Here is a 54,246-nt window from a genome sequence, read left to right as displayed (position 1 = left end):
ACCTCAAGGCCAGCCAGGCGCCGGCGGGCGACCTGGGCGACGCGGCGTTCTGGCGCGCGGCCCGACACGCCGAGAGTTCGGCGGCCTGGCGCTACGCCGAGATCGACACCAACCACATGGTCTGCAGCAACCGGCCGGCCGAGACCGCGCGGCTGCTGCTGGCGCTGGCCGGGCCGGCCTGACCGACGCGCACCGGTCGACCGCGGCGGGAGCCGACAATCACGCGATCCATCGCTACCGATCTCGCGCCGTGCATCGCCTCTCGCTCTACCTGGACCTGATCCGCTGGAACCGTCCCGCCGGCTGGCTGCTGTTGCTGTGGCCGTCGCTCAGCGCGCTGTGGATCGCGTCCGACGGCTTTCCGGGCTGGCATCTGCTGGCGGTGTTCACGCTGGGCACGATCCTGATGCGCAGCGCCGGCTGCTGCGTCAACGACGTGGCCGACCGCGAGTTCGACAAGCACGTCAAGCGCACCGCGCAGCGGCCGGTGACCCGCGGCGCGGTCAGCGCGCGCGAGGCGCTGGCGGTCGGGGCCGTGCTGGCGCTGGCCGCGTTCGCGCTGGTGCTGACCACCAACCCGCCCACCATCGTGCTGAGCTTCGCCGCGCTGGCGGTGGCGCTGGTCTACCCCTATGCCAAGCGGGTGCTGGCGATGCCGCAGGCGGTGCTGGGCGTGGCCTTCAGCTTCGGCATCCCGATGGCCTTCGCCGCGGCGCAGGGCGGGCAGGACTGGAGCCTCGCCGCCGTCGGCGCGGCGGTGCCCAAATCGGCCTGGGCGCTGCTGGTGGCCAACCTGTTCTGGGTGCTGGCCTACGACACCGAGTACGCGATGGTCGATCGCGACGACGACCTGAAGATCGGCATCAAGACCTCGGCGATCACGCTGGGCCGCTGGGACGTGGCGGCGGTGATGGGCTTCTACGCCGTCTACCTCGTCGGCTGGGCGGCGCTGGCCTGGCACCTGGGGGTGCCCAGGATCGCGCTGCTGGGCATGGCCGCGGCGGGCGCGCAGGCGCTGTGGCACTACCGGTTGATCCGCGAACGCCAGCGCGACGGTTGCTTCCGCGCGTTCCGGTTGAACCACTGGGTCGGCTTCGCGGTGTTCGCCGGCACGGTGCTGGCGCAGGGGCCCCTGCGGCCTTGAGCGCCCGCGGCGCGGGGACTCAGCCGGCGCCGAATTCGTCGCCCAGCTCGCGGGCCCGCTGCGCGGCCGCATGCAGCGCCCGCACGAAGGCCGGCTTGACGCCGGCGTCTTCCAGCGAGGTGATGGCCGCATGGGTGGTGCCGCCCTTGGAGGTGACGCGCTGGCGCAGCAGCTCGGGCGCCTCGTCCGATCGCCCGGCCAGCGCCGCCGCGCCGGCGAACGTCGCCACCGCCAGGCGCTGCGCCTGGGCCGCGCTCAGGCCCATCTCGGTGCCGGCCTGCATCATCGCCTCGATGAAGAAGAACACGTAGGCCGGACCCGAGCCCGACAACGCGGTGACCGCGTCCAGGTCGGTTTCGGCGTCCACCCACAGTGTCTGGCCGGTGGGGGCCAGGACGGCGTCGACCTGGCGGCGCTCGTCGGCGCTGACGGCCTGGCGTGCGTACAGGCCGCTGATGCCCTGGCCGATCAGGGCCGGCGTGTTGGGCATCGCGCGCACCACGCGCTCGCTGCCGGTGGCACGGGCCACGGCGTCGCTGCGGATGCCGGCCATCACCGACAGCTGCAGCGCGTGCGCGACATGCGCCGCGCACGGTGCGGCGGCGGCCTGGAACAGCTGCGGCTTGACCGCCCAGACCACGATGTCCGCCTGCTGCAGCGCCGCGTCGGCCTCGGCCTGCACCGGCGCGCCGAAGTCCTGGCGCAGGCGCCGGGCCTGTTCGGCGAACGGCTCGACGACCAGGAAGCGATCGGCCGGATGGCCGGCGCGGACCAGGCCGCCGAGGATCGCGCTGGCCATGTTGCCGCCGCCGACGAAGGCGATGCGGGGCGGGCTGGAAGAGGGGGCGGGGAGGCTGCTCATGCGGCCAGTGTAGGTCGGCCGCCGCGGCCAGCGCGGCGCGGCGGGCCGCAGGTCCATGTGCCGCTTCGCGGACATCCATGCAAATCTTGCATGACGAAAAGTGATTCATTCGGCAGCGCCGCGCCTAGAGTGCGCACCCATGCCGACGGCGGCGGGCTCACGAGGCCTGCGCCGGCAGCGGCATATCCCTTCTGGAGACTGAACAACATGACCGAACCGCTTTCCTTTGTCCACCCGACGCCCGACAGCCCCTGGGGCACCTACCTGATGCAGGTGGACCGGGTCGCACCCTACCTGGGCCACCTGGCCCGCTGGATCGACACGCTCAAGCGCCCCAAGCGCGCGCTGATCGTCGACGTCCCGATCGAGCTCGACGACGGCACCATCGCCCACTTCGAGGGCTACCGCGTGCAGCACAACCTGTCGCGCGGGCCGGGCAAGGGCGGCGTGCGCTACCACCCCGACGTGACGCTGGAAGAGGTGATGGCGCTGGCGGCCTGGATGTCGGTGAAGAACGCCGCGGTGAACCTGCCCTACGGCGGCGCCAAGGGCGGCATCCGCGTCGACCCCAAGCTGCTGTCGAACAAGGAGCTGGAGCGCATTACGCGGCGCTACACCAGCGAGATCGGCATCATCATCGGGCCGCAGCAGGACATTCCGGCCCCGGACGTGAACACCAACCCGCAGATCATGGCGTGGATGATGGACACCTACTCGATGAACACCGGCACCACCGCCACCGGTGTCGTCACCGGCAAGCCCATCCACCTGGGCGGCTCGCTGGGCCGCGTCAAGGCCACCGGCCGCGGCGTGTTCGTCACCGGCCGCGAAGCCGCTCGGCGCATCAACCTGGACCTGAACGGCGCGCGCGTGGCGGTGCAGGGCTTCGGCAACGTCGGCTCGTCGGCGGCCGAGCTGTTCGCCCAGGCCGGCGCGAAGATCGTCGCCGCGCAGGACCACACCGGCACGATCTACAACGGCAACGGCTTCGACCTGGCGGACCTGGTGCCGCACGTCAAGGCCACCGGCGGCGTCGGCGGCTTCAAGGGCGGCGAGCGCATGAACAACGAGGAGTTCTGGGACGTCGATTGCGACATCCTGATCCCGGCTGCGCTCGAAGGCCAGATCACCGCCGAGCGGGCCCGCCGCGTCAAGGCCAAGCTGGTGCTCGAAGGCGCCAACGGTCCGACAGTGCCGACCGCCGACGACATCCTGGCCGACCGCAACATCCTGGTTGTGCCGGACGTGATCTGCAACGCCGGCGGCGTGACGGTCAGCTACTTCGAGTGGGTGCAGGACTTCTCCAGCTTCTTCTGGACCGAGGACGAGATCAACGTCCGGCTGGACAAGATCATGGTCGGTGCGCTCAAGCGCATCTGGGACACCGCCGACCAGCACCACATCACGCTGCGCACCGCCACCTTCGCGGTGGCCTGCGAGCGCATCCTGCAGGCCCGGGTCGAACGCGGCCTGTATCCCTGATGCGCGGGCCGGCGGACCCCGGCGAACCGGGTCTGTCGGCCCGCCCGCCTGCGCGCTGAAGGCAGGCCGGCTGCGACACCCGGTCCGCTGGCCCTTCGCGGCCCCCTGCACGCGGCGGCGGATGCCGGCCAGGGAGAAGCCCGGCGTCGTCGCCACGGCGCCGGGGCCGCGATCGATCACCCGGTGGGTGACGCTAAGATCGCCGCCTTTCCGGCAACCTTTGAGCTCCCGCTTTGGAACAAGGCTACCGGGCCCAAGGTGCGACCCGCCTGGCGGCGACCCTGGTGCTGTCGCTCGGGCTGCACGCTGCATTGCTCGCGCTGTGGTGGCACCGGGCGCCCCCCCTCCCGCCGCGCACGTCCCCGCTGCACGAACCCCTCCGCATCAGCCTCGTCGACGCCGTGGCGCCGGCGCCTGCGGACTCGCCGAGAACGCGAGCGTCGCCGCCCGATCGATCGCGGCACCCAGCCCCGCGACCGCGGGCCCGTCCGGCGCCGCCGCGTGCCGCGCCGCCCGTCCTGTCCCTGCCCACCCCGCCCGCCGGCCGGGTCCATCCGGTGGAGAACAAGGTGCCCGCGTCCACGGCGGCACCCGCTGCGCCGACGGACGAGGAATGGCGCAAGGCCGCCACCTACACGCTCAAGAACAGCAAGCGCTACCGCTATGACTGGGGGCAGATGGTTCGCAGCAGGATGGGCACTGCCGTCGAGGGCCCGCAACAAGGCCTGGTGCGGTTTCACATCGAGATCGCACCGGACGGCAAGCTCGCCAAAGTCGAAGAGCTGTGGTCGACCACGACGCTGGGCTCCCAGCGGGCCTGGCAGGCCATTCGGTCGCTGCCGCCACTGCCCCCCACGCCGACCGGCCAACCGCTCGTGTTCGACCAGACGATCTCGTTCGAACCCTTCGACGCGGGCTGGCCACCCAACTACAGCCGGGACTGCGTCGCCGATCCGGCCCCGTTCCGCAACCCCTTCGCCTGGGACGGCTCTTCACCCGACGGCGTGGCCCGGCCGCCGGGCCCGAACACCTCACCGCCCGCCAGCGCGCCCGCGCCGGGCGATTGCCCCACGGACGCCCGGCCCGATTCGATCGAGACGGAGAGCGGCGACATCAAGCGCCAGCTCGATCAATGGAGCGTGGAGCGGTTGAACGGCGCGAATTGATCCGGCGTGCGTGGCTGCTGCAGGCCATGAGCAGAGGGTCAGGACCGGCTGCCTTCGCGTGCCTTGAGCTTCAAGCGGCCTGTCTCCGACATGGGTCCATCTCTGTGCTTCACCCGCCACGCCGCGGCGCGTGGTCACGGTCTCCGGTCGGACACTTCTAAGGCCCAGGCTGGCTCACCGCCATGGCAGGGCGATGAACCGACATGACGAGCATGGATGCCACCATGCATGCCGCGCCCGCGGCAAACAGGGCCGGGTTGTAGGTCAACAGCAGCGTGCGGGTCAAGCCGGCACCGTAGGCCGCCACGGCGGCGCCGAGTTGGTGCGATGCAAACACCCATCCGAAAATCAGGCCGGCGCGCTCCTTGCCGAAGGCCTGAGCGGCGAGCTTGACCGTCGGTGGCACGGTGGCAATCCAATCCAGACCGTAGAACATCGCAAACAGCGACAAGCCGTACAGCGTGAAGGTCGAGAACGGCAGCCAGAACAGCGACAAACCGCGCAAGCCGTAATACCAGAACAGCAGCTTGCGGTTGTCGAAACGGTCGGAGAGGTAGCCCGACAGCGTGGTGCCGATCAGATCGAACGCGCCCATCATCGACAGCACCGACGCTGCCGGGACGGCTGACAGGCCCCGGTCGCCGCACAGCGAGATGAAGTGCGTTTGCACCAGGCCATTGGTGCTGAGTCCGCAAATGAAGAAGCTGCCGGCCAACACCCAGAACGTACGGTCGCGCGCGGCCTCGGCCAGCATCGCGAAGGGCGCCAGGAAGTCGAGCGGCGCCGGCGCGCTCGGGGCGATCGGCGGCGTGTCCAGTGGCTCTCCGTAGGCGCGCAGTCCGACATCACTCGGGCGGTCGCGCATGAACAACTTGGCCAGCACGGTGACCACCACGCACGCGACGACGACGGGTAGCACGGCGTAGCGCCAGCCCGCATGCTCGATGATCCAAGCCGCCGCCGGCAGGAAGATCAGCTGCCCGGTGGCGGTGCTGGCCGCAAACAGTCCGACCACCAGGCCCCGATGGGTGGTGAACCAACGGTTGGCCACCATGGCGCCCAGCACCAAAGCGGTCAACCCGGTGCCGCAGCCCAGCACCAAGCCCCACAACAGGAAGAGCTGCCACAGCTGGGTGATGACCGTGGCGAGCCCCATGGCCACCGCAATCAGGCAGGCAGCCGTCACCATGATGCGGCGCAGGCCGAATCGTCCAATGAAGAGTGCCGAGAACGGGCCCAGCAAGCCGAAGAGCGCGAAGCGCAACGCGAAGACGGAGGACAACTGGTCGGTGGTCCAGCCGAACTCCTTGCTGAGGGGTCGCAGCATCGCGCCAGGCAGGCCCAGGGCCGCCGACGTGGTCAGCATCGCGAAGAAGGTCACTGCGGCAACCACCCAGCCGTAATGGACGCCGCGCCGGCCAAGCTCGTTCGAGGTGTATTGGGCGATCATCGGGGTGGCTTTTGCTTGTAATTGCAATCATTGTAATTACAATTCACTGATGCGAGAGACTGGTTCAAAAGCCCCCAAAGCCCCTGTGGCGAACCCCAAGGGCTGCAGCAGCCTGAAGCTCCGACAGCTCTCCAGGCGCGTCAGTCAGCAGTTTGATGCCGTCGTTGTGCAAGCGGGTTTGAAGACGACCCAGTACTCGCTGCTGTCTCACATCGTTCGACTCGGCCCCGTGCGGCCGGGGCAATTGGCGGCGGTCCTCGAGATGGACGCGTCGACGCTGACGCGCAACCTGCAACCGCTGTTGCTGCACGGCTGGGTCGAAGTGACCGCAGGCGAAGACGGCCGCAGCCGTCAGGTGCATGCCACCTCGGCCGGTGTCGCCCAGCAGGCCGAAGCCCAGAGGCAGTGGAAGCGAGCGCAGCAGGCATTCAACGACCAGATGGGCAATGACCTCGTGCTGCGCTTGCATGAAGTCATCGATGAATGTTTGGCCCGACTTCACGAGAAACCGATCTCGGACAAGTGAAGCGCCTGTGACCGCCCTTCTCGGCCCGTAGCTGCCGTCGCCATGCGCCTGCTTGGTTCGTGTACCGAGAGTTGGCGCTGTGCGACGGTGGCCCCGGTGTTGCGCACCGCCCGGCCAGCAAGCCCGGTACCCAGCGGCAGTCCTCAGGCCTGCAGGGCTCGGGCAGCCTCGCCATGCCTGTTGACATTGGTTTCCCAAGAAACTAAACTGCCTTCAGTTTCTTGGGAAACCTAATGACCCGCAGCGCCAAACCACCTGCACCTTCGCCACTGGAGGCCCATCTCGGGTTCTGGCTGCGTTTCGTCTCCAACCACGTCTCCGCTCGATTTCAAACGCTGCTGGAGCAGAAGGACGTCACCGTCACCGAATGGGTGGCGTTACGCACACTCTGGTCTCAGGACGAGACGACGCATGCAGAGCTGATCCACGCGCTTGGCATGACCAAGGGGGCTGCATCCAAGCTCGTCTCGCGGCTGGAGGAGAAGGGGCTTGCAAAGCGGCAGCTGGCCGAGGGACGCGCCCGCGAACAAAGCCTGCGCCTGACCGCTGCGGGCAGGGGGCTGGTCCCCAAGCTGGCTGCGCTGGCTGATGCCAATGACGCCCATTTCTTCGGCCACCTCTCCGCCGCCGAGCGCCAAGCGCTGGCGCGTGCGATGCGCGCCCTGGTGCAACACCACCAACTCAAAGACGTCCCCACCGCTTGACCCGGTGACCCCGTCTTCATTCGAAAGCACATCATGAACCAGACCACCCTGTCTGCCATCCGCGACACGTTTGAGGCTTCCCATCAAGGCGCCATCCACTTCGGCGAAGTGATCGGCCGGCTGATGGGCGCGGGTGTGGAGTCCTACCACGTTGACTACCGCAGCGGACGCGCCACCTACTACCTGTCCGACGGAAGCACCGCTGATTTCAACTTTGAACGCCCGGAGCATGGCGTTGCGGACGTGTTCGATGTCGAAGCCTTGCGTGCAGCCATCGTCGGTGCACAGCAGGGGCGCGTGATGTATCCGGAGTTCAAGCCGCTGTCGCAGCGCGCCGGATGCGCGGCATACACCGTCTGGATTGCAGGCCGCCACGTCGTGTACGCGGGTCGCCGGGGCGAGACGCACACCGAGCGATTCCCCGACTGAGATCTGATCGTCGATGGCGGCCGCGCCATCGACCGTCTCGGACGCGGCTACCGTCAATGGCAGCGATGTGACGCACGGGCCGGCCAGAGGTCTCGGCCAGCCGTCCGTCATGAAAGGCAGCTTCCGGGGCGTGGCCAATGGCTGCCTCTGCGTCTGATTCGTGCAAGTGGATAGACTGCCAATGTTCAACACCCGCAGGAGGCGACATCATGGAACTCTTCCTTGGTAAGAAGGCCAGCGCTCGTATCCCGGTCGTGATGTCGCTGATTGCCTTGGTGCTCGTCGCAGTTCAAGTCTCGATCCATGGCTTGAGTCCTGAGCCGGATGAAGGCGCTCTTGCCCACCTGTATCAGTTGCTGGTTGTTTGCCAGATTCCGGTCATCGCCTACTTCGGGCTCCGGTGGCTCCGGCAAGCGCCGCTGCAAGGCTTGCGCGTCGTTGTGGCACAGGGTTTCGCATTGGCGGCCGCACTCGTTCCGGTGCACATGATGGGTTGGTAGTCGACAGCCAACGCTGGCGGCGAAGGGCTCGTCTGGAGATCAGCGGCCCGACCATCGAGCTGACAGCCTTGTGGAAAATGCGAAGGCGCTTTTCGGCCCACAGGCGACACTGCCGGAGGCTGCCTTCGGAGATCAGAGGGCGGCTTGGCGTGGACGCTCGTCGGGCGGCGAGTCGCGCCGGATGCCTCCAGCCGGGAATGAGTCATGAACGCTTCCCCCAGTCGTCGCTGCCTCGTCGTCGGGGCGCTCGCCTGCTGCATCGCAGCGGCAAGGTCGGGGGTCCCCCTCTCCACCGGCGCGGTTGACGTGTGGTCCGGATTCCTTGAGGCCGATGATCCGCCGACGCGCCTGACGCTTCGGGTGATGAGCAGCACGTCGGCCGAATTGGTGGTTTTCGGCGTAGGCGCCTTGCCACTGAATCGATTCCACATGGCCGATGGCCGCGTGGAATTCGGCACCGAGCGGCCGCCGCTCACCTTCGAAGGCGTGCTGGATCGCCATGGCGACCTGGTGGGCACCGTGCGCCGGGGACAAGAGAAAATTCCCCTGACGTTCATCCGCGGCGATCTGTACACGGAAAGGCCCATGCCGGCGGTGCAACTCGTGCCTATCACCCAGCAAGGTCTCAAGGCCTTGAGAGCTGCCGCGAACTGTCCCGCGATGGGCGTCGCCTGGGAGCGGGCCCCTGGCCCCACTCACGTCCTTGTCGACGGATGGCGTTCGACGACGCGCCGCGTGCCGGTGCAGGTCCGCGATCGATGGCACCTCGGATCGGTGACCAAGAACATGACAGCGACGCTTGCGGCGCGGCTGATCGAGCGCGGCCTGCTGGATTGGACGACCTCGGTCGGCGACGTCCTAGGCTCCCGCATTCCCGACATGCTGGTCGCTTATCGGGGCCTGACCATCGTGCATCTGCTGAGCCACCGCGGCGGTCTCGTTCGCGACGTTCCGACCCAGGCCTATGTCGACCTACCACCCGAACAGCAAAGGCTGGCCTATGTGCGGGCAGGGCTGCGGGAGCCGCCCCTGGGCCCGGCAGGGACGAACACGGTCTACAGCAATCTTGACTACGTGGCTGCCGGGCTGATGCTGGAGGTCGTCGGCGGCGCGCCATGGGAGAGGCTCTTCGACAACCATGTGGTACAGCCGCTCGGCCTGACCAGCGTCGGCTTCGGACCGCCAGGTAGCGCGGACGGAAGCGACCAACCGCAAGGGCACCGCATGGGCGCGCGTGGGCTGGAGCCCGTCCGCACCGACGTTCCCTTTGCCATGGGGCCGGCGGGCCGCGTCAACATGGCCTTGCCCGACCTTGTCAAGTACCTCCGCGCCCATCGCGATCGGCCAAGCAGCTTTCTCCACCCGGCCTCGTGGGAGACGCTGCACACGCCGCCATTCGGCGGCCACTATGCGCTCGGATGGGAAGTCGGCCTCGATGGCGTGCTGTATCACGGCGGCACCAACGGGTGGTGGAAAGCCGAGGTGCGGATTGACCCGCGACGCCGGCTGGTCTGCGCAGCGGTCACGAACGTGTTGAACAACAACGGACAGAAAGCCTTGCTTGAGCTGGAAGACGCCGCCGCGTCGTCATGATCGCTTGGAGAGCGGTCACGGGCTTAATGCCGGCGTGGCCGGACTCGGCCAGGAGCGGCCGATTGCCAATGTTAGCCTCATGGCAGCCTGCCGATGAGACGAACGCGGAAAACAGTAAAGTCGATTCCAACGAATGAGCGGGAGGGATTGCTGATGTTGTTCGCGGTGCTGTTTCAGGACAAGTCTGGACAAGGTGAATTGAGGGCAGCGAACTTGCAAGCCCATATCGAGTGGGTGGCTCGCCATACCGATCTGATTCTTGTGGCTGGATCGCTCAGGCGCGAGCCAGGTGAAGTGCCAAGGGGTGGACTCTGGGTCGTCGAGGCGACGTCGAAGGCGGACGTCCTTGCCTTGGTCGAATCTGACCCATTTACTTGCTGCGGGCTGCGCGAATCTGTCGAGGTGCTTCACTGGAGCAAGGCCCTGCCGGAGCTGAAAGCTCTTGTCTAGTATCGGCGGCGACTGTTCGACGACGGAAGCCGACCAGGTACGGTCGTTCGTCACAGGCGGCATTCGGAAGCGCCAGCCAAACGAGTAGTACTCTGCAAATGCCCCGCGTGCTTCGCGGTCCCAGACAAAATCGCCCGCCCCAGGGAGGAAGCCTCGCATCATGGAAGTCACCCTCGCGCACCTGGAGGAGCAGCATTTCTCGGCGTTGCGTGAGGTAGCGGACGTGGTTGCCCGTGAGCGCCGCTTCCTCGCCATGTTTCAGGCGCCACCATTGGAGGTGGCAATCGGCTTCTACCGTTCTGTATTAGCCGATGGGCAATGCCACCTGGCGCTTCATGGCCCCAATGTTGTTGGCTGGTGCGACGTTCTGCCGAACTTTGGCGAGAGCCGGCGACATGTGGGCACATTGGGCATCGGGCTTATGCCAGCCTTTCGAAGGCAGGGTATCGGCAGGAAGTTGCTGGAGGCAGCCGTTGCAACGGCGTGGACCCGGGGCCTTGCGCGAATCGAACTCACGGTGCGTGAAGACAACCACAACGCAAGAACTCTGTACGAGAGATTGGGCTTTGAACACGAGGGCGTCAAGCGGCGATCCATGCTCGTTGATGGCAAGTATCTCGATTGCCATTCCATGGCGCTGTTGCGCGGTGCTTGAGGGCTGGTGCCGGGCAGGAGCAGCTGTTCATGACCGGCCGCTGATGGGCTTGGCGATTTCGGCTGTGCCAATGTTAAATACCCATCAGAAAAGCCATTCTTGATGGCTGCTTGCGCAGTTACCTAGAGCGCACTTGGTTACTTGAAAGTTTGGATTGTGATCAATGGATTTGAGTGGGCATGTAGCAAATTCAACAGTCTAGAAGAATTGTAGATAGTTATTCTGGCTTACTCGAATGTTTAAAGATTGGTGTCGACTGACAATGAAAACCTTGTCGCAGAAAATGAAAGAAATTGCCGGCGAGGACCAATCTAAATTTATTCCCGGCTAGGGAATACTCCAAAGAGGCACCATGGAACGTTTTATATCTTCAATTCAGCTTTCTGTACAAACAAAAAACTGGTTTGCAGCAATATTCATGACCCTCGCCATGCCTGATGTCTGCAGCAGCTTGGAACTTCCGGAGGGGAAGGATCCGAACAATGAAATCGGTAGCCGATACAAGGCTTGGTTTGATCGATATCTTCGAGAAAGATATTGCCATTCAAATCTTTATGAGTACCTGATGATTCGGAAACCCGCCCACGTTGCGGCACAGTCAGAACGCGGAAAGGAATTCCTGAAAAACACAAAGACCTCCCCCACCGCAAATTTTACTTCAGAGGACTGCTGGCGCCTTCGTTGTCGCTGCTTACATAACGGGTATACGTTCACCACCCCGCGTGGCCTGGGGGAGTCCATCCTCTTTATGGAGCCTGCGCCGCTTGGAGCCCTGGTAAGTTTTGGGCGAGTTGGAAGCGCACTCCATCTGGATGTAAATATCTTTTGTACCGATATGTGCCTTGCAGTAAAAAAATGGGAACAAGATACAGCCGAAAATCAACTAGTAGCATCGCGCAAGTCGAATCTCATCGAAGTACTCCCATTCCCAATGACCCCAATTCCAAGACCGCACGGGCAGGCATAGCCACTGTTCTAACCATCTTCCAATTTAGGAACAATCAGCTGCCTATGTGGTTATTTAGGATGGGGCGCCCGATTGCAGATGGCTTGGTAAACGAAGAAGTGGATCTGGTCTTTGCAATGGGCCCCAAATTTGGAAGGACGGGTTGCTGCGCGGTACAGCTAGGGTTGCATCTGAAAGGCCGTTTTCGAAGTTCGACCTCATATCAGTTTGAGACTGCAACAATCGAGATCAGCAGCCTACGGCTTGACGGCACGGAAGTCAGGTGCCTGGCAAGCATTTCTGCTTACTGAAGGTCCGTCTCGGGTCGCCAGCTGCCGCAACACGCGACCCCGAACCCGGCCCTCATTCGCCAGCGACGCCGCCGTGCAAGTCGTCCCGACATCCGCAGGCCGCAGCACCGGGGCTCAGTCGCTGACCCGTCCGCGACCGGCCTTGATCTGGCCGCGCAGCGCCTTGCCTTCCAGGCGGCGCCGCTGCGAGCTGCGGGTGGGTTTGGTGGCGCGGCGGGCGCGCGGCACGTGGGCGGCTTCGTCCACCAGCGCCTGTAGGCGCGCCAGCGCGTCGGCGCGGTTCATCTCCAGGCTGCGGTGGTCCTGGGCCTTGATCACCACCTCGCCGTCGGCGGTGATGCGGCTGTCGGGCCAGGCCAGCAGCCGTGCTTTGACCGCCTCGGGCAGCGACGACGCGCGGATGTCGAAGCGCAGGTGCGCCGCGTTCGAGACCTTGTTGACGTTCTGCCCGCCCGCGCCCTGGGCCCGGATCGCGGTGAAGCGGACTTCCTGCGGCGAGACGGTGCAGCGCGGCATCGCCGGCCTCAGCCCGCCGGCGGATGGCGCAGGCTGCGGTGGCGCTGCTCCAGTTCCTGGCGCAGCTGGCGGCGCGTCTGCGCGTTCTCGTTGCGCCGGATCTCGTCGGGCGTGCCCGGGACGAACGGCGGCACCGCGGTGGGCCGCATCGCCTCGTCCACCGCCACCATCGTGAAGAAGCAGCTGTTGGCATGCCGGGTGCGGCGGGTGCGGATGTCCTCGGTCACGACCTTGATGCCGATCTCCATCGACGAGCGGCCGGTGTGGTTGACCGAGGCCAGGAAGCTCACCAACTCGCCGACGTGGATCGGTTCGCGGAAGGTCACCTGGTCGACGCTGAGCGTGACCACGTAGCAGCCGGCGTAGCGGCTGGCGCAGGCGTAGGCCACCTGGTCGAGGATCTTCAGGATCGCGCCGCCGTGCACCTTGCCGCTGAAGTTGGCCATGTCGGGCGTCATCAGCACCGTCATCGAGAGGTGGTGCGAGGGCGGTGTCATGCAGGCTCCCAGGGGCAGATGAGGTTGCGGTGGGGCGCCGGCCGAACGCGGCGTCAGGCGACGCGGACCGGCACCCGCGGCGCCAGCGCGCACATCAGCTCGTAGCCTATCGTGCCGGCGGCGCGGGCCACCTCGTCGATGGCCAGCCGCTGGCCCTGCGGGCCGTGGCCCCAGAGCGTGACTTCGCTGCCGATCTGCGCGGCCGGCACCGGCGACAGGTCCACCGCCAGCATGTCCATCGACACCCGGCCGATGGTGCGGCTGCGCAGGCCGTCGACCAGCACCGGCGTGCCGGTCGGGCAGTGGCGCGGGTAGCCGTCGGCATAGCCGCAGGCCACCACGCCGATGCGCATCGCGGTCTCGGCGACGAACGAGCTGCCGTAGCCCACGCTGTCGCCGGGCTGCAGGGCCTGCACCGCGATCAGCTTGGAGCGCAGCGTCATCGCCGGCTGCAGGCCCCAGTGGCGCGCATCGTGCTCGGGGAAATCGGGCACGCCGCCGTACAGCATCACGCCGGCGCGCACCCAATCGGCCCGCACGCCGGCCTCGCTCAGGTGGCGTAGCGTGGCGGCGCTGTTGGCCAGCGAGCGCTCGCCGGGCAGGTCGTCGGTGGCCTCGTGCCAGGCCGCCATCTGGTGCGCGATGCCGTTGCGGCCGAAGCGCGGCGCGTCGGCGTCCGAGAAATGGGTCACCAGCGAGATCTCGTCGACCTGGGGCAGGGCGCTCAGCCGGGTCCAGGCCGAGCGCAGCGCGTGCGGCCCGAAGCCGAGCCGGTTCATGCCGCTGTTCATCTTCAGGAACACCCGGTGCGGCTGGTGGGTCTTGTGGGCGCTGAGCCAGTCGATCTGCTGCTCGCAGTGCACCACGTGCCAGAGGTTCAGGCGCGAACACAGTTCCAGGTCGCGCGCCTCGAACACCCCTTCGAGCAACAGGATGGGGCCGCGCCAGTCGAGTGCGCGCAGCCGCTCGGCCTCGGCCAGGTCGAGCAGCGCGAAGCCGTCGGCGGCGCGCAGGCCCTCGAACGCGCGTTCGATGCCGTGGCCGTAGGCATTGGCCTTGACCACCGCCCAGACCCGCGCATCCGGCGCCAGGCGGCGGGCGGTGTCCAGGTTGTGGGCCAGGGCGTCGGGGTGGATCAGGGCTTCGATCGGGCGCGGCATCAACGGCTTTCGGGTCGCAAGCCCGTCATTCTGCCAGCCGGGCCCGCCCCGGCGGGCCGCACCCCCGTGCTATAAACCGCACGCTTTCAAGGAGACCCCGCGATCCGATTGCGCCGCCCGTCGCGTCGCGCCCGCACCGCCTTTGCCCTGCATGAAAAAAGGCTTCTACACCGTGATGGCGGCGCAGTTCTTCAGCTCGCTGGCCGACAACGCTTTGCTGGTGGGCGCCATCGAGCTGATCAAGTCCAGCCAGGCGCCGGGCTGGGAGATCCCGGCCCTGACGCCGATGTTCGCGCTGTTCTATGTGCTGCTGGCGCCGCTGGTCGGCGCCTTCGCCGACGCCGTGCCCAAGGGCCAGGTGATGTTCTATTCGAACAGCATCAAGGGCGTGGGCTGCGCGATGATGCTGTTCGGCGGCCATCCGCTGCTGTCCTATGCGGTGGTGGGCCTGGGCGCGGCGGCCTATTCGCCGGCCAAGTACGGCATCCTGACCGAGCTGCTGCCGCCGTCGCAGCTGGTCAAGGCCAACGGCTGGATCGAAGGCCTGACGATCCTGTCCATCATCCTGGGCGTGCTGCTGGGCGGGCAGCTGGTCGGCCCGCACCTGGCCCCGTGGCTGCTGAGCTTCGACCTGCCGCTGATCGACACCGGCATCGACACGCCGTCGCAGGCGGCGATCAGCACCGTGGCCGGGCTGTACGTGATCGCCTCGGTGTTCAACCTGAAGATTCCGCGCACCGAGGCGCCGCTGCAGCCGCTGTCGGCCAACGTGGTCGAACTGGTGCGCGACTTCAGCCAGTGCAATGCGCGGCTGTGGGCCGACCGGCTGGGCCAGATCTCGCTGGCCACCACGACGCTGTTCTGGGGTGTCTCCAGCAACCTGCGGGTGATCGTGTTCGCGTGGGCCGCGGTGGCGCTGGGCTATGGCACGACCCAGGCCTCGGCGCTGACCGGCGTGGTGGCAATCGGCACCGCCACCGGCGCGGTGGTGGCCTCGGTGTTCATGCGGCTGGACCGGGCGACCCGGGTGATTCCGCTGGGCGTGGCGATGGGCCTGCTGCTGGTCGGCCTGAACCTGATCCGCAACGTCGGCGTCGCGGCACCGTTCCTGATCCTGCTGGGCGGGATCGGCGGCTACCTGGTGGTGCCGATGAACGCCTTGCTGCAGCACCGCGGCCACAACCTGATGGGCGCCGGCCGGTCGATCGCGGTGCAGAACTTCAACGAGCAGGCCTGCATCCTGGGCCTGGGCGCGTTCTACACCGCGATGACCCGCTACGGCCTGACGGCCTACACGACGATCGCCGTGATGGGGCTGGGCGTGGCCGCGGCGATGGCCCTGATCGGTCGCTGGCACCGCCACAACTGCGTCCACCATCGCGACGAGGTCCAGCGCCTGCTGGCCATCGCCCGCTCCGACCGGCACTGAGATGGACGCGCCGCCCGCACCGGGCCTGAGGCCGGTGGCCGGGCTGCTGCTCAACGCGATGGTCTGGGGCCTGTCGTGGTGGCCGATGCGCCAGCTGCAGCACGCGGGGCTGCACCCGCTGTGGGCCACCGCGCTGATCTTCCTGTTCGCGTCGGCGGTGATCGGGCTGCGCCGGCCCGCGGCCTGGCGCGAGCTGCTGTCCGAGCCGCCGCTGTGGATCATCCTGCTGGCGGCGGGCACCACCAATGCGTCGTTCAACTGGGGCGTGACCGCGGGCGACGTGGTGCGGGTGATCCTGCTGTTCTACCTGATGCCGGTCTGGGCGGTGCTGCTGGCGCGCTGGCTGCTGCACGAGCCCGTCACGCCGGCCGCGCTGGCGCGGGTGGCGATGGCGCTGACCGGCGCGCTGATCGTGCTCTGGCCGTCGGGCAACGCGTCGGCCGGCGCGCTCAAGGCGGTGGACCTGCTGGGCCTGCTGGGCGGCTTCAGCTTCGCGGTCAACAACATCATGCTGCGGCGCGAGGCGCACCGGCGAGGCGGCGGACGCGGGTTGGCGATGTTCCTGGGCGGCGCGGTGGTGTCGCTGGGGCTGGCGCTGACGCTGCCGATCCCGTCGCCGCCGCCGCTGGCCTGGCCCTGGGTGGCGGGCGTGCTGGCCCTGGGCGGCTGCTACCTGGCCAGCAACCTCGCCCTGCAGTACGGGGTCTCGCGGCTGCCGGCCCATGTCACCGCCGTGGTGATGCTGACCGAGGTGCTGTGGGCCACCGGCTCGGCGCTGGCGCTGGGGGCCGGGGCGATGAGCCCGGGCCTGGCGTTGGGCGGGGCGCTGATCCTGGGCGCGGCGGCGCTGGCCGCGCTGCAGTGACACCATGTTTCGCTGCGGCGGCCGGCTGCGGCGCTACGATGCGTCTCCACCGCACCGGGACATCGCCATGGCCAGCCTCTACGATTTCGAAGCCCGCACCATCACCGGCGAGCGCGTGCCGCTGAAGGACTACCGGGGCCGCGTGCTGCTGATCGTCAACACCGCCAGCGCCTGCGGCTTCACGCCGCAGTTCAAGGGCTTGCAGGCCTTGTGGCAGCAGTACGAGGCGAAGGGTCTGACTGTGCTGGGGTTCCCGAGCAACGAGTTCGGCGGCCAGGATCCGGGCAGCGACGACGAGATCGCCTCGTTCTGCGAGATGAATTTCGGCGTCAGCTTTCCGATGATGGCCAAGATCGAGGTCAACGGCGCGGGGGCGCACCCGCTCTTCCAGTGGCTCAAGGCCGCCAGGCCGGGCCTGCTCGGCAGCGAGGCCATCAAATGGAACTTCACCAAGTTCCTGATCGGCCGCGACGGTACCGTGCTCAAGCGCTACGCACCCCAGGACGCGCCCGAGAAGCTGGCCGGCGACATCGAGGCGGCGCTGGCAGGATGAGGGCCGCGTGGCTGCCATGCTGAGGCACCGCCGCCTGTGGATCGTGCTGCTGTTCGTCGCGGCGATGTGGGTGGTGTTCGAAGTCACCGGCCTGCGCGCCAGGATCGATCCGGCGTTGCTGCGCGATGCGTTTGCCCGGCACCGCGGGACGGGGCTGGCGCTGTTCACGCTGCTGTTCGTGCTGGGCAACCTGATCCAGCTGCCGGGCTGGCTGTTCCTGGCCGGGGCGGTGCTGGCGCTGGGCGCGTTCTGGGGTTTCTGGGCCACCTACCTGGCGGCCTGCGTGTCCTGCCTGGCGACGTTCTGGCTGATCCGGGCGCTGGGGCGCAACGCGCTGCGCGAGTTCACCGGGCCGCTGGCCGCGCGGGCCCTGGGCCGGCTCGACGCGCATCCGCTGCAGAGTGTGCTTGTGTTGCGCCTGGTGTTCCAGACCGTGCCGGCGCTGAACTATGCGCTGGCGATGTCGGGCGTGTCGCTGCGCCACTACCTGCTCGGCACCGCGCTCGGGTTGCCGTTGCCCATCCTGGTCTACGTGGTGTTCTTCCGCACGCTGGCCCGGGCGCTGCACTGGCCGCTGCCGGCCTGAGGGAGCCGAACACGCTGTCGGCCTTGCAAACACAAGGTAACGTTTCGGACGCATTGCGCAATGAGAGGCGCATGCACACTTCGGCCGTTGGTCGAGGGTCGCTGCGGCAGGCCTGCCGCGCCTCGGCTTGGAAGGAGTGCCATGTACAAGAAATCGCCGATCGGGCTGGCGTTGGCCGCCCTGGTCTCCGTGGTGGCCGCGGTGTCGATCGCCGCCTGTGGCGGCGGGGGTGCCGCCGCCAATGTGAATGCGGCGGCCGCGCCGTCGGGCGCCGCCGCGCAGGCGGTGTCGTCGGGCGTGGTCACCGCCTTCGGCAGCGTGTTCGTCAACGGCCACGAGTTCAATACCGCGAACGCCGCGGTGGTCGACGATGACACCGGCGCCGTTGGGGGCGTCGGCGCGCTGGAAGTGGGCATGCCGGTGCGGGTCGTGGCGGCCAGCGACAGTTCGGAGGCCCACCCGGTGGCCGGCGAGCTGCACTTCCGCCCGTTGGCGCGCGGCTTCGTCGACGCCTATGACGCGACGGGCAGCACATTGACCGTGATGGGCCAGTCGGTCGCGCTGACCGCCGCGACGAATTTCTCCGACCACCGCGCCTGCCTGACCGCGCCCAGCCCTTGCGCGCCGATCACCGGCGCGTCCGGCCTCAGCGTCACGACCGGCCCCGGCGCCGGCGGCAGCTATGTCGCGGTGCATGGTTTCCTCTACAACGACCCGGCCGCACCGGGCGCCAACATCATCGCGACGCTGATCTCGGTGGCTGACGCGCCGGTGGGCGGCACCGGGGCGTCCTACAAGGCCGAGGGCCTGGTGACCGCCGTCAGCGGCAGCCAGGTGAAGATCGGCGGCCTGTCGGTGGATCTGTCGGCGGCCACCTGCTACGTCGCGAACAAGACCGCCACGGCCTGCGCGTCCGCCTACAGTGTGGGCCAGACCGTCTCGGCCTTCAGCACCGTGGCGCCGGTGCTGCCCGCCGTCCAGTTCAGCGCGAGCACCGCGCTGCTGCGGGAGAGCCTGTCGGCGCAGGCGCCCGGCAGCACGATGGAATTCGAGGGGCGGGTGTCCAGCGTGACCCCATCGCCGGCCTCGTTCACCGCCGACGGCATCGTGGTCGACGCTTCGGCGCTGCCCAGCGGCCAGTTGCCGGCGGTCGGTGACCAGGTGCGGGTGCTCGGCACCGTCAGTGCCGGTGGCACCAGCGTGCTGGCGTCGTCGGTCAGCGTGGAGGAGGTCGCGAAGTCGGCCACCTACGGCTTCGAGGGCGATTACAGCAGCCTGGCAGCGGGCGCCGCCGCCAACACCTACGTCGTGACGCTGCTCGGCCAGACCATGACGGTCGACGCGACGACCGAACTGGCGGACCGCTCGCTGCATGGCCTGGGACAAGACCCCAGCAACGCGCCGCCGCTGTTCAACATCAACAACTTCCTGACCTATCTGCAGGCCCCCAACGTCTCGCAGCACCTGCAGGTGCGGGCGGTGGTGGACGGCAACGGCAACCTGCACGCGCTGTCGCTGACGATCCTGCCCGCCAGCACGCTGGCCAGCGTCGCCGGCGTGATCGACGCCTCGCCGGTGCCGGTCAACGGCACGGCGGGCAGTTCGTCCACGACCTTCGACGTGCATGGCCTGGCGGTCAGCGCCGACCCGACCGCCGTCGTCGCCCGGCCCGGCCACAACCCGCCGACCACCGTGGCCGCGGGCGACCTGGTGCTGGTGCGCGGCAGCTGGGCGGCCGGGGTGCTGACGGTGGCTGCGCCGGTCGGGCCGATCACCCGGGAATCGCCGAACGCCGTGCTCGACAGCGGTCCTCCGAAGAGCGGGGACCAGGACGGCTTCTGACCCGTCCGCCCGCGCCGCTGCCTCAGTTCGAGGCCGGTTGCGCGGGCGCGGCCGGCGCAGCGGCCTTGGCCTTGGCTTCGGCGTCCTTCTTCTTGGCCAGGTGGTGGCCGACGGCGCAGCCGGCGATCGCCCCGGCCACCGCGTGGTGGCCGGCCACGTGACCGGCGACCGCGCCGACCACCGCCCCCTTGATGCAACCTTTGGCCGAGGCCGGGCCGGCGGCGAGCGTGCCCAGTGCGATGAGCAAGGTGGCGGTGATGGCAGCGGTTTTCATGGTGACGGTTCCTCGGCGTGACGGGTGGGGCCGGCGCGCGTCCGGCGCGTCGGTGTCCGCACTATAGGTGGCCGCGGGAGGCCGCGCTCGCCCGTGGTCACGCCCTGCGGCCGGATAATCGCGATCCTTGCCACCCTGCCTGAATCCACCATGTTCGCGCACATCGATGCCTACGCCGGCGACCCCATCCTGACGTTGAACGAGGACTTCCAGAAGGATCCGCGTCCCGACAAGATCAACCTGTCGATCGGCATCTATTTCGACGATGCCGGTCGCATCCCGGTGCTGGGCTGCGTGCGCGAGGCCGAGGCCCGGATCGCCGCCCAGGTTGGCCCCAAGCCCTACCTGCCGATGGAAGGCCTGGCGGCGTTCCGCAGCGGGGTCCAGACGCTGCTGTTCGGAGCCGGCCACCCGGCGCTGCAGGCCGGCCGGGTCACGACGATCCAGTCGGTCGGATCGTCGGGAGGCCTCAAGGTCGGTGCCGATTTCATCGCCCGCTGGTTCCCCGGCAGCCAGATCTGGGTCAGCGACCCGACCTGGGACAACCACCGCGCGGTGTTCGAGGGCGCCGGGCTGACCGTCAACACCTATCCGTACTACGACGCCGCCACCGGCGGCCTGCGCTTCGACGCCATGCTGCAGACCTTGAGCGCGCTGCCGGCCAAGAGCGTCGTGCTGCTGCACGCCTGCTGCCACAACCCGACCGGGGTCGACCTGACGCCGGCGCAATGGCAGGCCCTGATCCCGGTGCTGCGCAGCCGCGGCCTGATCGCCTTCCTCGACCTGGCCTACCAGGGCTTCGGCGACGGCATCGAGGCCGATGCCTCGGCCCTGCGCAGCTTGGCCGAGGCCGGCCTGTCGTTCTTCGTCGCGAACTCGTTTTCGAAGAGCCTGTCGGTCTACGGCGAGCGCTGCGGCGCGCTGAGCGTGGTCTGCCCCGACGCGGCCCAGGCCGATCGGGTGCTGGGTCAATTGAAGGCGACCGTGCGGCGCAACTACTCGAATCCGCCGCTGCACGCCGGCCTGCTGGTGGCGACCATCCTGGGCTCGCCCGAGCTGCGCGCGCAATGGGCCGGCGAGCTCGATGCGATGCGCCAGCGCATCCGCCAGATGCGCGAGCAACTGCACGCGGTGCTGAGCGCCAAGCTGCCGGGCCGCGACTTCGGCTACTTCCTGACCCAGCGCGGCATGTTCAGCTACACCGGCCTGACGGCGGCGCAGGCGGACCGGCTGCGCGAGGAATTCGGCGTCTACCTGCTGCGGTCGGGGCGGATGTGCGTCGCCGGCCTGAACAGCGGCAACGTCGAGCGCACGGCCAGCGCGATGGCGGCGGTGCTGGCCGGCTGAGCCCGACCCGGTCGGCCCTGCCGGCCCGGCCTTAAGGCGGGCTTCAGCCGGGGTGGCGACGATGCAGGCGTTCCCACTTCGGAAGCCTGCCATGCTGCTTCGTTCCTTCCTCGCACCGAGCCGGTGGCTCGCCGGGGCGGCGCTGTGCGCACCCCTGCTGACCTGGGCCGCCACCCCGTCCGAGCTGCTCGCCGGATACAGCGCCGAAGCCGGCGCACCCGCCCAGGCGGCCCGCGGCCAGGCGTTTTTCACCACCACGCACGGCCGCGAATGGTCGTGCAGCAGCTGCCATGGCGCCACGCCGACGCGCGAAGGCAAGCACGCGGCCACCGGCAAGACGATCTCGCCGCTCGCGCCGGCGTTCAACCCGCAGCGCTTCACCGACGCCGCCAAGGCCGAGAAATGGTTCCGCCGCAACTGCAACGACGTGGTGGGCCGCGCCTGCACGCCCGCCGAGAAGGCGGATCTGCTGGCCTGGTTGATCACCCTGAAATAAGGAGCCGGCCATGTCCCGATTCAAGCTCTCGTCCGGCCTGCTGGGCGCCGCCTTGTGCCTGGCCGCTTCGGCCGGCCGCGCCGAGGAACACGCCGCCCGCGTCCCGCCGCTGCCGCTGTACCAGCAGGAATGCGGCGCCTGCCACGTCGCGTTCCCCGCCGGACTGCTGCCGGCCGCCTCGTGGTCGCGGCTGATGGGCGACCTGCCCCATCACTTCGGCAGCGACGCTTCGCTGGAACCCGCCACGTCGCGGCAGATCTCGGCCTGGCTGCAGGCCAACGCGGCCACCGGCCGCCGCGCGCAGGGCACGCCGCCGCAGGACCGCATCACGCGCAGCGCCTGGTTCCAGCGCGAGCACGACGAGGTCGGCAGCGCCACCTGGAAGCGCGCCTCCGTCAAGAGCCCCGCCAACTGCGCGGCCTGCCACGCCGGTGCGGCCGAAGGCCGCTTCAGCGAGCACGAGATCCGCATCCCCAACTGAGCCGAGTCCCCTGATGACCTCTTCCCATGCCCCCGGGTCGGCGACGCCGGCCGCCACCACCCCCTCCGAGCCGCGCCAGATCCTGGTCTGGGACGTGCCGGTGCGCGTCTTCCACTGGCTGCTCGCGGCCTCGTTCGCCGGCGCCTGGCTGAGCGCCGAGAGCGAGCGCTGGCGCCTGGTCCATGTGAGCCTGGGCTACACGATGATCGGCCTGGTCGTTTTCCGCCTGCTGTGGGGCGTGGTCGGCAGCCGGCCGGCGCGCTTCGCGTCCTTCGTGCGCGGACCGCGGGCGGTGCTGGCCTACCTGCGCTCGCTGCGCAGCAGCCAGCCCGAACACCATGTCGGCCACAACCCGGCCGGCGGCTGGGCCATCCTGGCGCTGCTGGGCCTGACGCTGGTCACCACCGCGCTCGGCTGGGCGGCCTACAACGAACTGGGCGGCGACGCGCTGGGCGAGGCGCACGAGTGGGCCGCGAACCTGATGATGGCCGTGGTGGGTGTGCATGTGGCCGGCGTCGTCGTGGCCAGCGTGCTGCACCGCGAGAACCTGGTGCGCGCGATGGTCACCGGCCGCAAGCCGGGCCGCCCGGAGGACGGCGCGCGGCGCAGCGCCTGGCTGCTCGGCGCGATCATCGCGGTCGCCGTGGCCGCGTTCTGGACCTGGCAGTGGCAGACTGCACCCGGTGGCGCGCTGGCGGCGATGACGAACGCCGCGGCCGGCCACGGCGACGACGACGACTGAGGACGACCCGAACCATGCGCATTCTGCTCGCCGAAGACGACCCGCTGCTGGGAGACGGGCTGCGCGCCGGGCTGCGCCAGCAAGGCTTCCAGGTCGACTGGGTGCGCGACGGCCGTGCCGCCGAGCGCGAGTTGCGCGCCGGCGTGCACACCGCGGCGGTGCTGGACCTGGGCCTGCCGCTGATGGACGGCATGGACGTGCTGCAGCGGGTGCGCGAGGCCGGCGTGCCCGTCCCGGTGCTGGTGCTGACGGCGCGCGACGCCGTCCCCGACCGCATCCAGGGGCTGGACCGCGGGGCCGACGATTACGTGGTCAAGCCGGTGGACCTGCACGAGCTGGGGGCGCGGCTGCGTGCGCTGATCCGCCGCGCCCACGGCCGTCCCCAGGAGCGCCTGCACGCCGCCGACGTGGTGCTCGATCCGGCCGCGCGCCAGGTGACCCTGGCGGGCGAGCCGGTGGCGCTGTCGACGCGGGAGTTCGATCTGCTGCAGGCCTTGCTGCTGAACGCCGGGCGGGTGCTGTCGCGCGAGCAGCTGGAGCAGCACCTGTACAGCTGGGGCCACGAGGTCGAGAGCAATGCGGTCGAGGTGCACATCCACCACCTGCGCAAGAAGCTGCGCCCGGATCTGATCACGACGGTGCGCGGCGTCGGCTACAGCGTCGCCCGCGACGCCACGGCGGGCGAGCCATGACGAGCGCGGCCACCTCGCTGCAGCGACGCCTGCTGCTGGGCGTGCTGGGCGCGGTGGCCGGGCTGTGGATGATGGCCGCGGCCTTGGTCTGGTGGGATGCCAAGCACGAGCTGGACGAGTTGCTCGACGCCCATCTGGCGCAATCCGCCGCGCTGCTGGTGGCGCAGCAGACCCACGGCGGCGATGGCGACGACGGGGTGGCCGAGGCGCCGCTGCTGCAGCGCTATGCCAGCCGGGTGGCTTTTCAGGTCTGGCACCAGGGACATCTGGTCCTGCGCTCGCCGCTGGCGCCGCGGGTGCCGCTGTCGACGCAGACCGAGGGCTTCGAGACCCGCACGCTGGAGCACGCCGCCTGGCGGGTGTTCGCGGCGCGGGGAGCCGAGTCCGACGTGCAGGTATTCGTGGCCGAACAGCTGCACTCGCGCGACGGCATCCTGATGGCGCAGTTGCGCGGCCTGCTGACGCCGCTGCTGCTCGCGCTGCCGCTGCTGGCGCTGGCCGCCTGGGCGGCGATACGCCACGGGCTGGCGCCGCTGCGCGGCCTCAGCGCGACGCTGGCGGCCCGCTCGCCGCAGGCCCTGGCGCCGGTGGCGCTGGCCGGCGGCACGCCGGCCGAGCTGCGGCCGCTGCTGGAGGCGTTGAATGCCTTGTTCGAGCGCATCGGCGCGCTGCTCGAAGGCGAGCGCCGCTTCACGGCCGATGCCGCGCACGAGTTGCGCACGCCGATCGCGGCGATCCGCGCCCAGGCCCAGGTGGCGCTGGGGGCGGCCGACGACGCCGAGCGCCGCCATGCCTTGCAGTCCACGCTGGCGGGCTGCGACCGCGCCAGCCATCTGGTGCAGCAGCTGCTGATCCTGTCGCGGCTGGATGCCGCCGAGCGCCCGCCCGCCGGACCGCCGACCACCGATCTGGCGGTGCTGGCGCGCCGGGTCGTCGCCGAACTCGCGCCGGCCGCCCTGGCGCGCGGCCAGGCGGTGTCGCTGGACGCTCCGCCCCACTGCGCCCTGGCGGCCGATGAAACGCTCGCCGGCGTGTTGCTGCGCAACCTGCTCGACAACGCGCTGCGCTACAGCCCCGCCGGCGCGACGGTGCAGGTCACGGTGCAGGGCGACGGCGGCCGCGCGCGCCTGGCGGTCGAAGACAGCGGCCCCGGCCTGACCGATGCCGAGCGGGCGCGCCTGGGCGAGCGATTCTTCCGCGGCGCCGGCCACCAGGCACCGGGCAGCGGCCTGGGCTGGTCGATCGTGCGCCGCATCGCCGCGGCCCAGGACGCGCAGGTGCAGGTCGGCAGGTCGGCGGCGCTCGGCGGGCTGGCGGTGACGATCGCCTGGCCGGCGTTCAAGCCGGCTCGTCCGGCCTGAGCCCGGCCGGCTCCGCGACCCGGCTGCCCGCCACCAGCTGGCGCAGCCAGCGCTGCGCCGGGTCGGCGTCGTGGCGCATGTGCCACAGCATCTCGACCCGGATCGGGTTCAGCTCGAAGGGCAGCTCGCGCGTGGTCAGCTCGCGGGGCACGCCGGTGGCCGTGAGGAACGACAAGGGCAGCACCGTCAGCAGATCCGAGTGCAGCACCACCCGGCCGGCGGTGTAGAACTGGTTCACCGTCAGCACGATGCGGCGCTGGCGGCCCAGGGCCATCAGCGCCTGGTCGACGAAGCCGTGCGGCCGCCCCGAAAAACTCACCAGCAGATGGTGGGCGGCGCAGTACGCATCCAGCGTCAGCGGCGCGCGCGCCAGCGGGTGTTCGCGGCGCATCACGCAGACATAGCGGCTGGCGTACAGGTGCAGGTGGCGCAGCGTCGCGTCGTCGCCCTGGGCCTTCAGGCTGGCCACCGCGTCGGGGAAGTGGCCCACCGCCAGATCGGCGTCGCCGCGTTCGAGCAGGCTGCGCGGGTCCCGGGTCGCGAGCGGCAGGACCCGCAGGTTGGCCAGCGCCTGCTGCTGCTCGATCGCAGCCACCAGGTCGGGCATCAGCAGCACGGCGGTCGCGTCGACCATCGCCAGCCGAAAGTTCACCGCATCGTGCTGCGGGTCGTACGCGGCCGGCGCCAGCGCCTGCTGCAAGCCGGCCAGGGCCGCGCGCACCTGCGGCCACAGCGCCTGAGCCCGTGGCGTGGGCGACATGCCGCGGGCGCTGCGCACGAACAAGGTCTCGCCGACCGCCTCGTGCAGCCGTTTGAGGGCGTGGCTGACCGCCGGCTGGGTCATCGCCAGCACCGTTGCGCTGCGGGTCAGGCTGCCCTCCGCCATCACGCTGTCGAACACGCGCAGCAGGTTCAGATCCAGGGTCCGGAAATTCATCGCCGCAGCATACATGAACAGGATTCATATCATGTCTGAATAATATTCAGTTGTGCATCATTGGTGATAACCCTAGGATCACGCCATCGGATCCCGGCAAGCGTCCCGGAACCCTCAGGACCCAGACCATGAACCCCGTCACCAATCCTTTCGAGGCCCCGCCTGCTCCCTACCGCGCCGTGTCGCTCAAGCAACTGTGGCTGGCGCGCCTGCGCTCCGGCCTGAACGCGCTGCGCCGCGGGCTGTGGCCCTTGCGTTCCTTGTCTCTCCGGTGATCCCGGCGAGACCTCGTCAGCCCCGCACGCCCAGGAGCGACTCATGACCGCGATCACCTCCCAAAGCTTTCACCTCGGCCAGGGCCATGGCCTGTCGCAGCGTCTTCAGGAGGTGCTGGTCGCCGGCCTGCGCCTGCTGTCGCGCCTGGCCCAGCCGTCCCCCGCGACCTTGCTGCGCCGCCGCCGCGCCGATGCCGAGAACGTGCGCCACTTGGCCCGTCGCTGGGAGGCGGTCGAGCCCGGCTTCGCCGCCGACCTGTATGCCGCCGCCGCGCGCCACGAGAGCCTGAGCGATTGAGTCGCCGGTGCGGCGGGGCCGCGGCCCTGGGCGCACCGGTCCGTTTGAGGCACCATCGAGCTTCCATGGCTGGAGGTCTCGACGCGATGCCCCTTTTTTCCGACGCCCCCGAGTCCCCCGCGGCCCGTTCCGCATGACGCCGCTGCACGCGCTCGACGCCGTGGCCATGGCGCCGCTGTACGCCCGCGGCGAGCTGTCGCCGGTCGAGGTGACCGACGCGGTGCTGGACCGCATCGAACGTTGCGAGCCGCTGCTCGCCGCCACCTGGGCGCTGGACGCGGAGGCGGCGCGGGCGATGGCGCGGGCCTCCGAGGCGCGCTGGCGCCGCGGCGAGGCCCTGGGCCCGCTGGACGGCGTGCCGGTGACGCTGAAGGAAAACATCGCCACCCGTGGCGTCGCGCAGCCGCTGGGCTGCGCCGCCACGCTGCTGACGCCGGCCGCCGAGGATGCGCCGCCGGCGGCCCGGCTGCGCGAGGCGGGCGCGGTGTTCGTCGCCCGGACCACGATGCCCGACTGGGGCATGCTGTCGTCGGGCCTGTCGAGCTTTCACAAGCTGGCGCGCAACCCCTGGGACCCGAGCAAGAACCCCGGCGGCTCCAGCGCCGGCGCGGCCGCTGCGGCCGCGGCCGGCTACGGGCCGATCCACCTGGGCACCGACATCGGCGGCTCGATCCGCCTGCCGGCCGGCTGGTGCGGCGTGGTCGGCTTCAAGCCCAGCCTGGGCCGGATCCCGATCCGCCCACCCTATGCCGGCCGGGTCGCCGGCCCGTTGACCCGCAGCGTAGCCGACACTGCGCTGGCGATGAGCGTGCTGAGCCGCCTCGATTGGCGCGACGCCACCAGCCTGCCCGCGCAGACGATCGACTGGTCGGCGCTGGTCGGCCGGGTCAAGGGCCTGCGGCTGGGGTTGCTGCTCGATGCCGGCTGGGGCGACCCGGTCGAGCCCGAGGTGCGGGCGGCGGTGGCCGCCGCGGCCCAGATCTTCGCCGCGGCGGGGGCCGAAGTGCAGAGCCTGGGGCCGATCAGCAGCCGCGAGATGGTCAACGGCCTGGATCGCTTCTGGCGCATGCGCTCGTGGCTCGATTACGCGGCACTGCCGCCCGAGCGCCAGCACAAGGTGCTGCCCTATATCCGCGAGTGGATCGCCGCCGGCGAGCACCTCAGCGCCGAGCAGGTGTTTCGCGGCTACAGCCAGATCGCCGCCTTGCGCGATGCCGCGGTGGCGGCCTGCCAGCCGTTCGATTACGTGCTCTCGCCGGTCAGCCCCGGCGTTGCCTTCGCGGCCGAGTGGGCCAGCCCGCTCAACGATCCGCAGCGGCCGTTCGAGCACATCGCCTTCACACTGCCGTACAACATGAGCGAACAGCCGGCGATCAGCGTCAACGCCGGCTGGTCGGCGTCTGGCCTGCCGATCGGCCTGCAGATCGCCGGCCGCCGCCACGACGACCTGGGCGTGCTGCAACTCGCCAGTGCCTGGGAGCAGCTGCGGGGCCTGCAGCGCCCCTGGCCCGAGCCGGTGCCCCGCTGAGCCCGTGCCCGCGCCCGGGGCCGCCGCCGCGGGCCGGCCGGCTTGCCTTACATTTCGCGCATGACGCCGCCGCCTGCCCCGAGCTCGCTGTTGCTCGATCTGCGCCACAACCGCCTGGGCAGCGCGTCGCAGCGCGCCGCCGATCACGTCGAAACGGCGCTGCGGCAGATGATGTCGTTCCACGATTCGCCGCAGGCCGAACTGGCGGCGGCGCAGGCGGCCGACCCGGGCTGGGCGCTGCCGCTGCTGATGTCGGCCGGCGACCTGCTCCACCCGGCCGACCGCGCGAGCCTGCCGCAGGCCCAGGCGCTGCTCGCGCAGGCGGCGCCGCGCTGCGAGGGGGCGCCGGCCCGCGAGCGGGCCCATCTCGAAGCGCTGCGCGCGCTGGCCGACGGTCGTCTCCACCAGGCCTGCCGCCTGTGGGGCGAATGGCTGCTCGAGCATCCGCGGGATGCGCTGGCGCTGCTGTGGGCGCACCAGGCCGACCTGCAGCGCGGCGACACGGCGGCCCTGCGGCTGCGGCCGGCGCGGGCCCTGCCCGAGTGGGACGAGGCCGACCCGCTCTACCCGCAGGTGCTGGCCTTGCACGCCTTCGGGCTGGCCGAAGCCAACCTGTACCCGCAGGCCGAAGACAGCGGCCGCCGCGCGGTCGCGCTGGACCCGGACGTGCCGTGGGCGGTGCTCGCGGTGGCCCAGGTGATGGACCGCCAGGGCCGCTTCGAGGACGGCACCGCCTGGTTGCGCCAGCATCAACCCGCCTGGGCCGAGGGCAACCGCCTCGCGTCCCGCCTGTGGTGGCTGATGGGCCTGTTCCGGCTCGAAGCGATGGATTTGCCCGGCGTGCACCGGCTGATCGACGCCCACCTGTGCGGTGCGGCGCTGCAGACGCTGCAGCACCGGGTCGACGCTGCGTCGCTGCTGTGGCGCCTGCACCTGCTGGGCGAGGATGTGGGTGCCCGCTTCGTCGATCTGTTGCGCGATTGGGCGCCGGTCGAAGACGATGCCGGCCACCATGCCTTCCACGACCTGCACGTGCTGCTGGCGATGCTCGGGGCGGGCGAGTGGGCGCGCGCCGAGAGCTGGCTCGCCCGCTGCGCCGCGCGGGCGATGCAGGCCGAGGACGCGCGCCGCAGCAACCACGCCGTCGCCCGCGAGGTGGGCCTGCCGCTGATGCGCGGCCTGCTCGCCCTGGCCCACGGCGACGCCGCCGCCGCGGTGGCGTCGCTGCACAGTGTGCAGGCGCTCACACCGAGACTGGGGGGCAGCCAGACCCAGCGTGAGCTGTTCGACCTGAGCCTGCTGGTGGCGTCGGCGCGGGCCCCCGGCCATGCGATCGGCCAGGCCTTGCTCAACGAGCGCCTGATGGCCAAGCCGCTGACGCCGCTGACCCGCCACTGGGGCGCGCTGCTGGGCCGAGCGCTGGGCTGAGCGCGGAGAAGCCCGCGTTCGAGCCGGCTGTTCCGGCCTTTGGCGCGGCCGCCGCCGGCGTTCAATGGCGGACACGGCGGGCCTGCCCGCCGTCGCAGCGCCGACCCCACGCTGCACTGGATCACCGAACGGTCTGGACGAGCCCGGCCCGGGCCCGCTTCAGCCGTCCGGCGCCGCCTTGAGTTGTACCGGCTGCCAGCGTCACCTTCGACCCGGGGTCTGTTTCAACCAGAAGGCCAAGCCATGTCCGTTTCCACCTCCTTCCCGCCGATCGCCGTCGGCCAGCCCATCCTGGCCGGCGCCAGCCCGCGCAACGGCGCCCATCAACAGGCCCGCGCCGCCATCGGCAGCGCCCTGGCCCAGGGCGACCTGTCCGGTGCCCAGGCCGCGTTCAGCCAGTTCGCCGCGCTGAGCCATGCCGATCGCGCCAGCCAGCACCCGAACGGCGCCTTCGCCAAGCTGCAGTCGGCCCTGCAGGCCGGTGACCTGAGCGCGGCGCAGGCGGCCTACCAGCGCTTGGTGTCGCCCAACCAGGGCCGGGTGCCGGTCGACGGGCCGGCCGGCCCGCCGGTGTCGACCGGCGGCAGCACCCCGTCGGCGCCCGCCGCCAGCGCGTTCGGCAGCCTGGGCCAGAACCTGAACCTCAGCGCCTGAGCGGCGGCGCCGGCCCGGCCGCGCCGCATCGCTAGGTATGCTCTGCCCTGGCGGCTCGTCAGGGCGACCCGGTCGCCAGGATTTGTCGACTGGAGAGACTGCATGACCTTGCTGATGCGACGCCGCCGTTGGCTCGCCGGACTGGCCGCCACGGGCGCGCTGGTCCCCTCGCTGGGCGCGGCGGCGAAGAAGCCCCGCCACCCGGCGCATCCCGCCCATCCGGCCGCGCCGGCGCACCCCGCCCACCCGGGCCACCGCACCGCGTCGCACCGCCCGTCGCGCCGGGGCACCACGCACCCGGTGGCGGGACACCACCCGAGCGGCCGCCATGCCGGCCATCCGCGCCATGCCGCGCCGGTGCACGAGGAGCCCGCCCAGCCCCTGGTCGAGGTACCGCGCCTGGCGGTCCGCCAGCGCACCCTGGCCAACGGCCTGCAGGTGCTGTCGCTGCAAGGCGGCGGCAGCGGCAGCGTGGCGGTGCAGGTCTGGTACCGTGTCGGGGCCAAGGACGACCCGGCCGGCCGATCGGGCTTCGCCCACCTGTTCGAGCACCTGATGTTCAAGGGAACGCGCTACCTGCGGCCCGAACAGTTCGACCGCCTGACCGAGGACGTCGGCGGCCAGAACAACGCCTTCACCGCCGAGGACGTCACCGTCTTCGAGAGCGAGGTGCCGGCGAACCGCCTCGAATCGCTGCTCTGGGCCGAGGCCGAACGCATGTCCAACCTCGACGTCAGCGAGGCCAACTTCAAGAGCGAACGGGCGGTCGTCGAGGAGGAGTACCGCCAGACCGTGCTGGCCGACCCCTACGGCCGGCTGTTCGATGCGATCGCGCCCTATGCCTACTCGGTCCATCCCTACAAGCGGCCGGTGATCGGCCGCATCGAGGACCTGGAGGCCGCCACCCTGGACGATGTGCGTGCCTTCCACGACACCTATTACCGGCCCGACAACGCGGTGCTGATCGTCACCGGCGATTTCGATCCGGCCCAGCTCGACACCTGGGTGGACCGCTATTTCGGTCCGCTGAGCCACCCCGCGGCACCGGTGCCGCGGGTCCAGGTGGCCGAGCCGGTGCGCAGCGCCAGCCGCAGCGCGGTCCTCGCTGCCCCCAACGTGCCGCTGCCGGCGCTGATGCTGATCTGGCAGGGCCCGCGCGCCGACCACCCCGATGCGCCGGCCCTGACGGTGGCGCAGGCGCTGCTGGCCGGCGGCGACTCGGCGCGGCTCAACCAGGCCCTGGTGTACCGCGAGCGGCTTGCGCAAAGCGTGGGCTTCGATGCCGAGCTGCACACCGACGCTGGTGCGCTGGTGGCGTATGCGATCGCCGCCGGCACGACCCGGGCCGAATCGCTGCTGGTGCCGCTGATGCGCGAGATCGCGATCCTGGGCAGCGGGCCGGTGCGCGCGGCCGAGCTCGACAAGGCCAAGACCCAGTTGCTGACCGCCGCGCTGGTGAGCCGCCAGAGCGCCCAAGGCCTCGGCGAGGCGCTGGGCTGGGCGACGATCCTGCACCGCGATCCGCTCTACATCAACCGCGATCTCGACGCCCTGCAGGCGGTCACCGGCGCCGACGTCGCGCGCGTGGTGCGCCAGTACCTGCTCGGCCGGCCGCGGGTGGTGCTGCAGTATGTCCAGCAGGCCACCGACCGCCGCCAGCGGCCGACGCCGGTCCGTCCCAGCCAGCCGGAGGCCCGATGATGTCGCACTCCATCCGCCTGCGCCTGCGCGCGCTGGCTATCGTCGCGGCCCTGTGCGCCGCCCCGGCGGTCCGTGCCGTCCCCGGCGTCGACCAGCCGCCGCTGGCCGCCCCCCCGCGGCCGCTGGTGGTGCCGCAGGCCGAGGAGGCCACGCTGCCCAACGGCGTGCGCGTGATCGTGCTGCCACGCCACACGCTGCCGCTGGTGACGGTGGCGCTGAACCTGCGGCTCGGCAGCGACGCCGAGCCCGCCGGCCTGGCCGGCCTGGCCCAGCTCACGGCGCAACTGGGCACCCGCGGCGCGCTGCGCGGCGGGCGGCCCGAGTCCGCCAGCCAGATCGCCAGCGCGGCGGAAGCCCTCGGCGGCACGTTGGCGGCGCAGGCCGACTGGGGCGGCTCGACCACCCACCTCACCGTCGCCACGACCCGGCTCGACGCCGCCACCGCGCTGATCGCCGACACGGTGCTGCACCCGACGCTCGCCGCCGACGAATTCGAGCGCTTGCGCGCGCAGACCGCCGACACCCTCAAGCTCACGCTGTCCGACCCGATGGCGCTGGCCGGCCTGGTGGCCCGCCGCACCGCCTGGGGCGCTGCCAGCGATGGCGCGGTGATGACGCCGGCCAGTCTGGCGCGCATCACGCTGGCCGACGTGCAGGCCTTCCACGCCGGCGCGCTGCGGCCCGAACTCGCCACGCTGGTCTTCAGCGGCGACGTGACGCTGGAGCGCGCCCAGGCCCTGGCCAGCCGTGACCTGGGCGGGTGGAAGGCTGCAGCCGCCCCGGCGCCGGCGGTCCGGCACGATGCGCCATCGCCCCGGCCACCCGCCACGTGGCTGGTGAACCTGGCCGGGGCCGGGCAAAGCGGGGTGGTCGTGACGGCGCCGCTGGTCGCCGTCGATTCACCCGAGCTGCGGGTGGCCCAGGTGGCCACGGCGGTGCTGGGCGGCGGCTATTCGGCGCGACTGAACGCCGAGGTGCGGATCAAGCGCGGCCTGAGCTACGGTGCCAGCGCCATCGGCGAACTGCGCCCCGGCGGCGGCCTGCTGTTCGCCGCGACCCAGACCCGGCACGCCAGTGCCGCCGAGGTCGCCGGCCTGATGCGCGACGAAATCGTCCGCCTGGGCCAGGCCGCGCCGACCGCGGACGAGCTGGCCGCACGCCAGGCGGCGATGGTCGGCGACTTCGGCCGTCGGGTCGAGACCACGGCGGGGCTGGCCGACGCGGCCTTGAACCTGGTCGAGCAGGGCCGGCCGCTGTCGATGCTGCAGCAGTTCGCGCCCGAGGTGCTGGCGGTCACCCCGGCGCAGGTGGCCGACTTCGCCGCCCGCCACTGGACCGCGGCCGAGCTGCGCAGCGTGGTGGTGGGCGACCTCGCCACGGCGGGCACCGACCTGAAATCGCTGGATCCGCAGGCGCAGACCGTCGACAGCGCCCGCCTGGACCTGGATTCCCCCGCGCTCGGCGCGCGCTGACCGGCGCGCGCCGCCACAATCGGGACCTGGCGTGCGCGCGATCCGCGCGCCGCCGTCCCGCCCGGCCCCGTAGCTTCTGACCTCCGCACCATGTCCGTCACCCGCGTCCTCACCGGCATCACCACCACCGGCACCCTGCACCTGGGCAACTACGTCGGCGCCGTGCGCCCGGCCATCGCCGCCAGCCGCGCGCCGGGCGTGGAGAGCTTCTTCTTCATGGCCGACTACCACGCGCTGATCAAGTGCGACGAGCCCGACCGCATCGAGGCCTCTCGGCTGCAGATCGCTGCGACCTGGCTGGCCGCCGGCCTGGACACCTCGCGCGTGGTGTTCTACCGCCAGAGCGACATTCCCGAGATTCCCGAGCTGACCTGGCTGCTGACCTGTGTCACCTCCAAGGGCCAGATGAACCGCGCCCATGCCTACAAGGCGGCGGTCGACGCCAACCTGGCGGCCGGCGAGGACGCCGACGCGGGCGTGACGATGGGCCTGTACAGCTACCCGATCCTGATGGCCGCCGACATCCTGATGTTCAACGCCCACCAGGTGCCGGTGGGCAAGGACCAGGTCCAGCACATCGAGATGGCGCGCGACGTCGCGCAGCGCTTCAACCACCTGTTCGGCCAGGGCAAGGCGTTCTTCGTGCTGCCCGAAGCCCGCACCGAGGCCGAGATGGAGCTGCTGCCCGGCCTCGACGGCCGCAAGATGAGCAAGAGCTACGACAACGTGATCCCGTTGTTCGAGGGCGGGGCGAAGGCCTTGCGCGAGGCGATCGCGCGCATCGTCACCGACTCGAAGCTGCCGGGCGAGCCCAAGGAGCCCGAGGGCACGGCGCTGGTCACGATCTTCGACGCCTTCGCGAGCCCGGCGCAGCGCGCCGGCTTCCGCGCCGAATTGCGCGCCGGCCTGGCCTGGGGCGAGGCCAAGCAGCGCTTGTTCGATCTGGTGGACGGCGAGATCCGGCCGATGCGCGAACGCTACGACGCGCTGATGGCCGAGCCCGACAAGATCGAGCAGACCTTGCAGGAGGGCGCGGCCAAGGCCCGCGCGCTGGCCGCGCCGCTGCTGGCCGAGTTGCGCGAGGCGGTGGGGCTGCGGCGCTTCAAGGCCGTCGCCGCGCCGAGGAGCGAGGCCGCTCCGGCTCGGCAGGCGCCGCCGCTGTTCAAGCAATACCGAGAGGCCGACGGCCGCTTCTACTTCAAGCTCAGCGCCCACGACGGCCGGGTGCTGCTGCAAAGCCAGGGCTTCGATGGCGGGCGCGAAGCCGGCGAGTGGGTCAAGAGGCTCAAGACCGACGGTGCGGCGGCGCTGGCCGCGGCCCCGGTGGCGCGCGGCGAGGGCGTCGGCGCCGACGAGGTGGCGCAGGCGCTGGCGGCACTGATCGCGGCGGCCGCCGACACCTGACCGGTGCGATGGCGCGCAACCCGCACTACGACCCCACCCGGCCGCACCACCGGCCCGACGGCTTTCAGAACAGCGACGCCGCGTTCCAGCCCAAGTCGCTGGGCGAGGTCCTGCGCTGGCGCTGGCAGGCGCGCAGCGAAGGCCTGCCCCCGCCGCCCGGCGGCCCGATCCCGCAGCATCCGCCCGAACTCGACTTCCTGCACGCCAATGCGGCGGCCGGTGCGGCCATGCAGCCGGCCGTGACCTGGATCGGCCATGCCACCGCGCTGGTGCAGCTCGGCGGTCTGGGCGTGTTGACCGATCCGATCTTCTCGCCGCGCGCCTCGCCGCTGGCTTTCGTCGGTCCGAAGCGCCACCAGCCGCCGGGCGTGGCGCTGGCGCAGCTGCCGCGGATCGACCTGGTGCTGGTGTCGCACAACCATTACGACCACCTCGACGACGCCTCGGTGCGCGCGCTGCATCGCCAGCCGGGCGGGCCGCCGCTGTTCGTCGTGCCGCTGGGCCTGGGTGCCTGGTTCGCCGCGCGCGGCATCCGCCGCGTGGCCGAACTGGACTGGTGGCAATCGCACACGCTGGCCGGCGCCCACGGTCCGGTCGAGGTGATGCTGGTGCCGGCGCAGCACTGGTCGGCGCGCGGCCTGGGCGATCGCATGGCCACGCTGTGGGGCGGCTTCGCGGTGTTCTCGCCCGATGCCCAGGTGTTCTATGCCGGCGACACCGCGTATTCGCGCGACTTCGCCCGCATGCGCGAGCGCTTCGCCGAACGCCAGCGCCCCGCGCTGGGCGGCGGCTTCGACCTGGCACTGCTGCCGATCGGCGCCTATGAGCCGCGCTGGTTCATGGCGTCGCAGCACGTCAACGCCGACGAGGCGCTGCAGATCCACCTCGACCTGGGCGCCAAGCGCTCGCTGGGCGTGCACTGGGGCACCTTCAGCCTGACCGACGAAGCGCTGGACGAGCCGCCGCGGGCGCTGGCTCGGCGGCGTGCGCACCTGGGACTGGCCGACGACGCGTTCTTCGTGCTGGCGATCGGCCAGACGCAGCGGCTGCCGGTGCGCCGGCCGCTGCCCGACGCGCCGGCCGGCTGACGCCGCGCTACCGCCGCGCCAGCTCGGCCGCCAGGCGGCCCGCGAGGGCTTGCAGCTCCAGGTGCACCTGCTGCGCCTGGGGCGCCAGCGCCGCGGCATCGGCGCCGCTCTTGAGCTGGAGCGACAAGGCCTTCAGGGCCGCCTGCAGCGTGGTCGCGCCTATCGTCGCGCAGGCGCCGAGCAGCGAATGCGCGGTGGCGCGCCAGCGCATCAGCGCATCGGGGGGGCTGGCATCGAGCAGCGCCGGCGCACCGTCGCGGTAGCTGCGGACGAAGCTGTCCAGCACCCGTTCGAGCAGCACCAGCTGGCCGCCGGTGTGGGTCAGCGCCAGCGCCAGGTCGAAGCCCTCGATGCGCGCCAGCCGCGTCGCCAGCGGCGTCGCCGAGCGCGCCGCCCGCACGGGAGTGCTGCCCGCGCCCTGGGCAGCGGGCAGCGGCAGCCAGCGCAGCAGCGTGCCGTACAGATGCTCGGGGTTGACCGGTTTGGCCACGTGGTCGTTCATGCCGGCGTCCAGGCAGGCCTGGCGATCCTCGCCGAAGGCGTTGGCCGTCATCGCGACGATGGGCAGGCCCTTGCCGAGCTGGTCGCGGATCGCCCGCGTCGCCGCCAGGCCGTCCAGCTCCGGCATCTGCACGTCCATCAGCACCAGGTCGTAGGGTCGTGTCAGCGCCATGTCGACCGCCCGCTGGCCATCCCCCGCCGTCTCGACGACCAGGCCGCACGCGCGCAGCAACTCGCCCGCCACCTCCTGGTTCACCAGGTTGTCCTCGGCCAGCAGCACGCGCTGACCGGCGTGGCGCCGGGCCAGCAAGGCCTCGCTCTGCCCGGTGGGCAGCGGGGCGGCGCCACCCTGGCTGCGGCCGCGCAGCACCCGCATCAGCGTGTCGTTGAGCGACGAGGCGGTGATCGGCTTGACCAGCACCGCGTCGCACTGCGCGCTGCGCGCCTGCTGCCACATCTGCGGTTCGTCGAAGGCAGTCACCAGGACGCTGGGCGGCATGCCCTCGCCCAGGCTGCCGCGCAGCTGGCGCAGGGTCTCGATGCCGTCGAGTCCCGGCATGCGCCAGTCGACCAGCATCACGTCGTAGACCCGGCCGGCGGCGACCTCAACGGCCATGCGCTGCAGCGCCGCGTCGCCGCTGGGGCAGGCGTCGACGGCCAGTCCCAGCGCCTCCAGCCGTTCGCGCAGCACGCTCAGCGCCTCGGGCAGGTCGTCGGCCAGCAGGGCGCGCAGGCCCGACAGCGCGATCGGCCCCGCGCGGTCGCCGGCCTCGGCGGCCCGCCCCAGCCAGGCGGTGAACCAGAAGCGGCTGCCGACGCCGGGTTCGCTGGTGACGCCGGCCTCGCCGCCCATCATCATCGCGAGATGCCGGGTCAGCGCCAGCCCCAGGCCGGTGCCGCCATGGCGCCGGGTGTTGGAGGTGTCGGCCTGCTCGAAGGCGGTGAACAGCAAGGCCTGCTGTTCCGGTGCGATGCCGGGCCCGGTGTCCTGGACCTCGAAGCGTACGCGCAACTGATCGCCCTGCTCCTTCAGCAGTTCGCCGCGCAGGCGCACCCAGCCCTGCTCGGTGAACTTGACCGCGTTGGACAGCAGGTTGATCAGCGCCTGCGACAGCCGGGTCGGGTCGCCGCGCAGCCGGTTGGGCAGGTGGTCGGTGTCGACGATCAGCTCCAGGCCCTTGTCGCGCGCCCGGGCGCTGACCATCTCGAAGGCGCGCGAGAGCAGCCCGTCGAGCGAGAACTCGGTGTTCTCGAGCACCATCTTGCCGGCCTCGATCTTGGACAGGTCCAGGATGTCGTTGATCACCTGCAGCAGATGGTGGGCCGCGTCGTCCACCTTGCCCAGGCGCTCGCGCTGCAGCGTGTCGCGGGTGTCGCGCGCCATCAGGTGGGTCAGGCCGATGATCGCGTTCATCGGCGTGCGGATCTCGTGGCTCATGTTGGCGAGAAAGGCGCTCTTGGCCTGGTTCGCGGCGTCGGCCAGCTCGGCGCGCCGGGCCAGTTCGGCCTGCATCTCGGCGATCTGCTGTTCGCGGGCCTCGCGCTCGCGGTTGTCGACCAGGGTCGCGCGGCTGGAGACGAAATTGCCGTCGGCGTCGCACACCATGTCGGCGCTGACCAGCGCCGGCAGCGCCTGGCCATCGCGGCAGCGGAACACGAAGGCCCGGTCGCGCACCCGGCCGGTCTGGCTGAACTGCGCGAAACATTCGTGCACCGCCTCCTGGCTGGCTGGCGTCATGAAGGCGTCGATCGGCTGGCCCAGCATGTCCTCGCGGGCATAGCCGAGCAAGCCCAGCGCGGTGTCGTTGATCTCGATGATGCGGCGCGTGGGGTCGACCGAGAAGTAGCCGCAGGGCGCGTGGTTGTACAGATCGGCGACGGCGGCCGAGCGCTGCGCCAACCGCTGGTTGGCCGCGGCCAGGTCCTGGGTGCGCTGGGCGACCTCGGCCTCCAGCCGGGCGCGGTACTGGTGCAGCTCGCGCCGGGCCTGGCGCTGCAAGGTGATGTCCATCACCTTGCCGATGAAATGGGGTTCGCCACCCACCGTCACGCGGGCGCCGAAATACAGGATGTCGATCACCTCGCCGGAACGACGCCGAAACTGGGCTTCGACGCCGCGCACGATGCCGGCGCCGCGCAAGGCGTCCAGCACCCGGGCGCGCTCCAGGGGTTCGACCCACATGCCGATGTCGACCCCGGTCTTGCCCAGCAACTCGTCGCGGGGCCAGCCCAACATCTGCGCGAAGGCCGGGTTCAGGTCGACGAAGCGGCCATCGGCCAGCCGGGCGATGACGACGCCCATCGGGCTGTTCTGGAAGACCACCGAGAAGCGCTCGTGGGCTTCGCGCAGCGCGTGCTCGGCCCGCTTGCGCTCGGTGACGTCCTCGGACGAGATCATGATGCCGCCGATCTCGCCCTGCTCGTCGGTCCATGGCACCACCGTCCAGCTCAGCGACCGCTGGCTGCTGTCGGCGCGCGTCCAGGTGTCCTCGTCGCTGCTCTGGCTGACGCCGGACAGGCCCAGGCGATGGGTCTCGCGCCAGCGCTGCGGCAGGTCGGGCAGCACGTCGTAGTGGTTCAGGCCGATCAGGCTGTCATGCCCGCGCCCGAAGTGCTGCAGCCAGCGCTGGCTGGTGGCCAGGTAATTCATGTCGCGGTCGAACATCGCGATCGCGTGCGGCGCCTGCTGCACGAAGGCGCGCATCTGAGCCTGCGAGCGGCGCAGCCGCTCCTCGGCGCGCTTGCGCTCGCTGATGTCGCGGTGCACGGCCATCAGGCCTTGCGTGCGGCCATCGGCGGAGGTCAGGCGCACGCCGCGCGACTCGGTCCAGATCTCGTGGCCGTCCTGGTGGCGCAGGCGCAATTCGACCGCATCGCGCGGGCCGTTGGCCGCGCTGTTGAACAGGCGCTCGCTCTGCGCCGTGAAATCGCGGGGGTCGGCGAACAGAAACTCGGTGCTGCGCCCGATCACGGCCTCGGCGGGGTAGCCGAACAGGTCGGTGAAGGCCGGGTTGACGCGCAGGATGCGCCGTTCCGGGCTGCCCAGGATCAGCGCGTCGGGCAGTTCCACGAACATGGCCTCGAAGCCGGCCTCGCTGCGGCGGCGCTCGGTCTGCGCGCTGTCGGTTTCGCGGCGGGCCTCGCTCGCCTCGGCCAGCAGCCGGCGCTGCACCAGCCGGCCGGCGGTCAGCATCAGGGCCATCACCGCCGCGATCAGCATCGCCGCTGGCGTCGTGAAGGCGCCGGGGTAGCTCAGTTTCGCCAGCGCCACCGAGACCAGCAGCACCAGCAGCGCGGTGCGCAGACGGCTGACCATCAGCGCGAAGATGAACGGGATCCAGAACCCCTGCGGCACCGAGGCGGGCAAAAAGGCCCGCGGGTCGAATGCGAACGGGATCGCCAGCGTCATCGCCAGCACCGTGGCGCTGGCCGCCCGGTCATGGCCGCGCGCATACAGCCCGGCCATCGCCAGCATGCAGACCGCCAGCAGGCCCAGCACCAGCCGGCGGTGACCCCACAGCCCGGGGTAGGCGTCAAGGATGGAACCGCGAGGGGGCTCGCCGACCAGGCCCGGCAGTGTCGTCGCGAGAAACAGCAGCGCCACCGCGCACATCACCGCCATCGTGATGTGGCGGGGGGTCCAACGACTCATTGCCAATCTTGTTCTCCCCTCGCACGTGACCGTGCCGTGGTCGAGCCATTCTAGGCAGGCGCAGGCCGCGCGTGTCAGCCCGGGGTTTCATCCAGTCGCCGCAGCTTGATCTTGCGGCCCTTCATGTGGCCGGCACCCAGGCGTTGGAGCGCCTCGTCGGCGATCGCCGCGTCGACCGCGACATAGGTGTGGAAGTCGGTCACCTTGATCTTGCCGATCTGGCTGGCGGCGAAGCCGGCCTCGCCGGTGCAGGCGCCCAGCACGTCGCCCGGCCGGATCTTGTCCTTGCGTCCGCCCAGGATCTGCAGCGTCACCATGGGCGGGCGCAGCGGGCCGCCGGGCGCGGGCTTCAGATCGGCCAACTTCTGCCACGGGAACTCGCGGCCCTGGGCCAGCTCGATGCGGCCGATGCGGCCCATCTCGTCCAGGCTCGCCAGGTTCAGCGCCAGGCCGTCCTGGCCGGCGCGGCCGGTGCGGCCGATGCGGTGCACATGCTGCTCGACGTCGGGCGTGACGTCGACGTTGATCACCGCCTCCAGGCGCTCGATGTCCAGCCCGCGCGCCGCCACGTCGGTGGCCACCAGCACGCTGACGCTGCGCTGCGCGAAGCGGATCAGCACCTGGTCGCGCTCGCGCTGCTCCAGGTCGCCGTGCAGCGCCAGCGCGACGAAGCCCTGCGCCGTCAGCACGTCCACCAGGTCGCGGCACTGCTGCTTGGTGTTGCAGAAGGCGATCGAGCTTTCGGGCCGGAAGTGGTTCAGCAGCGTGGCCACCGCGTGCAGGCGCTCGGTCTCGGTCACTTCGAAGGCGATCTGCCGGGTGGCGCCTGCGGCGGCGTCGGGCGTGCCGGCCGCCACCGCCGGCGCGGCCACGGTCAGCGTCAGCGGCTGGCGCAGGAAGCGCGCCGCCAGCGTCGCGATGCCTTCGGGGTAGGTGGCCGAAAACAGCAGCGTCTGGCGCTGCACCGGACACTGTTTGACGAGGCTCGTCATGTCATCGATGAAGCCCATGTCCAGCATGCGGTCGGCTTCGTCGAACACCAGCGTGTTCAAGGCCGCCAGCGACAGACTGCCCTTGTCCAGATGGTCCATCAGCCGGCCGGGCGTGCCGACGACGAGGTGGGCGCCATGGGCCAGGCTCTCGCGCTGCGGCCTCATCGGCGCGCCGCCGCACAGGCTGAGGATCTTGACGTTGCCGGCGGCGCGGGCCAGCCGGCGCAGCTCCTCGGCCACCTGGTCGGCCAGCTCGCGCGTCGGGCACAGCACCAGCGCCTGCACCTGCCACAGCGCCGGATCGAGGCGGTTCAGCAGGGCCAGGCCGAAGGCCGCCGTCTTGCCGCTGCCGGTGGGGGCCTGCACGATCAGGTCGCGACCCGACAGCGCGGCCGGCAGGCTGGCCGCCTGCACTGGCGTCATGCGCTCGTAGCCCAGCTGGGCCAGGTTGGCCTGGGTGGCCGGCGACAGCGGCAGGTGGGAAAAGGCGAGCGGCGAGGCGGGGGCGGTGGAGGCTGTCATCGGCGGATTATCCGGGCCGCCGCCGCGCCGCAGGGGGACTATCGGCCCTGCAGCTGCTTCTTCAGCGCCAGGCCCACGCCATGGTTGACGAACTGGTAGGTGGCGACCTGCTTCAGGTCCACGTCGCCGGCTTTGTAAAGGCCGGCACGCACCATCTTGTCGTAGAAGTCTCGGACCCGCTCGGGTTTCATCGCGCCGATGCCCATCGTCAGGCTGTCGCCGCTGTCGACCACGCCCAGCGATTTCATCAGCGCGACCGACTGGTCGATCGTGGCCTGGTCCATCTCGGGGTTGTCGCGCCGGATCATCGCGTCGGCGGCGCGGCGGTCGCCGTAGAGGTAGTTCACCCAGCCGATGATGGACGCGTCGACGAAGCGCTGGACCCGGTCCGGCCGCTTCTTCACCGTCTCGGTCCGCGCCACCACGGTCGTGCTGTAGGTGCTGTAGCCATGGTCGGCCAGCAGGAAGACCTCGGGCGTGAAGCCGCCTTGCCGGGCGATGCTGATCGGCTCCTCGACCGCGTAGCCCTGCTGCACGCTGCGGGCGTCGGCCAGGAACGGGCCGAGGTTGTAGTTGTAGGGGCGCAGCTGCTCGTCCCGGAAGCCGTGGTCGGCCTTCAGCCACGCCCACCACGAGTACTGCGCGTCCTTGGCGATGAAGGCCACCGGTGCGCGGGCCAGGTCGGCGAAGGTCTTGTAGCCCTGGCCGGGATGGGCCATCAACGCCTGCGGGTCCTTCTGGAACAGGCTGGCGACGACGACCACCGGCACGCCGTTCTTGACGTCGTCGAAGCTGTGCAACAGGTTGCCGGTCATCAGGAAATCGATCTTGCCGGCGGCCAGCAGCGGCCGGTTGTTGACCTGCGGGCCACCGGGCCGGATCTGCACCGCCAGGCCGTACCTGGCGTAGGTGCCGTCGGCCAGCGCCTGGTAGAAGCCGCCGTGCGCGGCCTGCGCCTTCCAGTTGGTGGCGAAGACCACCGGGTCGGCGGCCGGTGCCGCGCCGGCCGTGGCGCCGGCCCAGGCCAGCAGGGCGCCGAGCAGCGTCTTCATCATCTTGCGTCGTTGCCGCTTGGCCATCGCATCGCCTTTCCGAACCTGTGGACCGGCGCATGGTAGCGGCGCCCCGCAGGCTGCGCCGCAGCAGGGCCTTGGCGCCCGGCGGCTCAGCGCGGCTCGCTCCCGTGCCAGCCGCGCAGCAGGCGGCGCGACAAGGCCTCGAACAGCAGATGGATCGCGACGCCGGTCAAGGACACCAGCAGCAGCGCGGCGAACATCTTCGGGATCTCGGTGCGGAACGCGGCCTCCAGGATGCGCGAGGCCAGGCCGGTGTTGCGCCCGGCCGCGCCGGCGGTGAACTCGGCCACCACCGCGCCGATCAGCGCCAGCCCGCCGGCCACCTTCATGCCGGCCAGGAAGTAGGGCAGCGCCGAGGGCACCAGCAAAAAGCGCAGTGTCTGCCAGCGGCTGGCGCGGTACAGGCGGAACAGCTCGGCCAGCCCGGCATCGGCGCTGCGCAGGCCGGCCAGCGTGCTCGCCAGCACCGGAAAGAAGGCGACGATCCAGGCACAGATCAGCACCGTCGCGGTGGCGCTGTCGGTGAGGATCATGATCAGCGGCGCCACCGCGATGACGGGCGTGACCTGCAGCACCACGGCGAACGGCGTCAGGCTCCACTCCAGCCACGGCGACAGCGCGAACAGCGCCGCCAGGCCCACGCCGCCCAGGGTGGCCAACCCCAGCGCCGCGAAGGTGATGCGCACGGTGACCCACCAGCTCTGCATCAGCGAGCCGAAGTTGGCCCACAACGTCTGCAGCACCAACCCGGGTCCGGGCAGCAGATAGGGCGGAATGGCCCAGGCGCGCACGGCTCCTTCCCAGACCGCGACGAACAGCAGCACGGCCAGCACCGGCGCGACCCCGCGGCCGCGCGGCGCCGGCCGCCCGGCTTCAGCCAAGCACCGACTCCGCGGCCGTGCGGGCCAGCGCCTCGGAGACCTGCGCGCAGGCCGCGACGAACGCGGCGCTGCTGCGGAAGGCCGGCGGGCGAGGATGCGGCGCGTCGATCGCGATCTCGGCGATCACGCGGCCCGGCCGCGCGCCCATCACCAGCACCCGCTGGCTCAGGAACACCGCCTCGTAGACGCTGTGGGTGACGAACACCGCCGTGAAGGACGGAGCTGCCGCGCCGGCCGGCCGCCACAGCTGCAGCAGCGTCTCGTTGAGCGCGAAGCGGGTGATCTCGTCGAGCGCGGCAAAGGGCTCGTCGAGCAGCAGCAGCGACGGCGAGGTCACCAGCGCCCGGGCCATCGCGGCGCGCATCTTCATGCCGCCCGAAAGCTCGCGCGGCGCGCTCTGCGCGAACTCGGCCAGGCCCACGGTGGCCAGCGCCGCGCGAGCCCGCTCAGCGCGATGCTCGGCGCTCACGCCGCCCTGCAGCCGCAGCGGCAGCTCGACGTTGGTCGCCACATCGGCCCAGGGCATCAGGGTCGGCTCCTGGAACACGAAGCCGGTGCCGCCCAGCGGCGCGCGGGCGACTTCACCGTCGCGCAGCACCTCGCCGGCGGTGGCGCGGTCCAGCCCGGCCATCAGCCGCAGCACCGAGCTCTTGCCGCACCCCGACGGGCCCAGCAGGCTGACAAATTCACCGGGGGCGACGCACAGGTTCAAGTCCTGCAGCGCCATCAGGCCGGTCTCGTAGCGGCGATCCACCGCTTTCAGTTCGATCAAAGGTTGAGACTTCACGGGGCGCAACTGTAGCGCGGGCGCGGCAGCGGTCCGCCGGAGGCCGCCGTCACGCCAGCCGGTAGCTCAGCGCCCAGTAGTGATCGAAGGCGTGCCACTGCGCGTCGCGGGCGCGCGGTCCCAGCCGCGCGAGGGCGTCGGCGGCGGCGGGGAAATTCTTCAGCACTTCGTGCGTCGAACCATCGCCCAGCCGACGCTGCTGGTAGGTGTTGCCGGCCTCGTCCTGGCGGCTCAGCGGCGTCGAGCTGCCGGCGACGTAGGCGTTGTCCAGGTGCAGCAGCACCGCGCCCGCCGGCAGCCTGGCGTGCAGCGTCGCCAGCCACGCGTCCAGCCGCTGCCGCGGCACATGGCTCCACCAGCAGCCGCTGAAGGCGGCGTCGAAGCGCCGGTCGTCCAGGCCCGCCAGCGTGTAGGCGTCGACGCGGGCGAACGCCACGCTGCGCGGCAGCGCCTTGGCGCGCGCCACCGCCATCGTCTCGTCGTTCAGGTCGGTGGCGCACCAATGCGCGGCGTCGCGCGCGCCATGCGGCGTCCACCAGCCGGTGCCGCAGGCCACTTCGAGCACCCGGCGGCCCGCGAACCAGGCCGGCAACCAGGCCTCGATGCGGCGCAGGTCGGGCTGGCGTTCGGGCTTGCGATAGATGGCTTCGTACTCGGGGGCGCGCTGCGCGTAGTAGGCGCGCATCGATTCGGGCGTGGCGGTGCCGGGCGCCGCTGCTGTCGCGTTCGGGTCGTCCTGCATGGGTCTCCTCCGGGTCCGCCGCAGACCGTTCCGCGCTGCGGGGTCGGCGGCCACTGTAGCGCGAGGGGCCCGCGTGGCAACATGGCCGGCCCTGTCTGACGCCGGCCGCCGCGCCGGCCCGTGCCCATGTTGATCGGTACCTTGTTCGCGCTCGTCGCCGGCCTGATGTGGGGCCTGGTCTTCATCGGCCCGCTGCTGCTGGCCGATTACCCGGCGGTGCTGCTGAGTTTCGGCCGCTACCTGGCCTTCGGCCTGATCGCGCTGCCGCTGGGCTGGCTCGACCGCGACGCGCTGCGCCAGCTCAGCCGGGCCGACTGGATCGAGGCGCTGAAGCTCTCGCTGGTGGGCAACGTCGTGTACTACCTGTGCCTGTCGGCGGCGATCCAGCGCGCCGGCGCGCCGTTGCCGACGATGATCATCGGCACGCTGCCGGTGGTGATCGCGATCACCTCCAACCTGCGCGACGCGCAGCGCGACGGCCGCCTGCCCTGGCTGCGGCTGGCGCCGTCGCTGGCGCTGATCGCCGCCGGCATCGCGCTGGTCAACCGGGTGGAGCTGCAGCAGCTGCGCGCCGACCCGCACGCCGACCTGCGACGCTATGCGCTGGGCGCGCTGCTGGCGCTGGGCGCGGTGGTCTGCTGGACCTGGTACCCGCTCCGCAATGCCGACTGGCTGCGCGCCCATGCCGGGCGCCAGCCGCGCAGCTGGGCGACCGCCCAGGGCCTGGCCACGCTGCCGCTGGCGGTCGTCGGATTCGGCGCCACCTGGTTCGTCTTCGGCGCCACCGGCGCGCCGTGGGCGATGCCCTTCGGCCCGCGTCCGCTGGCCTTCGTCGGCCTGATGTTCGCGATCGGCCTGCTGTCGTCGTGGCTGGGCACGCTGTGCTGGAACGAGGCCAGCCAGCGCCTGCCCACCACGCTGGCCGGCCAGCTGATCGTCTTCGAGACGCTGTCGGCGCTGGCCTATGCGTTCGCGCTGCGCGGCCAGTGGCCGACGCCGCCGACGCTGGCCGGCGTCGCCTTGCTGGTGGCCGGCGTGATCTGGGCGCTGCGGGTGGACCCCGAACCGGTGGCGGCCGAGGGACATCCGAACTGAGCGCGCGGTGCGTGCCGGCGACGGCGGCAGAATGACGACGCCGAGGCGACCCGGTCTCTGGACGGAGCGCAAGCGCCATGACGATGAACGACCTGCTCGACCCTTCGCTCGATGCCTCCTTCAAGGGCTACCCGGCCGCAGCGCCGCCGCTGCGCCGCTCTCAGCTCGCGGACCAGCGCTGGAACCTGCTGGCGGGCGACCTGCCGCTGCCGCTGGCGGTGATCCGGCGCGAGCCGCTGCAGCACAACCTGGGCTGGCTGCAGCGGCATGCCGACGCCGCCGGCATCGCGCTGGCGCCGCATGGCAAGACGACGATGTCGCCGCAGCTGTTTCGCCAGCAGATCGAGGCCGGCGCCTGGGGGCTGAGCTTCGCCAGCGTGCACCAACTCGCGCTGGGCGTGGCGGCCGGCGTGCGGCGCGCGCTGATCGCCAACCAGGTGCTGCAGCGCGACGACCTGGCGCGGCTCGCCGCGCTGCAGGCCGCGCATCCGGGACTGCAGGTGGCCTTTCTGCTCGATTCGCAGGCCCAACTGGCCGCGATCGAGGCGGCGGCCCAGCCGCTGGCCTTCGACGTGCTGATCGAGCTGGGCCTGCCCGGCGGGCGCACCGGTTGCCGCGATGCGGACCAGGCGCTCGCGCTGGCCCGCGCGGCCCATGCCAGCGCGGCGGTGCGGCTGGCGGGAGTCGAGGCGTACGAGGGTTTGTGGGGCAGCGGCGACAGCGCCGCCGACACCGCGCTGGTGCAGGGCCTGATGCAGCGCCTGCACACGCTGGCGGCGCAGTGCGACGACGAAGACCTGTTCGACACCGCCGAGGTGCTGGTCAGCGCCGGTGGCTCGGCGCTGTTCGACCAGGTCTCCCGGGCCCTGCGCCCGCGACTGCGCAAGCCGGTGCAAGGGCTGCTGCGCTCGGGCTGCTATGTGACGCACGACGACGGCTTCTATCGCCGCATGGTGCACGTGGCCAACCAGCGCATGGGTTGCAGCGATGCGCAGGGCCTGCGCGCGGCGCTGCAGGTGTGGACGCTGGTGCAGTCCTGCCCCGAGCCGGGCCTGGCGATCCTGAACGCCGGCAAGCGCGACCTGGGCATCGACATGGGGTTGCCGGTGCCGGTGGGTTTCTGCGCCGCCGGCGACCGCCAGGCGCAGGCCGCGCCCGCGGCCTGGACGATCGGCGCGATCAACGACCAGCACGCCTACCTGCGCTGGGACGCCGCGGTGCAGGGGCCGGGCACGCCGGTGCCGCAGGTGGGCGACCGCGTGGCCTTGGGCATCTCGCACCCCTGCACCACCTTCGACAAGTGGCGCTGGATGCCGGTGGTGGACGAGGCGTTGACCGTGGTCGACGCGATCACGACCCATTTCTGAACGCCCCGCGGCCCGTGCCGCTCAGGGACCGGGTTCGCTCAGGCGCCACCACCACACCGCCAGGCCCGTGGCGCCGCCGGCCAGCGTCGCCAGCGAGGGCATCAGCAGGCCGGCGTCCCAGCCGGTCGCGGCCACCAGCCAGGGCAGCGCCCGGGTCGCCAGGGCGCCGGCGGCGAAAGCCAGGCCGACGCCCCACATCAAGGTCTCGCGTCGCAGCCTCAGGTAGCCGGCGCGCACCTGCTGGGTCTGGCGCGCATGCTCGGCCTCCAGCGCCGCGCGCTGGGCGGCCAGGTCGCGCAGGCCGTCCTGCTGCATCGCGGCCATCAGCCGCCAGCGCAGCTCCGGTGGCGCGCCAGGCGGCGCCAGCGCGCGGCGCAGCGCGAGGTCGAGGGCCTGCTCGGCGCGGGCGTCCGGGGCCGGCGAAAACGGGTCGGGGGGCTGCGTCATGGCCAGGTCCTTTCGATCAGCTCAACCACCGGCGCGGGTCCGCCAGCCCCTGGGCGTGCAAGGCCTGCAGCAGCGCGGCGCGGGCGCGGTGGAGATGGGTTTTCACGGTGCCTTCGGGCAGGCCCAGCATGGCGGCGGTCTCCTGCACCGAGCATTGCTCGAAGTAGAACGCGGTGATGCACTGGCGCTGCGCCTCGGGCAAGGCCGCCACCAGGGCGCGCACGGCCTGGCGGTCGTCGCCCCCGGCGGCGGCCGGTGCCGCCACCTGGCCGGCTTCGTGCTCGACCTCGGGCAGGCTCAGCGAGGCGGCCTGCGGCGGGCGGGAAGCCAGCAGCGTCAGGCAGCGGTTGCGCGTGATCGCATAGATCCAGGTCGACAAGGCCGCCGTCGCGGGCTCGAAGCGGGCCAGCGCGCGCCAGACCCGCAGCAGGCTGTCCTGGGCCGCGTCCTGTGCCGCCGCGGGGTCGCGCAACAGCGTCAGGCACAGGCGATAGACCTTGGCCTCGTAGCGCGGCACCAGGGCTTCGAACGCCGCCTGCCGGTCGCCGCAGGCCAGCAACGCCAGCAGGTCGGCGTCGCGCTGGGCGGCGGCGGCGGAGGCGATGGCCTCGGCCGCGGGCGGCAGGTCGGAGTTCATGGGGCTTGATACCGCCGGGGCGCGCGCCGGTTTCAGGCCCGCGAGAAAAAGTTTTCCCGGTCGCCCTGAAACCCGGCGGCGCCGGGGGCGGTATCAAGCGGCATCGACCACCTCATCCCAGGAGCCTTCCATGGACGATCTCAGACATCTGCTGCCGGTGTTCATTCCCATCATCGCGATTGTGATGGGCATCAGCGTGCCTCTGGTGTGGATGGTGCTGTCCTTCAAGCGCAAGCAGTTGCTGCTGGAGCAGAACCACAAGGAGCGGCTGGCGGCGATCGAGCGCGGCATCGAGCTGCCGCCGATCCCGGCCGAGGTGCTGCAGGACGAGCGCTGGCGCGGCCCCGCCGGCCGGGGCCGCTGGCTGGACTCGCCGGCGCGGCAGTTGCGCACGGGCTTGTTCTGGCTGTTCGTCGGCGTGGCCCTCGGCGCCGCGCTGTGGGTCCGCCGGGGCAGCGATGCCGCGGTCTGGGCGCTGATCCCGGTCGCCGGCGGCCTGGCCAAGCTGCTGAGCTATGCGCTCAGCCCGCGCCCGCCCGCGACCGGCAACGGCGAACCGGATTGACCGGGGCGACGATGCCGCGCGGCCGTCGGCACGGGGCCGTGCCGGCCGCTCACGGGGCCGGACGACGCGGGGCCAGCAGCTTGTCGACCCGTGCCTGCGCCCGGTTGTTGACCAGCGCGCGTTCGAGGAAGTTGGAGTCGTCCAGCAATTGCGCGCCCTCGGCCTGGCAGTCGGCGGAGAGCTGGCGCAGGACGCTGGCGCGCTGTTTGAGCTGCTCCTGCTCGGCCTCGGCCAGCAAGGTGTCCGCCTGGGGCTTGCGCAGGCCTTGCTTGTAGGCGGTGCCGATGAAGGCGAAGCCGAGCGCGGTCAGGCGGACCATGTCAGGTCGCACCGCCGTGTCGCCGGCCTGGTAGCGCGCGGCCAGCTCGACCACGTCCTGCTTCATCACGGCCACGCAGGCCGACGCATGTCGATAGGAGGCCAGCGACGTGCCGTCGTCGGCCTGCGCCGGCCGCGTCGCGCCCGGTGCCAGGGTGGCGGCGAGCGCGGCGGCGATGCCGAGACGGGTCAGGAAGGCGTGGGCCATGCAGGAGTCAACGGCGCGGGCCGCGAAAAGGGAGACAGGGACGAGCCGGGCGCCATTGTCATCCTGTACCGGGACCCGCGCCCGGCGGCCCTAAACTCGCCGCTCCCGCCGGCCGCGCCGGCACTTGAGCTCACGCCATGAACCGCAGAACCCTGATCTGCGCGGCCGCGCTGGCCGCCAGCACCTTCGCCGTCCCGTTGCGCACGGCGCAGGCCCAGACGCCGTGGCCGACGCAGGCGGTGCATCTCATCGTGCCCGCGCCGGCCGGCAGCTCGCTCGACGTGGTGGCGCGCCTGCTCAGCGACCGGCTCAAGGTCCGCTGGGGCCAGCCGGTGCTGGTCGAGAACAAACCGGGCGCCGGTGGCATGCTGGGCACCGACATGGTGGCCAAGGCCGCCCCCGACGGCCAGACGATGGTGCTGTCGTTTAACGGGCCGATCGCCTTCGCCCCCGACCTCTATCGCAAGATGGCCTACGACCCGGCCAGGGACTTGCAGCCGGTGGTGATGACGACCTCGCAGCCCAACGTGCTGGCGGTCAACGCGCAGCTGCCGGTCAGGACGCTGCCCGAGTTCATCGCCTGGGCGCGGGCGAAGAAGGGCGGCATGAACTACGCGTCGCTGGGCAACGGCAGCTCGGCCCACCTGACGATGGCGCTGCTGCTGTCCGAGATCGGCGCGCAAGGCACCCACATCCCGTACAACGGCTCGCCGCCGGCCGCGATGGCCGTGGCCCAGGGCGATGCGGATGCGACGTTCATGGTCGCCCCGGCGCTGATGCCGCTGGTGCGCAGCCACAAGATCCGGCTGCTGGCGGTGAGCAGCGCCCAACGCCCCGACAGCCTGAAGGCCTTGCCGACCTTGGCCTCGGCCGGCCTGAAGATCGACTCGCTGGCCTGGAACGGCCTGTTCGTGCCCACCGGCACGCCGGCCGCGGTGATCGACAGGATCAACGCCGACGTGAACGCGGCGCTGGCCGACCCGTCGGTCAAGACCGTGCTGGATGCCCAGGGCATGACGGCGGTGGGCGGCAGCGCGGCGGCGTTCCGCAGCGTGGTCGCCAGCGACCGCGAGCGCTGGGGCGCGGTGATCCGCCGCATCGGCGTGCAGCTCGACTGAGGGCCTTCAGCGCGGCGCGGCCAGCGCCCAGCGACCCTGGTCATCCGGCGCAGCGCGGCCGTCGTGCTGCAGCTTCAGCAGGTGCGCGCCGAGCGAGCGCAGCGCCAACGCGTGGCGGGCGGCCGGCACGTCGCCGTAGACCTGGGGCAGCAGGCTTTCGGCGGCGCGCGGGCCGCCGGCCTGCAGCGCGTCCACCACCTTCGCCTCGCGCGCCAGGCGGTGCGCGATCAGGCGGCGCAGCTCGTCGTTCGGCCGGTCCATCAGGAAGCCGTGGCCGGGGGCCAGCCAGTCCAGCTCCAGCGTCAACAGGCGCTGCAGCGAGGCCAGGTAGTCGGCCATGTCGCCGTCGGGCGGGTTGATCACCACGGTCGAGCCCTGCATCACGTGGTCGCCGGTGAACAGCAGGCGCTCTTCCTCCAGCAGCCAGCAGACATGGTTTGACGCGTGGCCCGGCGTGGCCACCGCGCGCAGCGTGCAGCCGGTGCCCAGCGCGATGCGTTCGCCGTCGGCCGGGGCGTGCGCGGGGGCGAACCCCGCGTCCTGCCACTCGGCGTGCGCCGCGCGGCAGCCGATCACCGGCGCGCCGGTCAGCTGCTGCAGGCGGGCGGCGGCGGGCGAATGATCCTTGTGGGTGTGGGTGACCAGGATGCGGCTGATGCGCGCCGGCGCCGCGGCGGCCAGCACGGCGTGCAGATGGGCCTCGGTGTGCTCGTCGGCCGGGCCGGGGTCGAGCACCGCGACCTCGCCGCTGCCCGGCGCGCCGATCAGGTAGGTGTTGGTGCCCGGCCCGGTCATCACCGAGCCGTTGTTGCAGGTGATGCGCCGCACCCGCTCGGACAAGGCCACGACGCGCAGCGCCTGCAGGTCGATGTGCACGTCGCCGCGGCCGGCGGGGTCGAGCCGGCGGATCTCGGCGTAGGCCCATTCGTCGGGCAGCACCGGGCGCACGCCGCGCACGTCGCGGCCCAGACGCGGCATGACGCGAGGCGGGTGGCGGCGCGCGGCCGCGTCGTCGAGGATCTGCTGCACGCTGGCGAAGCGGCCCAGGTCCTGCAGCGTGCGGCGGGTCACCGGCAGCAGCTTCAGGCGCGCCGCGGCGTCCAGCGCGGCCGCCGGGGTCAGCCAGGCCAGCTCCAGCGCCTCGCCCTCGTCGGCCCGCGGCACCTGGCCCGCGGGCGCACGGGCGACGTAGAAGCGGGTGTCGAAGCGCTTGGGCAGGCCGGGCGGCGTCAGCCAGTGGCTGTGATAGACCAGCTCGGCGACCGCCAGGCGCAGCGCACGGCGCTCGCACAGCGCGGCGAAATCGTCGCCGGTCACGGTCAGGCTCTGCTCGGCCAGCGCCGCGTCGACCTGGCCCTGGGCGAACAGCAGGCCGACTTCCTCGAAGCATTCGCGCACCGCCGCGACGCTGTAGGCCAGGCCGCCCACGGGCAGGCCCAGGCGGGCGCTGGCGCGCAGGTCGTCATCGCCGTCGCAGCGCGCCTCCAGGCGGCCATCGACCGGGTCCAGCACCCCGCCGGGAAAGACCCAGACGCCGCTGCGCAGGTCGCCGTCGCGTTCGGCTCGGCGCAGCATCAGCACCTCGGGGCCGGGTGTGCCGTCGCGCAGCACGATCACGCTGGCGGCCTTGCGCGCGCCGATGCTGTCCGGGTCGTGGGAGGTCATGGTCGGGGGGTCATCCTTCGGTTTGCAGTGCAGCGCCGCCGGCCAGCAGCGCATCGATTTCGGGGGCTGCCAGGCCGGCTTCGGCCAGCAGTTCGCGGGTGTGCTGGCCGGGCCAGGGGGCCGGACGCGGGGCGGCGGTCGGGCTGCGGTCGAAGCGCGGCGCCGGCGCCGGCTGGACCACGCCGTCCACCGCCACGTAGGCGTCGCGGGCCCGGGCGTGGGCGTGGGCGGGGGCCTCGTCCAGGCTCAGCACCGGCGCGACGCAGGCGTCGCTGCCGTCCAGCTGCGCGCACCAGGCGTCGCGGCTGCGCTGGCGAAACAGCGCCGCCAGCGCCGCGCGCATCTCGGGCCACAGCGCGCGATCGTGCTGGCCGCGCACGAAGCGCTCGTCCAGCCCGATGCGCCGCGCCAGCTCGGCGAAGAACTTGGGTTCCAGCGCGCCGACGGCCAGCCAGCGCCCGTCGGCCGTCTCGTAGGTGGCGTAGAACGGGGCGCCGCCGTCGAGCAGGTTGGCACCGCGCTGGCGGGCGTCCCAGCCGCCGGCGGCGGCCAGGCCGTGAAAGATCGACATCAGCGAGGCCGCGCCGTCCACCATCGCCGCGTCCACCACCTGGCCGCGGCCGGAACGCTGGCGCTCGAACAGCGCGGCCAGCAGGCCGAAGGCCAGGTAGAGCGCGCCGCCGCCGTAGTCGCCCACCAGGTTCAGCGGCGGCAGTGGGGCGTCGCCCGCCGCGCCGATGGCGTGCAGCGCGCCGCTCAGCGCGATGTAGTTGAGATCGTGCCCGGCGGCGGCGGCCAGCGGGCCGGTCTGGCCGAAGCCGGTCATGCGGCCATAGACCAGGCCGGCGTGGCGGGCGTGGCACACGGCCGGGCCCAGCCCCAGGCGCTCGGCGACGCCGGGGCGCCAGCCCTCGATCAGCAGGTCGGCGGTGTCGATCAGCCGCAGCGCGGCGTCGCGGCCGGCGGCCGACTTCAGGTCCAGCGCCACCGAACGGCGGCTGCGCGAGGTGACGTCGAAGCGCGGCGCCAGCGGCACGCCCAGGCCGCTGGCTTCGAGCCGGTCGATGCGCAGCACGTCCGCGCCCAGGTCGGCCAGCAGCATCGCGCACATCGGTCCGGGGCCGATGCTCGCCAGCTCGATCACGCGCAATCCGTTCAATGGGCCCATCGGTCGGTGTCTCGGTCACAGGGAGCGCCAGTCTACGGAATGTCGGCGGGCACGGTGTCCAAGGGGATGTCGGCCGGGCGGGCCCCTACACTGGCCGGGGCCGGCGCCTCGTGCGTTGGCGGCAAGAAGTCCTCCACCTCGTCCGTTCCTGCTCGCGATGTCCCCGCCTCCGGTCACCTTGCGCATCGAGCCGCTGGGCCGCAGCCTGCCGGTCGCCCCGGGGCAAAGCCTGCTCGACGCCGCGCTGCAGGCCGGTGTGCGCCTGCCGCGCTCGTGCCGCAACGGCAGCTGCCGCAGCTGCCTGTGCCGCCTGGTGCGGGGCGAGGTGCGCTACCGCATCGAGTGGCCCGGCGTCAGTGCCGAGGAAAAGGCCCAGGGCTGGATCCTGCCCTGTGTCGCCGAGGCGGCGGGCGACCTGACGCTCGAGGCCCCCGGTGCGCGGCTGCTCCCCTGAGCCTCGCCCCACCGGAAGGCCTCGCGACTGCGGGCTCATCGCCGTCGTGCGATGATTTTGCGCTTGGCTCAACGCACTCCGGAGACGACGATGTTCAAGGCCCTGATGCTGACCCAGCACGACAAGAAGACCCATGCCGAGTTCGTCGAGCTCGACGACGCCGCGCTGCCGGCCGGCGACGTGACGGTGCGGATCGACTACTCCAGC

At 71.2% G+C, this 54,246-nt stretch carries 56 protein-coding genes (2 of these 56 running past the window's edge); 38 read left to right on the top strand and 18 right to left on the bottom strand.

The annotated features are described in order from the left end of the window. Positions 1-182, top strand: the end of a protein-coding gene (locus AC0N04_RS06250; RefSeq protein ID WP_474279777.1) for an alpha/beta fold hydrolase. Its footprint begins 532 nt before the window's first position; 182 of the gene's 714 nt are visible here — the last part of the coding sequence; its start codon lies beyond the left edge, outside the window; its stop codon occupies positions 180-182. A gap of 68 nt (positions 183-250) precedes the next feature. Beyond that, positions 251-1,144 carry a 4-hydroxybenzoate octaprenyltransferase gene (ubiA, locus tag AC0N04_RS06245; protein WP_474279776.1) on the top strand — a complete coding sequence of 298 codons (894 nt, stop codon included), beginning with the start codon at positions 251-253 and terminating at the stop codon, positions 1,142-1,144. 19 nt (positions 1,145-1,163) lie between these two features. On the opposite strand, the gene proC is transcribed toward ubiA, so the two are convergent. Next, positions 1,164-2,006, bottom strand: a complete 843-nt coding sequence (gene proC, locus AC0N04_RS06240) for a pyrroline-5-carboxylate reductase (RefSeq protein WP_474279775.1) — start codon at positions 2,004-2,006, stop codon at positions 1,164-1,166. Between the two features lie 207 nt (positions 2,007-2,213). On the opposite strand from proC, the gene AC0N04_RS06235 reads away from it, so the two are divergent. Both AC0N04_RS06235 and AC0N04_RS06230 read left to right on the top strand, forming a co-directional pair. Further along, positions 2,214-3,488 (top strand): Glu/Leu/Phe/Val family dehydrogenase, encoded by a 1,275-nt coding sequence (locus tag AC0N04_RS06235; RefSeq protein ID WP_474279774.1) that lies wholly within the window; start codon positions 2,214-2,216, stop codon positions 3,486-3,488. 233 nt (positions 3,489-3,721) lie between these two features. Continuing rightward, positions 3,722-4,654 (top strand): energy transducer TonB, encoded by a 933-nt coding sequence (locus AC0N04_RS06230; RefSeq protein ID WP_474279773.1) that lies wholly within the window; start codon positions 3,722-3,724, stop codon positions 4,652-4,654. 157 nt (positions 4,655-4,811) lie between these two features. Here AC0N04_RS06230 and AC0N04_RS06225 read toward each other — a convergent pair whose 3' ends face one another. Beyond that, positions 4,812-6,104 carry an MFS transporter gene (locus AC0N04_RS06225; RefSeq protein WP_474279772.1) on the bottom strand — a complete coding sequence of 431 codons (1,293 nt, stop codon included), beginning with the start codon at positions 6,102-6,104 and terminating at the stop codon, positions 4,812-4,814. 85 nt (positions 6,105-6,189) lie between these two features. Between AC0N04_RS06225 and AC0N04_RS06220 the strand changes: the two genes are divergently transcribed. The 8 genes from AC0N04_RS06220 (at position 6,190) to AC0N04_RS06185 (ending at position 11,928) form a co-directional block, all read left to right on the top strand. Then, complete coding sequence (locus AC0N04_RS06220) at positions 6,190-6,630, top strand: MarR family winged helix-turn-helix transcriptional regulator (protein ID WP_474279770.1); 441 nt, start codon at positions 6,190-6,192, stop codon at positions 6,628-6,630. Positions 6,631-6,863: 233 nt separating this feature from the next. Further along, positions 6,864-7,334 (top strand): MarR family winged helix-turn-helix transcriptional regulator, encoded by a 471-nt coding sequence (locus AC0N04_RS06215; protein ID WP_474279768.1) that lies wholly within the window; start codon positions 6,864-6,866, stop codon positions 7,332-7,334. A gap of 33 nt (positions 7,335-7,367) precedes the next feature. After that, entirely contained in the window at positions 7,368-7,763 is a 396-nt protein-coding gene (locus AC0N04_RS06210) for a DUF1398 domain-containing protein (protein WP_474279766.1), read from the top strand. A gap of 209 nt (positions 7,764-7,972) precedes the next feature. Then, a complete protein-coding gene (locus AC0N04_RS06205) occupies positions 7,973-8,263 on the top strand; it encodes a hypothetical protein (protein WP_474279764.1) in 291 nt (96 codons plus the stop codon). Positions 8,264-8,467: 204 nt separating this feature from the next. After that, complete coding sequence (locus AC0N04_RS06200; protein ID WP_474279762.1) at positions 8,468-9,856, top strand: serine hydrolase domain-containing protein; 1,389 nt, start codon at positions 8,468-8,470, stop codon at positions 9,854-9,856. A 153-nt stretch (positions 9,857-10,009) separates the two neighbouring features. Beyond that, positions 10,010-10,306: a YciI family protein gene (locus tag AC0N04_RS06195; protein WP_474280500.1), complete on the top strand. Its 297-nt coding sequence runs from the start codon at positions 10,010-10,012 to the stop codon at positions 10,304-10,306. A gap of 160 nt (positions 10,307-10,466) precedes the next feature. Then, positions 10,467-10,961: an N-acetyltransferase family protein gene (locus AC0N04_RS06190; protein ID WP_474279759.1), complete on the top strand. Its 495-nt coding sequence runs from the start codon at positions 10,467-10,469 to the stop codon at positions 10,959-10,961. A gap of 352 nt (positions 10,962-11,313) precedes the next feature. Further along, positions 11,314-11,928, top strand: coding sequence for a hypothetical protein (locus AC0N04_RS06185; protein ID WP_474279757.1), 615 nt, complete (start codon positions 11,314-11,316; stop codon positions 11,926-11,928). Positions 11,929-12,332: 404 nt separating this feature from the next. Here the strand turns inward: AC0N04_RS06185 and arfB are convergent, their stop codons facing one another. From arfB to alr, 3 genes are read right to left on the bottom strand one after another with little or no spacing between them, the layout of a single operon-like run. Then, entirely contained in the window at positions 12,333-12,734 is a 402-nt protein-coding gene (gene arfB, locus AC0N04_RS06180) for an alternative ribosome rescue aminoacyl-tRNA hydrolase ArfB (protein ID WP_474279755.1), read from the bottom strand. Positions 12,735-12,742: 8 nt separating this feature from the next. Then, a complete protein-coding gene (locus AC0N04_RS06175) occupies positions 12,743-13,231 on the bottom strand; it encodes an acyl-CoA thioesterase (RefSeq protein WP_474279753.1) in 489 nt (162 codons plus the stop codon). 53 nt (positions 13,232-13,284) lie between these two features. Continuing rightward, positions 13,285-14,391 (bottom strand): alanine racemase, encoded by a 1,107-nt coding sequence (alr, locus tag AC0N04_RS06170; protein WP_474279751.1) that lies wholly within the window; start codon positions 14,389-14,391, stop codon positions 13,285-13,287. Positions 14,392-14,542: 151 nt separating this feature from the next. On the opposite strand from alr, the gene lplT reads away from it, so the two are divergent. From lplT to AC0N04_RS06145, 5 genes are all read left to right on the top strand, one after another. Continuing rightward, positions 14,543-15,820 (top strand): lysophospholipid transporter LplT, encoded by a 1,278-nt coding sequence (lplT, locus tag AC0N04_RS06165; protein WP_474279749.1) that lies wholly within the window; start codon positions 14,543-14,545, stop codon positions 15,818-15,820. Position 15,821: 1 nt separating this feature from the next. After that, positions 15,822-16,685: a DMT family transporter gene (locus AC0N04_RS06160; RefSeq protein ID WP_474279747.1), complete on the top strand. Its 864-nt coding sequence runs from the start codon at positions 15,822-15,824 to the stop codon at positions 16,683-16,685. Positions 16,686-16,752: 67 nt separating this feature from the next. Further along, complete coding sequence (locus AC0N04_RS06155) at positions 16,753-17,238, top strand: glutathione peroxidase (protein WP_474279745.1); 486 nt, start codon at positions 16,753-16,755, stop codon at positions 17,236-17,238. Between the two features lie 16 nt (positions 17,239-17,254). Next, entirely contained in the window at positions 17,255-17,824 is a 570-nt protein-coding gene (locus AC0N04_RS06150) for a TVP38/TMEM64 family protein (RefSeq protein ID WP_474280498.1), read from the top strand. 141 nt (positions 17,825-17,965) lie between these two features. Then, a complete protein-coding gene (locus AC0N04_RS06145) occupies positions 17,966-19,666 on the top strand; it encodes a DUF5666 domain-containing protein (RefSeq protein WP_474279742.1) in 1,701 nt (566 codons plus the stop codon). Positions 19,667-19,688: 22 nt separating this feature from the next. Here AC0N04_RS06145 and AC0N04_RS06140 read toward each other — a convergent pair whose 3' ends face one another. After that, positions 19,689-19,940 carry a hypothetical protein gene (locus AC0N04_RS06140; protein WP_474279740.1) on the bottom strand — a complete coding sequence of 84 codons (252 nt, stop codon included), beginning with the start codon at positions 19,938-19,940 and terminating at the stop codon, positions 19,689-19,691. 150 nt (positions 19,941-20,090) lie between these two features. On the opposite strand from AC0N04_RS06140, the gene AC0N04_RS06135 reads away from it, so the two are divergent. The 6 genes from AC0N04_RS06135 (at position 20,091) to AC0N04_RS06110 (ending at position 25,059) form a co-directional block, all read left to right on the top strand. Continuing rightward, on the top strand, positions 20,091-21,287 hold the full coding sequence (locus AC0N04_RS06135) for an amino acid aminotransferase (protein WP_474279738.1): 1,197 nt from the start codon (positions 20,091-20,093) through the stop codon (positions 21,285-21,287). 91 nt (positions 21,288-21,378) lie between these two features. Then, entirely contained in the window at positions 21,379-21,783 is a 405-nt protein-coding gene (locus AC0N04_RS06130; RefSeq protein WP_474279736.1) for a DUF1924 domain-containing protein, read from the top strand. Between the two features lie 10 nt (positions 21,784-21,793). Then, complete coding sequence (locus AC0N04_RS06125) at positions 21,794-22,264, top strand: diheme cytochrome c (RefSeq protein ID WP_474279734.1); 471 nt, start codon at positions 21,794-21,796, stop codon at positions 22,262-22,264. A gap of 13 nt (positions 22,265-22,277) precedes the next feature. Beyond that, positions 22,278-23,006: a cytochrome b/b6 domain-containing protein gene (locus tag AC0N04_RS06120; RefSeq protein WP_474279732.1), complete on the top strand. Its 729-nt coding sequence runs from the start codon at positions 22,278-22,280 to the stop codon at positions 23,004-23,006. Positions 23,007-23,020: 14 nt separating this feature from the next. Continuing rightward, positions 23,021-23,698, top strand: a complete 678-nt coding sequence (locus AC0N04_RS06115) for a winged helix-turn-helix domain-containing protein (protein ID WP_474279730.1) — start codon at positions 23,021-23,023, stop codon at positions 23,696-23,698. After that, positions 23,695-25,059, top strand: a complete 1,365-nt coding sequence (locus tag AC0N04_RS06110) for an ATP-binding protein (protein WP_474279728.1) — start codon at positions 23,695-23,697, stop codon at positions 25,057-25,059. Before AC0N04_RS06115 ends, AC0N04_RS06110 begins: the two co-directional genes overlap by 4 nt. On the opposite strand, the gene AC0N04_RS06105 is transcribed toward AC0N04_RS06110, so the two are convergent. Then, positions 25,037-25,996, bottom strand: coding sequence for a LysR family transcriptional regulator (locus AC0N04_RS06105; protein ID WP_474279726.1), 960 nt, complete (start codon positions 25,994-25,996; stop codon positions 25,037-25,039). The genes AC0N04_RS06110 and AC0N04_RS06105 overlap by 23 nt on opposite strands. A gap of 128 nt (positions 25,997-26,124) precedes the next feature. Here AC0N04_RS06105 and AC0N04_RS06100 point away from each other — a divergent pair, with 128 nt between their 5' ends. From AC0N04_RS06100 to AC0N04_RS06060, 9 genes are all read left to right on the top strand, one after another. Further along, positions 26,125-26,271 (top strand): hypothetical protein, encoded by a 147-nt coding sequence (locus AC0N04_RS06100; RefSeq protein WP_474279724.1) that lies wholly within the window; start codon positions 26,125-26,127, stop codon positions 26,269-26,271. A gap of 43 nt (positions 26,272-26,314) precedes the next feature. After that, on the top strand, positions 26,315-26,569 hold the full coding sequence (locus AC0N04_RS06095; RefSeq protein WP_474279722.1) for a hypothetical protein: 255 nt from the start codon (positions 26,315-26,317) through the stop codon (positions 26,567-26,569). A 133-nt stretch (positions 26,570-26,702) separates the two neighbouring features. Further along, positions 26,703-28,097, top strand: a complete 1,395-nt coding sequence (locus AC0N04_RS06090) for an amidase (RefSeq protein WP_474279720.1) — start codon at positions 26,703-26,705, stop codon at positions 28,095-28,097. A gap of 60 nt (positions 28,098-28,157) precedes the next feature. Further along, entirely contained in the window at positions 28,158-29,525 is a 1,368-nt protein-coding gene (locus AC0N04_RS06085) for a tetratricopeptide repeat protein (RefSeq protein ID WP_474279718.1), read from the top strand. A gap of 243 nt (positions 29,526-29,768) precedes the next feature. Then, on the top strand, positions 29,769-30,179 hold the full coding sequence (locus AC0N04_RS06080; protein ID WP_474279716.1) for a hypothetical protein: 411 nt from the start codon (positions 29,769-29,771) through the stop codon (positions 30,177-30,179). 102 nt (positions 30,180-30,281) lie between these two features. Continuing rightward, the gene (locus AC0N04_RS06075) at positions 30,282-31,880 is read left to right on the top strand and encodes a M16 family metallopeptidase (protein WP_474279714.1); all 1,599 of its coding nucleotides are present in this window, start codon (positions 30,282-30,284) and stop codon (positions 31,878-31,880) included. After that, entirely contained in the window at positions 31,880-33,352 is a 1,473-nt protein-coding gene (locus tag AC0N04_RS06070) for a M16 family metallopeptidase (RefSeq protein ID WP_474279712.1), read from the top strand. The genes AC0N04_RS06075 and AC0N04_RS06070 overlap by 1 nt, the downstream gene beginning before the upstream one ends. A gap of 90 nt (positions 33,353-33,442) precedes the next feature. Further along, positions 33,443-34,756: a tryptophan--tRNA ligase gene (locus AC0N04_RS06065; protein ID WP_474279710.1), complete on the top strand. Its 1,314-nt coding sequence runs from the start codon at positions 33,443-33,445 to the stop codon at positions 34,754-34,756. 8 nt (positions 34,757-34,764) lie between these two features. Beyond that, on the top strand, positions 34,765-35,844 hold the full coding sequence (locus AC0N04_RS06060) for an MBL fold metallo-hydrolase (protein WP_474279708.1): 1,080 nt from the start codon (positions 34,765-34,767) through the stop codon (positions 35,842-35,844). Positions 35,845-35,851: 7 nt separating this feature from the next. On the opposite strand, the gene AC0N04_RS06055 is transcribed toward AC0N04_RS06060, so the two are convergent. From AC0N04_RS06055 to AC0N04_RS06030, 6 genes are all read right to left on the bottom strand, one after another. Then, positions 35,852-39,997, bottom strand: coding sequence for a PAS domain-containing hybrid sensor histidine kinase/response regulator (locus AC0N04_RS06055; protein WP_474279706.1), 4,146 nt, complete (start codon positions 39,995-39,997; stop codon positions 35,852-35,854). A 74-nt stretch (positions 39,998-40,071) separates the two neighbouring features. Continuing rightward, positions 40,072-41,511 carry an ATP-dependent RNA helicase DbpA gene (dbpA, locus tag AC0N04_RS06050; protein WP_474279704.1) on the bottom strand — a complete coding sequence of 480 codons (1,440 nt, stop codon included), beginning with the start codon at positions 41,509-41,511 and terminating at the stop codon, positions 40,072-40,074. Between the two features lie 38 nt (positions 41,512-41,549). Next, the gene (locus AC0N04_RS06045; RefSeq protein WP_474279702.1) at positions 41,550-42,563 is read right to left on the bottom strand and encodes an ABC transporter substrate-binding protein; all 1,014 of its coding nucleotides are present in this window, start codon (positions 42,561-42,563) and stop codon (positions 41,550-41,552) included. 113 nt (positions 42,564-42,676) lie between these two features. Then, positions 42,677-43,468 carry an ABC transporter permease gene (locus AC0N04_RS06040; RefSeq protein ID WP_474279700.1) on the bottom strand — a complete coding sequence of 264 codons (792 nt, stop codon included), beginning with the start codon at positions 43,466-43,468 and terminating at the stop codon, positions 42,677-42,679. Then, complete coding sequence (locus tag AC0N04_RS06035) at positions 43,461-44,255, bottom strand: ABC transporter ATP-binding protein (RefSeq protein ID WP_474279698.1); 795 nt, start codon at positions 44,253-44,255, stop codon at positions 43,461-43,463. Before AC0N04_RS06035 ends, AC0N04_RS06040 begins: the two co-directional genes overlap by 8 nt. Positions 44,256-44,304: 49 nt before the next feature. Next, on the bottom strand, positions 44,305-44,997 hold the full coding sequence (locus AC0N04_RS06030) for a class I SAM-dependent methyltransferase (RefSeq protein WP_474279696.1): 693 nt from the start codon (positions 44,995-44,997) through the stop codon (positions 44,305-44,307). 126 nt (positions 44,998-45,123) lie between these two features. Between AC0N04_RS06030 and AC0N04_RS06025 the strand changes: the two genes are divergently transcribed. Both AC0N04_RS06025 and AC0N04_RS06020 read left to right on the top strand, forming a co-directional pair. Further along, positions 45,124-46,092 carry a DMT family transporter gene (locus tag AC0N04_RS06025; protein ID WP_474279694.1) on the top strand — a complete coding sequence of 323 codons (969 nt, stop codon included), beginning with the start codon at positions 45,124-45,126 and terminating at the stop codon, positions 46,090-46,092. Between the two features lie 77 nt (positions 46,093-46,169). Next, on the top strand, positions 46,170-47,459 hold the full coding sequence (locus AC0N04_RS06020; protein ID WP_474279692.1) for an alanine racemase: 1,290 nt from the start codon (positions 46,170-46,172) through the stop codon (positions 47,457-47,459). Positions 47,460-47,480: 21 nt separating this feature from the next. Here AC0N04_RS06020 and AC0N04_RS06015 read toward each other — a convergent pair whose 3' ends face one another. Next, positions 47,481-47,906, bottom strand: coding sequence for a hypothetical protein (locus AC0N04_RS06015; protein ID WP_474279690.1), 426 nt, complete (start codon positions 47,904-47,906; stop codon positions 47,481-47,483). A 16-nt stretch (positions 47,907-47,922) separates the two neighbouring features. Next, complete coding sequence (locus AC0N04_RS06010; RefSeq protein WP_474279688.1) at positions 47,923-48,543, bottom strand: RNA polymerase sigma factor; 621 nt, start codon at positions 48,541-48,543, stop codon at positions 47,923-47,925. Positions 48,544-48,673: 130 nt separating this feature from the next. Between AC0N04_RS06010 and AC0N04_RS06005 the strand changes: the two genes are divergently transcribed. Continuing rightward, a complete protein-coding gene (locus tag AC0N04_RS06005; protein ID WP_474279686.1) occupies positions 48,674-49,108 on the top strand; it encodes a DUF6249 domain-containing protein in 435 nt (144 codons plus the stop codon). 49 nt (positions 49,109-49,157) lie between these two features. On the opposite strand, the gene AC0N04_RS06000 is transcribed toward AC0N04_RS06005, so the two are convergent. Further along, a complete protein-coding gene (locus AC0N04_RS06000) occupies positions 49,158-49,634 on the bottom strand; it encodes a hypothetical protein (protein WP_474279684.1) in 477 nt (158 codons plus the stop codon). 137 nt (positions 49,635-49,771) lie between these two features. Here AC0N04_RS06000 and AC0N04_RS05995 point away from each other — a divergent pair, with 137 nt between their 5' ends. Continuing rightward, positions 49,772-50,752: a Bug family tripartite tricarboxylate transporter substrate binding protein gene (locus AC0N04_RS05995; protein WP_474279682.1), complete on the top strand. Its 981-nt coding sequence runs from the start codon at positions 49,772-49,774 to the stop codon at positions 50,750-50,752. 6 nt (positions 50,753-50,758) lie between these two features. Here AC0N04_RS05995 and AC0N04_RS05990 read toward each other — a convergent pair whose 3' ends face one another. Together AC0N04_RS05990 and AC0N04_RS05985 are read right to left on the bottom strand one after the other, a co-directional pair. Continuing rightward, positions 50,759-52,417: an MBL fold metallo-hydrolase gene (locus AC0N04_RS05990; protein ID WP_474279680.1), complete on the bottom strand. Its 1,659-nt coding sequence runs from the start codon at positions 52,415-52,417 to the stop codon at positions 50,759-50,761. Positions 52,418-52,427: 10 nt separating this feature from the next. After that, complete coding sequence (locus AC0N04_RS05985) at positions 52,428-53,585, bottom strand: CaiB/BaiF CoA transferase family protein (protein ID WP_474279678.1); 1,158 nt, start codon at positions 53,583-53,585, stop codon at positions 52,428-52,430. Between the two features lie 157 nt (positions 53,586-53,742). On the opposite strand from AC0N04_RS05985, the gene AC0N04_RS05980 reads away from it, so the two are divergent. Together AC0N04_RS05980 and acuI are read left to right on the top strand one after the other, a co-directional pair. After that, on the top strand, positions 53,743-54,039 hold the full coding sequence (locus tag AC0N04_RS05980; protein ID WP_474279676.1) for a 2Fe-2S iron-sulfur cluster-binding protein: 297 nt from the start codon (positions 53,743-53,745) through the stop codon (positions 54,037-54,039). A 90-nt stretch (positions 54,040-54,129) separates the two neighbouring features. Beyond that, positions 54,130-54,246 carry the start of an acrylyl-CoA reductase (NADPH) gene (gene acuI / locus AC0N04_RS05975; protein ID WP_474279674.1) on the top strand. It continues 867 nt past the right edge of the window, so 117 of the gene's 984 nt are visible here — the first part of the coding sequence; it begins with the start codon at positions 54,130-54,132; the stop codon falls past the right edge of the window.

The sequence above is a fragment of the Ideonella sp. sgz306126 genome (assembly GCF_056032705.1).
Note: the sequence above shows the minus strand (reverse complement) of the source record. Positions and strands in the feature narration are given on the sequence as shown.

Excerpts from the sequence above, each read along its gene's own strand:
- AC0N04_RS06155 (WP_474279745.1), top strand. The coding sequence starts at position 16,753 with ATGGCCAGCCTCTACGATTTCGAAGCCCGCACCATCACCGGCGAGCGC.
- arfB (WP_474279755.1), bottom strand. The coding sequence starts at position 12,734 with ATGCCGCGCTGCACCGTCTCGCCGCAGGAAGTCCGCTTCACCGCGATC.
- AC0N04_RS06235 (WP_474279774.1), top strand. The coding sequence starts at position 2,214 with ATGACCGAACCGCTTTCCTTTGTCCACCCGACGCCCGACAGCCCCTGG.
- AC0N04_RS06140 (WP_474279740.1), bottom strand. The coding sequence starts at position 19,940 with ATGAAAACCGCTGCCATCACCGCCACCTTGCTCATCGCACTGGGCACG.
- AC0N04_RS06190 (WP_474279759.1), top strand. The coding sequence starts at position 10,467 with ATGGAAGTCACCCTCGCGCACCTGGAGGAGCAGCATTTCTCGGCGTTG.
- AC0N04_RS06200 (WP_474279762.1), top strand. The coding sequence starts at position 8,468 with ATGAACGCTTCCCCCAGTCGTCGCTGCCTCGTCGTCGGGGCGCTCGCC.
- AC0N04_RS06030 (WP_474279696.1), bottom strand. The coding sequence starts at position 44,997 with ATGCAGGACGACCCGAACGCGACAGCAGCGGCGCCCGGCACCGCCACG.
- AC0N04_RS06145 (WP_474279742.1), top strand. The coding sequence starts at position 17,966 with ATGTACAAGAAATCGCCGATCGGGCTGGCGTTGGCCGCCCTGGTCTCC.
- AC0N04_RS05985 (WP_474279678.1), bottom strand. The coding sequence starts at position 53,585 with ATGGGCCCATTGAACGGATTGCGCGTGATCGAGCTGGCGAGCATCGGC.
- lplT (WP_474279749.1), top strand. The coding sequence starts at position 14,543 with ATGAAAAAAGGCTTCTACACCGTGATGGCGGCGCAGTTCTTCAGCTCG.
- AC0N04_RS06095 (WP_474279722.1), top strand. The coding sequence starts at position 26,315 with ATGACCGCGATCACCTCCCAAAGCTTTCACCTCGGCCAGGGCCATGGC.
- AC0N04_RS06080 (WP_474279716.1), top strand. The coding sequence starts at position 29,769 with ATGTCCGTTTCCACCTCCTTCCCGCCGATCGCCGTCGGCCAGCCCATC.
- AC0N04_RS06100 (WP_474279724.1), top strand. The coding sequence starts at position 26,125 with ATGAACCCCGTCACCAATCCTTTCGAGGCCCCGCCTGCTCCCTACCGC.
- AC0N04_RS06210 (WP_474279766.1), top strand. The coding sequence starts at position 7,368 with ATGAACCAGACCACCCTGTCTGCCATCCGCGACACGTTTGAGGCTTCC.
- AC0N04_RS06020 (WP_474279692.1), top strand. The coding sequence starts at position 46,170 with ATGACGATGAACGACCTGCTCGACCCTTCGCTCGATGCCTCCTTCAAG.
- AC0N04_RS06085 (WP_474279718.1), top strand. The coding sequence starts at position 28,158 with ATGACGCCGCCGCCTGCCCCGAGCTCGCTGTTGCTCGATCTGCGCCAC.
- AC0N04_RS06195 (WP_474280500.1), top strand. The coding sequence starts at position 10,010 with ATGTTGTTCGCGGTGCTGTTTCAGGACAAGTCTGGACAAGGTGAATTG.
- alr (WP_474279751.1), bottom strand. The coding sequence starts at position 14,391 with ATGCCGCGCCCGATCGAAGCCCTGATCCACCCCGACGCCCTGGCCCAC.
- AC0N04_RS06065 (WP_474279710.1), top strand. The coding sequence starts at position 33,443 with ATGTCCGTCACCCGCGTCCTCACCGGCATCACCACCACCGGCACCCTG.
- AC0N04_RS05990 (WP_474279680.1), bottom strand. The coding sequence starts at position 52,417 with ATGACCTCCCACGACCCGGACAGCATCGGCGCGCGCAAGGCCGCCAGC.
- AC0N04_RS06120 (WP_474279732.1), top strand. The coding sequence starts at position 22,278 with ATGACCTCTTCCCATGCCCCCGGGTCGGCGACGCCGGCCGCCACCACC.
- AC0N04_RS06150 (WP_474280498.1), top strand. The coding sequence starts at position 17,255 with ATGCTGAGGCACCGCCGCCTGTGGATCGTGCTGCTGTTCGTCGCGGCG.
- AC0N04_RS06090 (WP_474279720.1), top strand. The coding sequence starts at position 26,703 with ATGACGCCGCTGCACGCGCTCGACGCCGTGGCCATGGCGCCGCTGTAC.
- AC0N04_RS06055 (WP_474279706.1), bottom strand. The coding sequence starts at position 39,997 with ATGAGTCGTTGGACCCCCCGCCACATCACGATGGCGGTGATGTGCGCG.
- AC0N04_RS06075 (WP_474279714.1), top strand. The coding sequence starts at position 30,282 with ATGACCTTGCTGATGCGACGCCGCCGTTGGCTCGCCGGACTGGCCGCC.
- AC0N04_RS06015 (WP_474279690.1), bottom strand. The coding sequence starts at position 47,906 with ATGACGCAGCCCCCCGACCCGTTTTCGCCGGCCCCGGACGCCCGCGCC.
- AC0N04_RS06185 (WP_474279757.1), top strand. The coding sequence starts at position 11,314 with ATGGAACGTTTTATATCTTCAATTCAGCTTTCTGTACAAACAAAAAAC.
- AC0N04_RS06025 (WP_474279694.1), top strand. The coding sequence starts at position 45,124 with ATGTTGATCGGTACCTTGTTCGCGCTCGTCGCCGGCCTGATGTGGGGC.
- AC0N04_RS06130 (WP_474279736.1), top strand. The coding sequence starts at position 21,379 with ATGCTGCTTCGTTCCTTCCTCGCACCGAGCCGGTGGCTCGCCGGGGCG.
- AC0N04_RS06225 (WP_474279772.1), bottom strand. The coding sequence starts at position 6,104 with ATGATCGCCCAATACACCTCGAACGAGCTTGGCCGGCGCGGCGTCCAT.
- AC0N04_RS06110 (WP_474279728.1), top strand. The coding sequence starts at position 23,695 with ATGACGAGCGCGGCCACCTCGCTGCAGCGACGCCTGCTGCTGGGCGTG.
- AC0N04_RS06215 (WP_474279768.1), top strand. The coding sequence starts at position 6,864 with ATGACCCGCAGCGCCAAACCACCTGCACCTTCGCCACTGGAGGCCCAT.
- AC0N04_RS06105 (WP_474279726.1), bottom strand. The coding sequence starts at position 25,996 with ATGAATTTCCGGACCCTGGATCTGAACCTGCTGCGCGTGTTCGACAGC.
- AC0N04_RS06060 (WP_474279708.1), top strand. The coding sequence starts at position 34,765 with ATGGCGCGCAACCCGCACTACGACCCCACCCGGCCGCACCACCGGCCC.
- AC0N04_RS06135 (WP_474279738.1), top strand. The coding sequence starts at position 20,091 with ATGTTCGCGCACATCGATGCCTACGCCGGCGACCCCATCCTGACGTTG.
- AC0N04_RS06160 (WP_474279747.1), top strand. The coding sequence starts at position 15,822 with ATGGACGCGCCGCCCGCACCGGGCCTGAGGCCGGTGGCCGGGCTGCTG.
- AC0N04_RS06205 (WP_474279764.1), top strand. The coding sequence starts at position 7,973 with ATGGAACTCTTCCTTGGTAAGAAGGCCAGCGCTCGTATCCCGGTCGTG.
- AC0N04_RS06045 (WP_474279702.1), bottom strand. The coding sequence starts at position 42,563 with ATGAAGACGCTGCTCGGCGCCCTGCTGGCCTGGGCCGGCGCCACGGCC.
- AC0N04_RS06010 (WP_474279688.1), bottom strand. The coding sequence starts at position 48,543 with ATGAACTCCGACCTGCCGCCCGCGGCCGAGGCCATCGCCTCCGCCGCC.
- AC0N04_RS05995 (WP_474279682.1), top strand. The coding sequence starts at position 49,772 with ATGAACCGCAGAACCCTGATCTGCGCGGCCGCGCTGGCCGCCAGCACC.
- AC0N04_RS05980 (WP_474279676.1), top strand. The coding sequence starts at position 53,743 with ATGTCCCCGCCTCCGGTCACCTTGCGCATCGAGCCGCTGGGCCGCAGC.
- AC0N04_RS06000 (WP_474279684.1), bottom strand. The coding sequence starts at position 49,634 with ATGGCCCACGCCTTCCTGACCCGTCTCGGCATCGCCGCCGCGCTCGCC.
- proC (WP_474279775.1), bottom strand. The coding sequence starts at position 2,006 with ATGAGCAGCCTCCCCGCCCCCTCTTCCAGCCCGCCCCGCATCGCCTTC.
- AC0N04_RS06070 (WP_474279712.1), top strand. The coding sequence starts at position 31,880 with ATGTCGCACTCCATCCGCCTGCGCCTGCGCGCGCTGGCTATCGTCGCG.
- AC0N04_RS06175 (WP_474279753.1), bottom strand. The coding sequence starts at position 13,231 with ATGACACCGCCCTCGCACCACCTCTCGATGACGGTGCTGATGACGCCC.
- AC0N04_RS06125 (WP_474279734.1), top strand. The coding sequence starts at position 21,794 with ATGTCCCGATTCAAGCTCTCGTCCGGCCTGCTGGGCGCCGCCTTGTGC.
- dbpA (WP_474279704.1), bottom strand. The coding sequence starts at position 41,511 with ATGACAGCCTCCACCGCCCCCGCCTCGCCGCTCGCCTTTTCCCACCTG.
- AC0N04_RS06115 (WP_474279730.1), top strand. The coding sequence starts at position 23,021 with ATGCGCATTCTGCTCGCCGAAGACGACCCGCTGCTGGGAGACGGGCTG.
- AC0N04_RS06005 (WP_474279686.1), top strand. The coding sequence starts at position 48,674 with ATGGACGATCTCAGACATCTGCTGCCGGTGTTCATTCCCATCATCGCG.